Source organism: Methylobacterium sp. EM32 (assembly GCF_040593685.1).
Lineage (GTDB): Bacteria > Pseudomonadota > Alphaproteobacteria > Rhizobiales > Beijerinckiaceae > Methylobacterium.
The window spans coordinates 1-57,671 of sequence record NZ_JBEXZS010000136.1 but is presented as its reverse complement, the minus strand read 5'-3'; the positions used below and the strand labels follow the sequence as shown (position 1 = coordinate 57,671).

At 71.6% G+C, this 57,671-nt stretch carries 30 protein-coding genes (1 of these 30 running past the window's edge); 23 read left to right on the top strand and 7 right to left on the bottom strand.

Annotated elements, in window-relative coordinates; genetic code table 11:
- The 3 genes from ABZT49_RS17710 to ABZT49_RS17700 form a co-directional block, all read right to left on the bottom strand.
- A protein-coding gene (locus tag ABZT49_RS17710) for a hypothetical protein (RefSeq protein ID WP_355287593.1) crosses the window boundary here: on the bottom strand, positions 1 to 166 show its 5' portion. The gene continues 446 nt to the left of window position 1, outside the view; only the first 166 of its 612 coding nucleotides appear in the window; it begins with the start codon at positions 164 to 166; its stop codon lies off the left edge, out of view.
- Complete coding sequence (locus ABZT49_RS17705) at positions 163 to 993, bottom strand: hypothetical protein (protein WP_355287592.1); 831 nt, start codon at positions 991 to 993, stop codon at positions 163 to 165. The genes ABZT49_RS17710 and ABZT49_RS17705 overlap by 4 nt, the downstream gene beginning before the upstream one ends.
- 648 nt (positions 994 to 1,641) lie before the next feature.
- Positions 1,642 to 2,910, bottom strand: a complete 1,269-nt coding sequence (locus ABZT49_RS17700; RefSeq protein ID WP_355287591.1) for an MFS transporter — start codon at positions 2,908 to 2,910, stop codon at positions 1,642 to 1,644.
- A 146-nt stretch (positions 2,911 to 3,056) separates the two neighbouring features.
- Here ABZT49_RS17700 and ABZT49_RS17695 point away from each other — a divergent pair, with 146 nt between their 5' ends.
- Both ABZT49_RS17695 and ABZT49_RS17690 read left to right on the top strand, forming a co-directional pair.
- A complete protein-coding gene (locus tag ABZT49_RS17695) occupies positions 3,057 to 3,593 on the top strand; it encodes a carboxymuconolactone decarboxylase family protein (protein ID WP_355287589.1) in 537 nt (178 codons plus the stop codon).
- Positions 3,590 to 4,495, top strand: a complete 906-nt coding sequence (locus ABZT49_RS17690) for an NAD(P)-dependent oxidoreductase (protein WP_355287587.1) — start codon at positions 3,590 to 3,592, stop codon at positions 4,493 to 4,495. Before ABZT49_RS17695 ends, ABZT49_RS17690 begins: the two co-directional genes overlap by 4 nt.
- Before the next feature lie 16 nt (positions 4,496 to 4,511).
- Here the strand turns inward: ABZT49_RS17690 and ABZT49_RS17685 are convergent, their stop codons facing one another.
- Positions 4,512 to 4,820 (bottom strand): putative quinol monooxygenase, encoded by a 309-nt coding sequence (locus ABZT49_RS17685; protein ID WP_355287586.1) that lies wholly within the window; start codon positions 4,818 to 4,820, stop codon positions 4,512 to 4,514.
- A 447-nt stretch (positions 4,821 to 5,267) separates the two neighbouring features.
- Here ABZT49_RS17685 and ABZT49_RS17680 point away from each other — a divergent pair, with 447 nt between their 5' ends.
- Together ABZT49_RS17680 and repC are read left to right on the top strand one after the other, a co-directional pair.
- The gene (locus ABZT49_RS17680; protein ID WP_355287584.1) at positions 5,268 to 5,465 is read left to right on the top strand and encodes a hypothetical protein; all 198 of its coding nucleotides are present in this window, start codon (positions 5,268 to 5,270) and stop codon (positions 5,463 to 5,465) included.
- A 193-nt stretch (positions 5,466 to 5,658) separates the two neighbouring features.
- On the top strand, positions 5,659 to 6,804 hold the full coding sequence (gene repC / locus ABZT49_RS17675) for a plasmid replication protein RepC (RefSeq protein ID WP_355287582.1): 1,146 nt from the start codon (positions 5,659 to 5,661) through the stop codon (positions 6,802 to 6,804).
- Between the two features lie 22 nt (positions 6,805 to 6,826).
- On the opposite strand, the gene ABZT49_RS17670 is transcribed toward repC, so the two are convergent.
- A complete protein-coding gene (locus ABZT49_RS17670) occupies positions 6,827 to 7,732 on the bottom strand; it encodes a LysR substrate-binding domain-containing protein (protein ID WP_355287580.1) in 906 nt (301 codons plus the stop codon).
- Positions 7,733 to 7,893: 161 nt separating this feature from the next.
- On the opposite strand from ABZT49_RS17670, the gene ABZT49_RS17665 reads away from it, so the two are divergent.
- The 14 genes from ABZT49_RS17665 (at position 7,894) to ABZT49_RS17600 (ending at position 46,705) form a co-directional block, all read left to right on the top strand.
- On the top strand, positions 7,894 to 8,931 hold the full coding sequence (locus tag ABZT49_RS17665) for an ABC transporter substrate-binding protein (RefSeq protein ID WP_355287578.1): 1,038 nt from the start codon (positions 7,894 to 7,896) through the stop codon (positions 8,929 to 8,931).
- 256 nt (positions 8,932 to 9,187) lie between these two features.
- The gene (locus ABZT49_RS17660) at positions 9,188 to 10,249 is read left to right on the top strand and encodes an ABC transporter ATP-binding protein (protein WP_355287577.1); all 1,062 of its coding nucleotides are present in this window, start codon (positions 9,188 to 9,190) and stop codon (positions 10,247 to 10,249) included.
- An 80-nt stretch (positions 10,250 to 10,329) separates the two neighbouring features.
- On the top strand, positions 10,330 to 11,160 hold the full coding sequence (locus ABZT49_RS17655; protein WP_355287626.1) for an ABC transporter permease: 831 nt from the start codon (positions 10,330 to 10,332) through the stop codon (positions 11,158 to 11,160).
- On the top strand, positions 11,157 to 11,957 hold the full coding sequence (locus tag ABZT49_RS17650) for an ABC transporter permease (RefSeq protein WP_355287575.1): 801 nt from the start codon (positions 11,157 to 11,159) through the stop codon (positions 11,955 to 11,957). Before ABZT49_RS17655 ends, ABZT49_RS17650 begins: the two co-directional genes overlap by 4 nt.
- Positions 11,958 to 11,986: 29 nt before the next feature.
- A complete protein-coding gene (locus ABZT49_RS17645) occupies positions 11,987 to 13,126 on the top strand; it encodes an FAD-dependent oxidoreductase (protein ID WP_355287573.1) in 1,140 nt (379 codons plus the stop codon).
- Between the two features lie 271 nt (positions 13,127 to 13,397).
- On the top strand, positions 13,398 to 13,694 hold the full coding sequence (locus tag ABZT49_RS17640) for a (2Fe-2S)-binding protein (RefSeq protein WP_093568563.1): 297 nt from the start codon (positions 13,398 to 13,400) through the stop codon (positions 13,692 to 13,694).
- Complete coding sequence (locus ABZT49_RS17635; protein WP_355287571.1) at positions 13,691 to 15,124, top strand: FAD-dependent oxidoreductase; 1,434 nt, start codon at positions 13,691 to 13,693, stop codon at positions 15,122 to 15,124. Before ABZT49_RS17640 ends, ABZT49_RS17635 begins: the two co-directional genes overlap by 4 nt.
- The gene (locus ABZT49_RS17630; RefSeq protein ID WP_355287569.1) at positions 15,121 to 16,233 is read left to right on the top strand and encodes an FAD-dependent oxidoreductase; all 1,113 of its coding nucleotides are present in this window, start codon (positions 15,121 to 15,123) and stop codon (positions 16,231 to 16,233) included. The genes ABZT49_RS17635 and ABZT49_RS17630 overlap by 4 nt, the downstream gene beginning before the upstream one ends.
- 17 nt (positions 16,234 to 16,250) lie before the next feature.
- Positions 16,251 to 16,598: a RidA family protein gene (locus ABZT49_RS17625; protein ID WP_355287568.1), complete on the top strand. Its 348-nt coding sequence runs from the start codon at positions 16,251 to 16,253 to the stop codon at positions 16,596 to 16,598.
- An 851-nt stretch (positions 16,599 to 17,449) separates the two neighbouring features.
- Positions 17,450 to 31,927 (top strand): non-ribosomal peptide synthetase/type I polyketide synthase, encoded by a 14,478-nt coding sequence (locus ABZT49_RS17620; RefSeq protein WP_355287566.1) that lies wholly within the window; start codon positions 17,450 to 17,452, stop codon positions 31,925 to 31,927.
- 4 nt (positions 31,928 to 31,931) lie between these two features.
- Complete coding sequence (gene asnB, locus ABZT49_RS17615) at positions 31,932 to 33,797, top strand: asparagine synthase (glutamine-hydrolyzing) (protein ID WP_355287564.1); 1,866 nt, start codon at positions 31,932 to 31,934, stop codon at positions 33,795 to 33,797.
- Positions 33,794 to 41,218, top strand: a complete 7,425-nt coding sequence (locus tag ABZT49_RS17610) for an amino acid adenylation domain-containing protein (RefSeq protein WP_355287562.1) — start codon at positions 33,794 to 33,796, stop codon at positions 41,216 to 41,218. Before asnB ends, ABZT49_RS17610 begins: the two co-directional genes overlap by 4 nt.
- Positions 41,215 to 42,849, top strand: coding sequence for a cyclic peptide export ABC transporter (locus tag ABZT49_RS17605; RefSeq protein WP_355287560.1), 1,635 nt, complete (start codon positions 41,215 to 41,217; stop codon positions 42,847 to 42,849). Before ABZT49_RS17610 ends, ABZT49_RS17605 begins: the two co-directional genes overlap by 4 nt.
- Positions 42,850 to 43,291: 442 nt before the next feature.
- Entirely contained in the window at positions 43,292 to 46,705 is a 3,414-nt protein-coding gene (locus ABZT49_RS17600; RefSeq protein ID WP_355287558.1) for a serine hydrolase, read from the top strand.
- A gap of 36 nt (positions 46,706 to 46,741) precedes the next feature.
- Here the strand turns inward: ABZT49_RS17600 and ABZT49_RS17595 are convergent, their stop codons facing one another.
- Positions 46,742 to 47,548, bottom strand: a complete 807-nt coding sequence (locus tag ABZT49_RS17595) for a thioesterase domain-containing protein (RefSeq protein WP_355287556.1) — start codon at positions 47,546 to 47,548, stop codon at positions 46,742 to 46,744.
- Positions 47,549 to 47,996: 448 nt separating this feature from the next.
- On the opposite strand from ABZT49_RS17595, the gene ABZT49_RS17590 reads away from it, so the two are divergent.
- From ABZT49_RS17590 to ABZT49_RS17570, 5 genes are all read left to right on the top strand, one after another.
- Complete coding sequence (locus ABZT49_RS17590; RefSeq protein ID WP_355287554.1) at positions 47,997 to 48,572, top strand: YcjF family protein; 576 nt, start codon at positions 47,997 to 47,999, stop codon at positions 48,570 to 48,572.
- Between the two features lie 140 nt (positions 48,573 to 48,712).
- Positions 48,713 to 48,892, top strand: a complete 180-nt coding sequence (locus ABZT49_RS17585) for a hypothetical protein (protein ID WP_355287553.1) — start codon at positions 48,713 to 48,715, stop codon at positions 48,890 to 48,892.
- Positions 48,893 to 48,991: 99 nt separating this feature from the next.
- Positions 48,992 to 50,368 carry a prohibitin family protein gene (locus ABZT49_RS17580; protein ID WP_355287551.1) on the top strand — a complete coding sequence of 459 codons (1,377 nt, stop codon included), beginning with the start codon at positions 48,992 to 48,994 and terminating at the stop codon, positions 50,366 to 50,368.
- A 509-nt stretch (positions 50,369 to 50,877) separates the two neighbouring features.
- Positions 50,878 to 54,810: an amino acid adenylation domain-containing protein gene (locus tag ABZT49_RS17575; RefSeq protein ID WP_355287549.1), complete on the top strand. Its 3,933-nt coding sequence runs from the start codon at positions 50,878 to 50,880 to the stop codon at positions 54,808 to 54,810.
- A 243-nt stretch (positions 54,811 to 55,053) separates the two neighbouring features.
- Positions 55,054 to 57,222, top strand: a complete 2,169-nt coding sequence (locus tag ABZT49_RS17570; protein WP_355287547.1) for a PAS domain S-box protein — start codon at positions 55,054 to 55,056, stop codon at positions 57,220 to 57,222.
- Positions 57,223 to 57,489: 267 nt separating this feature from the next.
- On the opposite strand, the gene ABZT49_RS17565 is transcribed toward ABZT49_RS17570, so the two are convergent.
- Positions 57,490 to 57,671: helix-turn-helix domain-containing protein (locus ABZT49_RS17565; RefSeq protein ID WP_355287545.1), on the bottom strand; the 182-nt coding region annotated here is incomplete at its 5' end.

Below are 57,671 nucleotides of genomic sequence, written 5' to 3'. Positions count from 1 at the left end.
GATTTTCCGTGACGAAGTTGCCCGATTTAATAATATTATAAACTTGATCATTATCCAATTGATCGATATTTTCTATTTTATAAGGTGGCGATACGAGCAAAAATCTATCGTTATCGACCACGATAGCCCAGCCGTCCACCTCTGAGACATGTTGTAGTTTCATCATGACATAGCCTCGATGACAACGATTCTGACACCCCGCTCTTTTGCTGCCAGAATAACATCAATAAAATCTTGCGACAATGCGCGCTCGGCGTCTCCGTTCGGTGAGCGATAACTACTGCAGAGCGCGAGATCCATGAATTCATCGTATTTATGTTTTGCTATCCTGATTTCGCAAACTTCCTCAACGACCGGCCTACTCAAGAGAAAAGCCTCTATATAGATCTTGTCGTTGCAGATCATTTCTGGCCAAGACAGAGAATCTGCAAATTTAGGATCAGAAACATGCTTGATGCAGACAAGATGGGCGACGGCATCACTCAAGCAGACATCACAAGAAATACGATCCTCGTTTACCTTCCCAGTGTCATCCACGTAATTCAAAAGGCTGTCGGCGCGAAGATAGGCGATGCCCGGCTTGTTGATAGCGCGGCCCGACAACACCACGCAGATGTGACCATAAGTATAACAGCCTAATCCGCCCATATTCAGCGCGGCATAGACGATGTTCGTCGACAAGTTCATTGCTCGATCGAACGCGATGCGCTTGTCGTAAAATTTGCCGAGCACACGGCGCAGTTCCCGATCAGGGTCGCGGCCGCTCAGTTTGCTAGTCCTGTGGGCGACCTCGTAAATGTTGCCATAATAATTTGTTCGAAAAAATGCTGCTGCAACGTGCGGACGCATGTTGATGGCGATCTGAGCACTGGTGCGCACTCGGGATGACAGATCTTCGGCACTGGTGTCCGGAGCGAGCTGTTGGACGATCGTGGCATATTCTGCACGGATTCGAGGCCCGTTTGCTTCAGCGAGTTCGAACACGTCGCCCATCTAAATTTCTTCTCTGCGCATAAAAGGTTCCGCAGCCCTCTATCTACCCTTAATCGACGGCAAATCAAGATGGTAGATGACGCAGAGGAGGTATCTGGGATCCGGCACGTTCTGGCATCTTACGACGCAAGCGATCTTTGAACTTCGAAGGGCGAAGAATTTTTGTCGTCATACTCAGGTAAAATATTTATATCAATCAAAATAATTAATTTTCGCAAGAAATCAAAAGTTTGACGGCCTATTTTCGAAATGGCGATTTTCTGTCTTGCCGAAGATGATCATGGTCGCCCGAGTCGAGTTCCCCGAGCACGGGGATGCTGGCTTGGCGAACGCTGAACCCGGAGAACGGGTCAGGCCAGGGAGAGCAGCACGGAGGAGGTGCCCCGGATCGACGGCATGGCGTCTCCACCGCGGCGATCCAAGATCCGGACGGTGCCTCGAGACGGGTTCGCGACGGAGGCGGGCGGCTCCGTTCGACGACGCGCGCAAGCCTCCCTTCAAGCCCTCCGCGGAGTCGCGGTCGCCGCCGCCCGGCGACGATCGCGGGGCACGCATCTTGCCCGTTCGAGACAGCCCTGTCGACGCGGCGCGGTCGGGGACCGCTGCGGGATTTGGCTGGCGTCGGCATCCGGTCGACTCGCATCTGTCCTATCGGCCGTCCGCGCCGGCCCGCCAATCCGTCACCCAGTACGCGCAGGCCAGGAACAGGCCCGCGACGCCGAACGCGACCAGCGTCGAGGCGAGCACCGCGGCCAGCGGGCCGGCGAGGGCCGCACCGGTCACGTCGCCGAGATTCATCGCCGCCATGTAGATCTGGAACTGCGTCGCCGAGGCGCCGCCGGCGCGGCTCGCCAGCAGCACGGCCGGCTGCAGCGCGACGTAGAGGAGCGCCGGCACCACGCTGGCGAGGCCCAGGATGACCGGGCCCGCCGCGGCCTCCAGCCCGGCCGCGATCAGCGCGCCCGCCGCTGCGAACGCCGCGGCGCAGGCCAGGAGAAGGAGACGTAGGGCCCGCCCCGGCCCGATCCGGTCGACGGCGGCGCCGATTCCCGCCGCCCCGAGGGTACCGCCGAGGAGCGCGAGCAGCGCCTGCAGGCGCGAGAGACCCTCCGCGTCCCAGCCATGGACCTGCACCAGCGCGACGGCGAACGGCACCTGGAACAGCGCGAGCCCGAGATCGATCGAGAAGCACATCGCCAGCAGGAGCGCCGCGTCGCGCCGCCGGAACGCGGAAAGAAGTTTTTTCGCGAAGGCAAGGCCCCCCGGGGCTCGCCGCTGCCGCGGGGCGAAACCTCGCAGGCAGAGGAGCACGTCGCCCGGATTCTCGCGCACGAGGAGGGCCGCGAGGGCGAGCGGCGTCGTCAGCCCGAGAAGCGCGCCCGCCGCCGCCGGAAAGCCGTGCGCCGCCAGGATCCAGGCGAAGACCGCGCTCCCGGCGGCGCTGCCGATCACGAAGCCGGCTCGGGTCGCCGCGCTGGTGCGCCCCAGCTCGTCCGTCGGCACGCTGCCGGCGATCATGCGGTCGGTGGTGGTGTCGGCGAGCGACGCGGCGAGGCTGTGCAGGGCGAGGACGAGGCTGATCGCGGTCAGGCCCGCTTGCGCGCCGAGGAGGAGCAGGCCGGCGAGGCTCGCTTGCGCCCCAAGGAGGGCGAGGACCAGCCAGGCGCGTCGCGGCCCCATGCGGTGGGGCGTCCCGCGGTCGATCACCGGCCCCCAGAGGAGCGGCTGCAGCACCCAGGGCAGTCCGACCAGCGCGAGGTGGCGGCCGACTTCCGCCGCGGAGGCGCCCGACGCGGCGAAGTGGTTGGCGAGCGCCGTGAGGCCGAAGCCGGCGACGACGCCCTGGTAGAGATAGAGGAGGGTGAACAGGCAGAACCGCCAGCGCGACCGGTGCAGGCTCGGCGGTCCCTGGTTCATCGCGTCCCCCCGCTCGAGCCTCCGGGCCGGCGGCCCCGCGTATCGAACCGCGAACCCCGCGGAGGTTCCCCATTCCCGGTTCGCCCCTGCGCCGCGCGCGGTTCCTGGTGTACCGATGCCGGAGACGTCATGAGGAAACGACGAGAATGGCCCGTATCCCCTATGCCGACACCACCCGGCCCGAGACGGCGCCGCTCGCCGAGCGGATCGTCGCCGAGCGGGGCGAGATCCTGCACCTCTACGCGATGCTGCTGCACAGCCCGCCGGTCGCCGAGGGCTGGCTCGCCTTCCTGACCGCGATCCGGCAGCGTTGCGACCTGCCCGGCGACGTGCGCGAACTGGTGATCGTGCAGGTCGCGCACCTGAACGGCGCCCGCTACGAGGCCGAGCAGCACGTGCCGATCGCGCTCCGCGAGGGCGTGTCGCAGGCCCAGCTCGACGCCCTGCCGGACTGGCAGGGGGCGGAGGTGTTCTCTCCGCGCGAGCGGGCGGTCCTGGCCTATTGCGACGCGATGACGAGAGAGATTCACGTCGCGCCCGCGGTCTTCGCGGCGTTGCGCGAGCATTTCGACCCGCGGGCGATCGTCGAGCTCACCGCCACGATCGGCGCCTACAACATGGTGTCGCGGTTCCTGGAGGCGATCGGGATCGATTCTACCGACGATAAGGGAGCGATCCGATGAGCCGCCGCATCGCCGTGATGGGCCTCGGCCAGATGGGCTGGCCGATCGTCCGCAACCTCGCCCGCAAGGGCGACGGGGCCGAGACGATCGTGGCGGTCGATGCCGATCCGGCGCGCGTCGCCGGCCTCGCGGAGCCCGGGGTCGCCGTCACGACCGACCGGGGCGCGGTCGCGGGCGCCGACGTGCTGGTCCTGTGCCTGCCCGACGGCGACGTGGTCGAGAGCGTGCTGTTCGGCCCCGACGGGCTCGTGCCCCGCCTCGCGCCGGCCGCGACGGTGATCGACCTCAGCACCATCGCGCACGGGCAGGCGGTGAGCCTCGGCCGGGCGCTGGAGGCGCGGGGCTTTTCCGTCCTCGACGCGCCGGTCTCCGGGGCGCCGGCCGGGGCCGAGGCCGGGACGCTCACGGTGATGTGCGGCGGCGCGCCGGAAACCTTCGCGGCGATGAAGCCGCTGCTCGACCGCATCGGCGCCCAGGTGCTCCATATGGGGCCGCTCGGCAGCGGCCAGCTCACCAAGACGATCAACAACGTGATCTACGACATCAACATCGCGGCGCTCGCCGAGGTGTTGCCGATGGCGGTGGCGATGGGCCTCGACCCCGAACGGCTGGCGGGCGTGGTGACGACCGGGACCAGCCGCAGCTACGCCTCGCAATACTTCGTGCCGCGGATCCTGCGCGGCGAGTTCGACGAAGGCTATCCCCTGGCGAAGGCCTACAAGGACCTCGTCAGCGCCGCCGCGGTCGCGGTCGGGCACGGCTTCCCCCTGCCGGTGACGGCGGCGGCCACCACGACCTACCAGATGGCCCTGCGCGCCGGCCATGGCGGGCGCGACAAGGGCGCGATGGTGCTGCCCTTCGAGGCGATGCTCGGGGTCAAGGTCCGGGCGCCCTCAGGGTGAGGGCACCGGGCTTCGGTCAGGCCGGCGACAGCACGTGGATGACGCGGGCGGCGATGAGCTCCTTCGTCTTCGCACCGTAGGCCGCCATGTGGGGCGCGGCCGCATGCGCCTTGAGTGCGTCGAGGCTCGCCCATTTCTCGACCACCACGAAGGTGTCCGGCCCGAGCGGCGCCTGGATCGGCCCGGCCCCGTCGGTGTCGATCGCCGCCCCGTACTCGATGCAGCCGTCCTCGGCGTGGACGGCGGGCACGTTGGCCCGGAAGGCTTCCAGCACCGTCTCCCGCTGGCCGGGCTTGGCGGTGATGATGGCGAGGACGTGGATCATGGTGGTTCCTCCCGATGGATTGGTCTTCGTGGGACGATGATCCCGGCGGCGCGGGATCGCCTCTCGCGCTGGAGTGGCGGGGCGCAGGTGACGGCGGCCCGCTCCCGGAATCAAGCGCCGCGTGGCGGGCCTCGCGCGGAACCGCCCGGGCCAGCCCCCCTCATCCGCCCCCTTGACCCCGGTGAAACCCGCCGCGCGCAAGAGCATCCCGCCGATTCGAGGCTATTGCCGACGATTCGCGCGAATCCCGCATGGAACTCTTCACGAATCGGTCGGTGCAGCCGTGCCGAGAAGCCAGATCACCCCGAATCGGCAGCCGTCGCGGCCCCGCGCCCGATTCGTCTGTGAATCGAATTTAACATCCACCGCCGAATCTCGACTCCGCATTGCCCGGCCCGCCTGAGTCGTGACACGACTCGTAACGTTACGAGTCGTGGAGCCCAAGCGATGGCCGATACCCCGTCTCAGCGCGTCAAGAAGCTCCGCGAGGCCCGCAAGGCCTCCGGGGAGACGGAGACGAATGTCTGGGTGCCGGCGCAGGTGCAGCAGGCGATCGACGCGGCGGTGCGTGAGGGCAAGTTCCCGAACCGGCGCCTCGCGATCATTCACGCGCTCGAGCAAGTTTTCGTGGGACGCAGCATGTAGACGCAGCAAAGCAAAAAAGCGCCGAGGTGGGGACCTCGGCGCTTTTTGGGATCTCATAACGGGGGCTGGGGAAGCCGCCGCTTGAAGACCGGATTGGCATCCTCCTTCTAGCGGTTCCCGACCTTCTCGTCAATGACGCCCTCTCGGGCGAACGGTCCCGCTTTGCCTCCGTCCAAGGAGGTGTGGAGTGGAGATGGTTCAGACCGGGGGCCGGCCGCTGACGCGCGCCGCCCTCGCCGGACAGAGACGCGCCCTCGAGGACGGGCGCACGGTCACGCGCAAGGAATTGTCCGCCTCCGCCCGGGAGGCCGCGAAGGCGCTCGGATTGCGTCCGGCCCTCCGGCTGGTCCTGTCCGAGCTCGTCGCCGCCTGGGGCGAGCAGGATTGGTCGCGCCTGATCGTGTGGCCGTCGAACGAGTACCTGGTGTCGCGCACCGGGCTGTCGGAGCGCGCCGTGCGCTACGCGATCCGCGACCTCGTGGGTCTCGAGATCATCACGCCGAAGGATTCGGCCAACGGCAAGCGCTACGCGATCCGCGCCCGCGACGGGACGATCCTCGACGCCTTCGGCTTCGACCTGACGCCGCTCTACGCCCGCCGGGGCGACTGGGCGCTGGCGATCCAGGCCCGGGCCGAGGCGCGGGAGCGCCGCCGCCGTGCCTTCGATCTCGTGACGATGCACCGGCGCGCCGTGGCGGAGGCGCTGCAGGCGCTCAATGCGCGCCATCCCAACACCACCGTGGCAGACCTCGTCGAAGTCCAGACAAGCCTGGAGGCGACCACGCCCGAACGGCGCGGCGCGGGCGATCCCGACCTCGTGCTGGAGGCCTGGGGCGAGCTGCGCCGGATGGTGGAGGATCGCTTCTACGCAGCCGGCTGTGACGGCAACACCTGCCCGCACATAGAACCAGAGAAAGGATCTCCTACCGAGGCTTGGAGCAAGGACTCGTCGGGGATCGCCGAACCGCCCCGCCCGACCGAACGGCCCGGAGCGGCTCCGACCCCGGCTCTGGTCGTCGAGGCCTGCCCTGTGGTGCGCGACCTGGTGAGCGGCGAGATCCGCGAGGAGCACGAGATCCTCGACGCGGGCCGGCAGGTGAGGGCCTCGATCGGCGCGCATCCGAGCGCCTGGGCCGAGGCCTGCGCGGTGGTCGGCCCCTACGAGGCGGCGGTGCTGGTGCTGATCGTGGCGCAGACCCACGACGACGACGTCCGGTCGGGCCAGAACCGGATCCGCAATCCGGGCGGCTACTTCCGGCGCCTCGTGCGACTCGCGGGTGAAGGCCGGTACCAGACCGGGACCGAACTCATGGCGATGCGCCGGAGGCGACTGACGTGAGGGGCGGCGTGAAGCGCGATCGTCAATCCGAGAAGGGCGGCGCCAGGAGCGAATCCCGCACGGCCGCGACGAGGTCGAGGGCGACCGGGGAGGGGCTGCGCTGGGGCGGAAACACGGCCGCGAACTCGAACTCGATCCGGGGTACGAAGGGGCGCAAAACCACCCCGCGGCCCTCGAATTCCCGCGCCGTGAACGGATCGGAGATCGACACGCCGATTCCGGATGAGACCAGCCCGCAGATGATCTCCGACAGGGCGGTTTCGATCCTGAGGATCCGCCGCACCCCGTCGCGGTGGAAGGCCTGGTCGACGAGGTGGCGCCCAGTCGAGCCGGCGGTGAGCGACACGAAGGTCTCGCCCTCGAAGTCGCGCGGCCCGAGCACGGCCTTCTCGGCCAGCCGATGGCCCTCCGGCAGCACAGCCACCCGGGCGACCGCGGGCAGGCGCCGGCTCGGCACGCCCTCGTGGGCGATCGGCACCTCGGCGAAGCCGACGTCGCACTGGTTGTTCGTCACCCAGTCGACCACGATCGGCGAGATCACCCCGAACAGCGACAAATTCAGGTTCGGCCGCTCCTTCAGGAAATGCCCGGTCAGCCGCGGCAGGTAGCCGTTGGCGAGCGCCGGCAGCGCCGCGACCCGCAGGAATCCGGTGCGCCGGTTGCGGATCTCCTCGGCCGCCGCCCCGATCCGCTCCAGCCCGACGAAGGAGCGCTCGACTTCCGTGTAGAGCGCGGTCGCAGCGGCGGTCGGGACGAGACCGGTGCCGCGCTTCTCGAACAACGGCATGTTGAGGAGCGCCTGGAGGTCACGCAGGAGCCGGCTCACCGCCGGCTGCGTCACCCCCATCAGGGCGGCGGCCTCGGTGACGCTGCCGGTGAGCATCGTGGCGCGGAAGGCCTCGACCTGCCGCAGGTTGATCCGTGCCATCCGGCCTCCTCCTGTTTCAAACCATAACATTTCGACATGAAGCGCGTGCCATTTCGCATTGGACGATCGCGGATCGGCCCGGCACCTTTTTGCCTATCGGCGCGCCATGGAACATTCTTGTGCAGTGCCGCATCGCGTCCGCGAGAGGAGACAGGTCCTTGGTGAAGCAGCTCGGCCTCCTGACCGCCCTCGGCCTCACGGCCCTGGCGACCTCGCTCGCTCCCGCAGCGGCGCAGCAGACGACGCTCTACGTCGCCGGCTACGGCGGTTCGTTCGAGAAGACGATCCGCACCGAGGTGATCCCGGCCTTCGAGAAGGCCAACAACGTCAAGGTCGAGTACGTCGCCGGCAACTCCACCGACACGCTGGCGAAGCTCCAGGCGCAGAAGGGCAACCAGCAGATCGACGTCGCGATCGTCGATGACGGCCCGATGTACCAGGCGATCCAGCTCGGATTCTGCGACAAGATCGAGGGCGTGCCGACCGGCGACCTCTACGACCTCGCCCGCTTCACCGACGACAAGGCGGTGGCGACCGGCCTCGTCGCCACCGGGCTCATGTACAACACCAAGGTCTTTGCAGAGAAGGGCTGGGCGCCGCCGACCTCCTGGAACGACCTCAAGGACCCGAAATATCGCCAGAAGCTCGTCATCCCGCCGATCAACAACACCTACGGGCTCAACGTCCTGGTGATGCTGGCGAAGATGAACGGCGGCAGCGAGAAGAACGTCGATGCGGCGTTCAAGATCTTCAAGTCCGAGATCAACCCGAACGTGCTGGCCTACGAGCCGTCGCCCGGCAAGATGACCGAGCTGTTCCAGTCCGGCCAGGCGGTGATCGCGGTCTGGGGCACCGGCCGGGTGCAGGGCTTGGCCAATACCGGCTTCCCGGTCGATTTCGTCTATCCGAAGGAGGGCGCGGTGGCGCTCCTCACCGCCGCCTGCCCGATCGCCAAGCCGAAGGGGTCGCCACTCGCCAACGCCTTCATCAAGGCGCTGCTCGATCCCAAGGTGCAGCTGACGATGCTGAAGGAATACGGCTACGGCCCGGTGGTGAAGACCGTCGAGGTGCCGCCGGAGATCGTCAAGATGGCCCCCGTCGGCGCCCGCGCCGCCGCCCTCTACACGCCGGACTGGACGGTGGTGAACGAGAAGCGCGAGGAGTGGACGAAGAGGTGGAATCGGGAGGTCGAGCGGTAGGTCGGCCGGGATCCGTAATACGCAAATATTGTCGAATAAATCGCGGGATCCCCTCTCCCGTGTGGGAGAGGGGTAGGGGCGATCGAAGATCGCGCGAGGGTGCTACGGTTCTAAGTCCGGCACTTAGCGTCGAGCTGCCAGCACGATGGTCTGAGCTTCACACTGAAGCGTGTCACCCTCACCCCCGGCCCCTCTCCCACACGGGAGAGGGGGGGGGCCGCGCCTCTTCTTCCCCCGGACAGCCCCGGATCTACGCATGACCTCGAATCCCCGCTCCGCCGCGCCGCTCCTCGAGCTCGAGCACGTCGCCAAGGCCTTCGGCAGTCACGTCGCGGTCGAGGATTTCAACCTCGCGGTGGCGCCCGGCGAGTTCGTCTCGTTCCTCGGCCCGTCGGGCTGCGGCAAGACCACGACGCTGCAGATGATCGCCGGCTTCCTGGCGCCCTCCCGCGGCACGATTCGCCTGGAGGGCCGCGACCTGACGCAGGTCCATCCCGCGAAGCGCGGCCTCGGCATCGTCTTCCAGAGCTACGCGCTCTTCCCGCACATGACGGCCGCCGAGAACGTCGCCTTCGGCCTCGAGATGCAGCGCATCGGCAAGGCGGAGCGCACCGAGCGGGTCCGGGCGGCGCTGGCGATGGTGGGCCTCGCCGGCTACGAGGACCGGCATCCGCGCCGGATGTCCGGCGGCCAGCAGCAGCGGGTGGCGCTCGCCCGCGCCCTCGTCATCCGCCCGAGCGTGCTGCTCCTCGACGAGCCGCTGTCGAATCTCGACGCCAAGCTGCGCGAGGAGATGCAGATCGAGCTGCGCCAGATTCAGCGCAACCTCGGCACCACCACGATTCTCGTCACCCACGACCAGACCGAGGCCTTGTCGCTCTCCGACCGGATCGTCGTGATGAGCAAGGGCCGCATCGAGCAGATCGGCACGCCGCAGGACACCTACGAGCGACCTAGCTCCGCTTTCGTCGCCCAGTTCCTCGGCAAGACCAACGACTTCTCCGCCCGGATCGAGGGCGCGTCGCCCGCCCGGATCGTCGCCGGCGGCTGGAGCGCGCCGGCGCCCGTGGGCCTGCGCGGCCCGGTGACGATCAGCGTCCGCCCGGAGCGGATCGGATTCTCGGAGACCGGCCTGCCGGGACGGGTGTCCGCCCGCATCTTCCAGGGCAACCACTGGCTCTTCCAATGCGAGACCGAGTGCGGCCCTGCGATCGTGGTGCGCCCCAATGACGGCCTCGCCCAGCCCGGCGAGGGCGAGGCGGTGCGCCTCGCCTGGCGTCCCGAGGACATGAGCCTGCGCGCCGGAGCCGCCGCGTGAACGCCACCGCGACCACGACCCTTCCCACCGCCCCATCGACGACGGCCCCGGAGCCCCGCGCCAGCCGCGCGCCGCTCTGGCTGATCCTGCCGGCCGTGCTGCTGTTCGTCGGCATCGTGCTGGTGCCGCTGGCGATGACGGTGCTGCTCTCGTTCCACGATTGGGGCCAGTACAAGGGCATCGAGCCGGTCCTGATCCTGAAGAACTGGCAGGAGGTCGCGACCGACCCGTACTACGCCGAGATGTTCGCGCGCACGCTCCGCATCGCGCTGATCACCACCCTTTTCACGGCTCTGCTGGGCGCGCCGGAGGCCTACATCCTCAACCGGATGAGCGGGCGCTGGCGCGGCATCTTCCTGCTGCTGATCCTCGGGCCGCTCCTCATCTCGGTCGTGGCGCGCACCCTCGGCTGGGCGCTCCTGTTCGGCGGCTCGAACGGGCTCGCCAACAAGCTGCTGATGTCGCTCGGCCTGATCTCCTCGCCGCTGCCGTTCCTGTTCACCGAGACCGGCGTGGTCATCGCGCTCGTCCACGTGATGATGCCGTTCATGGTGCTGTCGGTCTGGGCCGCGCTGCAGCGCCTCGACCCTCAGGTCGAGCACGCGGCGATGTCGCTCGGTGCCGGTCCCGTCACCATCATCCGCCGCATCGTCCTGCCGCAGATCATGCCGGGCGTGCTGTCGGGCGCGATCATCGTGTTCTCGCTCTCGGCGAGCGCTTTCGCCACCCCGGCGATCATCGGCGGGCGCCGGCTCAAGGTTGCGGCGACGCTCGCCTACGACGAGTTCCTCAACACGCTGAACTGGCCGCTCGGCGCCGCGGTGGCGGTGCTGCTGCTGGTCGGCCTCGTGCTGATCGTCGTCGGCGCCAATGCGCTGGTCGAGCGGCGCTACGCGGAGGTCTTCAAATGAGCCGCAACGGCCCCCTCGCGCTCGCCTTCCACGGCCTGTTCGTGACCTTCATGCTGGCGCCGATCGTCGTCGTCTGCCTCGTCGCCTTCACGCCGGAGGGGTTCCTCTCGCTGCCGACGAACGGGTTCTCGCTGCGCTGGTTCCGGGCGATCGCGGACTACCCCGAATTCGTCCACGCCTTCTGGGTCAGCCTCGGGCTCGGCGCGCTGTCCTCATTCATCGCGCTCCTCTTCGCGGTGCCGGCGGCGCTCGCGCTCACCCGTTATCCGGTGCCGGGCCGCAGCGCGCTCCAGGCCCTGTTCCTTTCGCCGCTGATGATCCCGCACGTGGTGCTCGGCGTCGCCTTCCTGCGCTTCTTCACGGCGCTCGGCCTCGGCGGCACCTTCCTGGCGCTGCTCGCCGCCCACATCGTCGTGGTGTTCCCGTTCGCGTTCCGGCTGACGCTGGCGGCTGCCGCCGGGCTCGATCCGTCGGTGGAGCGGGCGGCGGTGTCGCTCGGGGCCGGCGGGTTCACGCTGTTTCGCCGGGTGACGCTGCCGCTGATCCTGCCCGGGGTGGTGAGCGGCTGGGCGCTCGCCTTCATCCAGTCCTTCGACGACCTGACCATGACGGTCTTCCTCGCCGCGCCCGGCACCGAGACGCTGCCGGTGCGCATGTTCCTCTACATCCAGGACAACATCGACCCGCTGGTGACCTCGGTCTCGGCCTGCGTGATCGCCGTCACCATGGTCTGTCTCGCCATCCTCGACCGGCTCTACGGCCTCGACCGCGTGCTCGCGGGCAAGGGCAGCCACTAAAGAGCCAGCGCCGGCGCACAGGAGTTCACATGTCCAAGGACTACGACGTCGCCGTCGTCGGCGGCGGCCTGCTCGGCTCGGCCATCGCCTGGGGCCTCGGCCGGCTCGGGCAACGGGTGGCCGTCCTCGACGAGGGCGACATCACCAAGCGCGCCTCGCGGGCGAACTTCGCCCTCGTCTGGGTGCAGAGCAAGGGCCTCGGGATGCCGGCCTATACCGGCTGGACCGTGCGCGCGGCGAAGAGCTGGGCGCAGCTTGCGTCAGCCCTTCGCGAGCAGACCGGGCTCGACGTCGCGCTGCAGCAGAACGGCGGCTTCCACCTCACGCTCGGCGCGGACGAGTACGACCGCCGCGCCGACCTCGTCGCCCGGATGCACAACCAGATCGGCGCTGCCGATTACGAGATGGCGATGGTCTCCCGGGCGGAGGTCGAGCGGACCCTGCCGGGCATCGGCCCCGAGGTCTCCGGCGGCAGCTACTGCCCGCTCGACGGCCACGTGAACTCGCTGCGCACCTACCGGGCCTTCCACGCCGGGCTCAAAAGCTTCGGCGTCGATTACCTGCCCGAGCGGCCGGTCTCTGCCATCACCCGCGAGGGGGACGAGTTCCGTCTGACGACTCCCGCCGGCGAGGTCCGCGCCGCCAAGGTGGTGCTCGCCGCCGGCAACGCCAACCAGGCGCTCGCCCCGATGGTCGGCCTCTCGGCGCCGATGGGTCCGACCCGCGGCCAGATCGTCGTCACCGAGCGCACGCAACCCTTCCTGCCCCACCCGCTCTCGACCCTGCGCCAGACCGACGAGGGCACGGTGATGATCGGCGACAGCAAGGAGGACGTGCTCGACGACCGCTCCATGCGCCAGGGCATCAACGCCGTGATGGCCGACCGGGCCCAGCGCACCTTCCCGCATCTCGCCCGGCTCAACGTGGTGCGCAGCTGGTCCGGCATCCGGGTGATGCCGCGGGACGGTTTCCCGATCTACGACCAGTCGGATACCCATCCCGGCGCCTTCGTCGCCTGCTGCCACTCGGGCGTGACGCTCGCCTCCAACCACGCCTTCGAGATCGCCCGGATGGTGGCGGGGGGCCGCCTGGAGGAGGAGTTGGTCGGGGCGTTCACGGCGAAGCGGTTCGAGGCCGCCGAGGCGAAGACCGGCAGCGGGTATTATTGAGAGCTGTTTTCAGCACGAGCGACAGTCGTCGGCCGCGACGGCTCCCACCCCACAGGGTCATCCCGGGGCTCGCCGCAGGCGAGAGCCCGGGATCCAGAACCTCAGTTCCGAGAGAATCGAGCGGAACGCTATCCGCCCCTTCTGGAAACATCCGCGGCTCTGGATTCCGGGCTCCGCTGCGCGGCCCCGGAATGACGCGGAGGGTGGCAGTACCGTCAGCCACCCCGACAACCACCGAGATACCACGAGGGCCCCGGGCCCGGAGACGCCCATGTTCAAGCGATCCGACCACGACACCAGACCGATCGTCCGCATCCTCGTCGAGGGCGCGACCGTCGAGGCGCGGGCGGGCGACACCGTGTCGGCCGCTCTGCTCGCCTCCGGCCGCGACGTGCGCCGGCTCACCGCGGTCAGTGGGGCGCCGCGGCTGCCCTACTGCATGATGGGGGTGTGCTTCGACTGCCTCGTCACCATCGACGGGGTCGGCAACCGCCAGGGCTGCCTCGTGCCGGTGGAAGACGGCATGCGCATCGAGATCCAGAAGGGCAAGCGGGAGATCGGCCGATGACCAGCGCACCGACGATCAAGGGACCTCTCCGCGACGCCTACGACGTCGTGGTGATCGGCGCCGGCCCCGCGGGCCTCGCCGCCGCCGCCACCGCCGCCAAGGCCGGCCTCACGGTCCTGCTCCTCGACGAGAATGCCGGCCCCGGCGGCCAGGTCTGGCGCGCCATCACCTCGACGCCGCTCGCGGATCGGAAACAGCTCGGGTCCGATTTCTGGAGCGGCGAGGAATGGGTCCGGGCCCTGCGCGCGGGCAGCGCCGAGGTGATCCACCGCGCCACGGTCTGGAGCCTCGACAAGGCGCTCGAGATCGGCGTCTCGGTCGGCGGCGGCTCGGCCTTCGTGAGCGCGCGGCGGGTGATCCTGGCGACCGGCGCACTGGAGCGCCCGTTCCCGATCCCGGGCTGGACGCTGCCCGGCGTGATGACCGCCGGCGCGGCGCAGACGATGCTGAAATCGTCCGGCCTGGTGCCGGACGAGGCGACGGTGATCGCGGGCCAAGGGCCGCTGCTCTGGCTCCTCTCGGCGCAGATCCTGCGCCTCGGCGGCCGGATCGACCGGATCCTCGACACCACCGACCGGCGGAACGTCGTCGGCGCCATGCCGCACGCGCTCGCCTTCGCGACCTCGCCGTATTTCCGGAAAGGTCTCGCGCTGATGCGCGAGGTGCGCGCGAAGGTGAAGGTCGTCTCCGGCGTCACGGAGTTGGCCGCGCGAGGCGAGGGGAGGCTTACCAGCGTCACCTACAAGGTGGGTGCGCGAGAGGAGACCCTGCCGGCCTCGCTGCTCCTCCTGCACCACGGCGTGGTGCCGAACGTCAACCTCGCCATGGCGGCGGGCGTCGAGCATGCCTGGGACGACGTCCAGCTCGCCTGGCTGCCGGTGCTGGGGAAGGACGGCGCGACCTCGGTCGAGGGGATCGCGGTGGCGGGCGACGGCGCCGGAATCGGTGGCGCGGAGGCCGCGGCGCTGCGCGGCCGGCTCGCGGCTTTGGCGGCCGTCGAGGCCCTGGCGCCGGCAGCCCTCTCCAAAATCGAATCGGCGGCGAGCGTGCGGGCCGAACTCGTCCGGGCCGAGCGCGGCCGGCCGTTCCTCGACCTGCTGTTCCGGCCAGGCAAGCAGTTCCGCATCCCCGCCGACGACACGATCGTCTGCCGCTGCGAGGAGATCACCGCCCGCGACATCCGCGAGGCGGTCGCCATCGGGGCGACCGGGCCGAACCAGCTCAAGGCCTATCGCCGCACCGGCATGGGCCCGTGCCAGGGCCGGCTCTGCGGCCTCACCGTCACCGAGCTGATGGCCGAGGCGCGGGGGAAGACGCCGCAGGAGATCGGCTACTATCGCCTGCGCGCGCCGGTGAAGCCGATCGCGCTGTCCGAGCTCGCCGCCCTGCCGAAATCGCAGGCCGAGACCGAGGCGGTGGTGCGCGGATGACCCTGCTCGCCGACGCCATCGTGGTCGGGGGCGGGATCCACGGCTGCTCGACCGCGCTCCATCTCTGCCGGGCCGGGCTCAAGCCCGTCCTGATCGAGAAGGATTATGCCGGCCGCCACGCCTCGGGCGTCAATGCCGGCGGGGTGCGCCAGCTCGCCCGCCACGTCGCCGAGATTCCGCTCTCGATCCGCTCGATGGACCTCTGGGAGCGCATCGGCGACCTCGTCGACGACGAGTGCGGCTTCGAGAGCCACGGCCAGGTTCTGGTGGCCGAGGACGAGGGCGAACTCTCGGCCTGCCGCGAGCGCGTCGAGGACCTGCAGGGCCGCGGCTTCACCCACGAGGAGCTGATCGACGGGGCGGAACTGCGCCGGCTGGTGCCGGCGGTGGCCGAGACCTGCCCGGGCGGCGTCGTCTCGCGCCGCGACGGCGCGGCCCAGCCCGCCCGCACGGTGGCGGCGTTCCGGCGCAAGGCGGAGAGTCTCGGCGCCATCGTGCGCGAGGGCGAGCCGGCCCGGAACGTGCGCCGGGAGGACGGGCTGTGGCGGGTCGATGTCGGCGCCGACACCTATGCGGCGCCGGTCCTCGTCAACGCCGCCGGCGCCTGGGCCGGGCGCATCGCCGAATCCCTCGGCGAGCCGGTCCCGGTCGAGACCGTGGCGCCGATGCTGATGATCACCTCGAAGGTGCCGCACTTCATCGATCCGGTGGTGATCCTGCGCGGCCGCAAGCTGTCGTTCAAGCAATTTGCCAACGGCACGGTGCTGATCGGCGGCGGCCACCTCGCGGTGCCGGACCAGGAGAAGGGCACGACGGTGCTGAACTGGCGGCGCCTGTCCGAGAGCGCCCGCACGGTGTTCGAACTCTTTCCCGTCATGCGCGACGCGACGATCCTGCGCGCCTGGGCGGGCATCGAGGCCAAGATGAAGGACGACCTGCCGGTGCTCGGGCCGAGCGCCCGGCATCCCGGCCTCTATCACCAGTTCGGCTTCTCGCTGCACGGCTTCCAGCTCGGGCCGGCGGCGGGCGCCGTCATGGCCGAGCTCATCGTCGAGGGCGGCACCCAGACCCGGATCGGCGCGCTCGGCATCGAGCGCTTCCGGACCTGAATCCCAAGGAGACTCCGATGACCATCACCCGCCAGATCCGCACCCCGATCATGCACCGCGCCGTCGAGGTCAACGGCCTCGTCTTCGTCGGCGGCACCATCGCGGACGACACCTCGGTGTCGATGGGCGCCCAGACCGAGAACATCCTGGGCAAGATCGCCGGCTACCTGAAGGAGGCCGGGACGGATGCCTCGCGCATCGTCGCCGCCACGATCTTCGTGACCGACCTGTCGCACAAGAAGGAGATGGACGCCGCCTGGACCCGCTTCTTCGGTGACGACCTGCCGGCCCGTGCCACCGTCGGCGTGGCGGATCTCGGCGGCGGCGCGCTCATCGAGGTCGTGGTGACGGCGGCCAAGGGGTAGGGCGGTCCGCCCAGAGCCTCATCCCGGGACCCTGTTTGCCTGGAGGGACCGGGGTGAAGCCCGCCATCGTCATCCCGGGGCCGCGCAAGCGGAACCCGGGATCCATAACCGCTGACAGTTGAGAATGAAGCGGAGGACGTCCCGCTTCGTCCGGAAGCATCAGCGGTTATGGATCCCGGGTTCTCGACTTCGTCGAGCCCCGGGATGACGCGGAGGGTGGAGACATGGCTGAGATAATCAAGATAGAATTGAGTAATTATATAATATAATTGTAGCGATGTCTGCGCTGTCAACTGACGCACAGATCATCTAAATCTAAATATATATCTAGAAATCTTGTTCTGATCGCGCCTGTATCGTGAGGTGTCGGCTGCGCCACGATGCACGAGACTGCGGCGCGCGCATGCCCCACGACCGGCCGTCCGCACGCGCATCTGCCGCCGCCACGGCCCGGTCCATCGCCGGTGCGAGGATCGCGCGGGCACGCTGTCGCCCCGTCCGGCGGCCGGCAAAGCGCCCGCCAGGGTTGCAGTGCGGAGGGGCCGGCCAGCGCCGGAACGGTATCGACACGCCGGCCAGCTTGCGCGCCCGCCGCACCGGCTTTGCTGTAAGGCCTACACCGCCCGATGCAGGAAAATTCTGACTTAAGCGATTTTCCCGAATCTGGAAATGACAATTTTACGAACGTTTTCGAATCACTATAGATCTAACTAGGCAGTCTTATCCGAGACATCGTGTCAAGGGCGACGTGTATTTTAAAATCTCGCTTGACGTCTCGTGACGAGATTTCTATCGAGCAAACATCAGATCAGCAGAAATGCCGGGGCGGACGCATGTCGTCGAGCGGAGCGGTGAACTCTGAGCCGATGGGCGCGTGTCTTGCCGGATCGACCTTGTGCGAGGCGCTGGCGGCGAGCGCGACGGCTGAGGCCGGCATCGTCTTCGTGGCGGCGAGGCGGCGCACGACGCGATTGTCTTACGCCGACCTGCTCGACCAGGCGCGGCGCCGGGGCGGGGATTTCCTGCGCCAGGGCGTCCGGCCCGGCGACGAGGTGATCATCGCCACGGACAACCAGCGCGTGTTCGTGGTCGCGTTCTGGGCCTGCCTCCTCAACGGGTTCGTGGCGGTGCCGGTGGCGGCCCCGGCGAACGATGAGGGCGCGCTGAAGCTCGCCCGGATCTGGACCGTGCTGGCGCGGCCCTGGCTCGTCGCGGATGGCCCGGTCGCCGAGCGGGTCGCGCCGTTGCTCGACCGGTTCGAGCCGGAGGCGCGGACGCGGCTGGACTCGCTCGCCGCGCGCATCCTGGCGACGCCCGATTCCAGCCTCGACGGCGAGCCGGCGCCGGTCCGGCCGGCGGCCCCGGACGACGTCGCCTTCATCCAGTTCTCGTCGGGCTCGACCGGCGCCCCGAAGGGCGTGACGGTGACCCACGCCAACCTTCTCGCCAATTGCGACGGGATCTGGCGCGACATCGGGGCGGCCGCCGAGACGCACCGCTTCGTCAGCTGGATGCCGCTGACCCACGATTTCGGCATCATCTGGTTCCACATCCTGCCGGTGGTCCGGGGGCTCGAGCACGGGCTGATCCCCACCAAGCTGTTCGTGCGCAGCCCGATCGTGTGGCTCCAGGCCGCCTCCGACCTGCGGGCGACGGTGCTCGGCGGGCCGAACTTCTCCTACCGGCACCTGCTCAAGTTCTGGGAGCCGGACCGGCCGCGCGACTGGGACCTGTCGGCGGTGCGGATCATCGTCAACGGCGCCGAGCCGATCGCCGTCGATCTCGCGGCGGAGTTCGTCGCCGCCCTGGCGCCGTTCGGCCTCGGCGCGGACGTCATGACCCCGGCCTACGGCCTCGCCGAGGGCACCCTGGCGGTCACGCTGACGCCCTGGCACGCGCCCCTGCGCCGGGTCGCCCTCGACCGCCGCCGGGTGAGCCCCGGCGATGCCGTGGTCGAGGTCGCTCCCGGCTCGCCCGACGCCGTCACCTTCGTGTCTGTCGGCGCGGCGGTCGCCCACGTGGCCTTGCGCATCGCCGACGAGGCCGGAGCCGTCTGCGGCGACGGCGTGGTCGGCCGCATCCAGATCCGCGGCGCCAGCGTCACCGCCGGCTACTACCGCGATCCGGCGGCGACCCGGGCGGTCATCGCCGCGGATGGCTGGCTCGACACCGGCGATCTCGGCTTCACGCGATACGGCGAACTGGTGATGACCGGCCGGCGCAAGGACATCCTCATCGTCAACGGCGTCAACTACTACCCGCAGGACATCGAGCGGGTGGTGGGCGGGATCGATGGCCTCGACCTCAACATGGCGGTGGCCGGTGCCGTCCCGATGACGGAAGGGGGATCCGAGCGCGAGGGCGTCGCGGTCTTCGTGCTCCACCGGCGGGACGCGGCCGACTTCGCGCCGCTGGCGCGCCGGATCCGCGACCGGGTCCTGCGCGAGATCGGCATCCCGGTCGACATCGTCGTGCCGGTGAGCCGGATCCCGAAGACGACGAGCGGCAAGGTCCAGCGCTTCGACCTCGTCCGGCGCTACCGCGCGGGCGACTTCGCCGCGGCGCTGGCCGCGATGGCGGCCGCCGAGGCGGGAGACGACGAGGGGGAGGGCTTGCGCGAATCCTGGCGCCGGGGCGACCGCCCGGCCCTCGTCGCAGCGCTCGCGGCCCTCGCCCACCGGCTGGTGCCGGGCGACGCCCCGGATCCGGAGCGGCCGCTGATGGAGGGCGGCCTCACCTCCCTGCGGCTCGTCGAGCTGGTGCGGCGCCTGAACCGGGCGCTCGGCCTCGACCTGCCGGTGACTCTGGTCTTCGAGCAGCCGAGCCTGGCGGCCCTCGCCGACGCGCTGCTGGCGCGGGAGCCGGCTCCCCGGGCCGACGCGCAACCCGCCCCCACCGCCGGTCGCTCGAGGATCGTGATCGCCGGGCTCGCCTGCCGCCTGCCCGGCGGCGTCGAGACGCCGGAGGCGTTCTGGGACCTCCTCGCGGCGGGGCGCGACGCCACCGGACCGGTCGCCCCCGGCCGCTGGCCGGATTTCGACAAGAGCCTCGTCGCCACCGACCGCGGCGGCTACCTCGCCGACATCGAGACCTTCCCGCACCGGTTCTTCAACCTGACGCAGGTCGAGGCGGAGCTGGTCGATCCCCAGCAAAGACTGCTGCTGATGACCGCCTGGGAGGCGGTGGAGCGCGCCGGCCTCGATCCGCAGGGGCTGAAGGGCAGCCGCACCGGCGTCTTCGTCGGCATCGGCCCAGGCGACTACGTCCAGGCCCAGGCCCGCTCCGGGCGCCTCGCCGAGATCGGCCCCCACGCGGTGCTCGGCAGCACGCCGAGCGTCGCGGCCGGGCGGATCGCCTACGTGCTCGGCCTCGAAGGACCGGTCCTCGCGATCGACACCGCCTGCTCGTCCGCTCTCGCCGCCCTCCACCTCGCGGTGCGGGCCCTGCGGGCCGGCGAGTGCGAGCGGGCGATCGTCGCGGGCGTCAACCTGATCCTCGGGCCGGAGCTGCATGTCGGCTTGAGCCGCATGAAGGCGCTATCGCCCCATGGCCGCTGCCGCGCCTTCGATGCCGGCGCGGACGGCTACGCCCGCGGCGAGGGCTGCGTCGCCCTGGTGCTCGCCCGCGCCGACGCGGTGCCGGCCGGCCGCGCCCTGGCGATCATCGCCGGCAGCGCGGTCAGCCATGACGGCGCCTCGAACGGGCTCACCGCCCCCAACGGCGCCGCGCAGCGCGCGGTGATCGCCGCCGCCCTGGCGGATGCCGGCCTGACGCCCGACGCGGTCGATTACGTCGAGGCGCACGGCACCGGCACGCCGCTCGGCGACCCGATCGAGGCGATGGCGCTCGCCGAGGCCTACGGCGCCGGCCGGACGGAGCCCCTGCCGATCGGCTCGGTGAAGACGAATCTCGGCCATCTGGAGGCCGCCTCGGGCCTCGCCGGCCTCGCCAAGGTCGTGCTCGCGCTCCGCCACGGAAGCCTGCCGGCCTCGCTGCACTTCGCGGCGCCCAACCCGCTCATCCCGTGGTCGCGCCTGCCGCTCGAAGTCGTCGCCGCGGAGCGGCCCTGGCCGGAGGCGGAAGGGCGGCCCCGGCGGGCGGCGGTCAGCGCCTTCGGCATGAGCGGGACCAACGCCCATGTGATCGTGGAAGATGTGATCGTCGAAGACCTGATCGTTGAAGAGGGTGCGCCCGCGGGCGGGACGGACCGGCCCGCCCTGCTGGCGCTCTCGGCCCGCACGCCCGACGAGCTGCGGGCGCTCTCGATGCGCTACGCCGAGACCCTGGCGGGGGCGGATGCCTCACGCCTGCACGACCTCGCCGCCACCGCCGCCCTCGCCCGGGCGGCCTTCCCGCACCGCCTCGCGGTGGTCGGGCGCGAGCCGGCCGCCGTGGCGGAGGCGCTGCGGAGCCGCGCCGTCCCCGATTCCGCGCCGAGCGAGCGCCCGCGCCTCGTGTTCCTGCTGCCGGGGCAGGGCGCGCAGAGCCCGGCGGCTCTGCGCCACGTCTACGACCATGAGCCCGCCTTCCGGGCGGCCATCGACGCCGCCGACCGGGCCCTCGCCGGCCGGCTCGACCACCGCCTCGCCGACCTCCTCACCCGCGAGGACGCGGCCGCTTTCCTGGCGCGGACGGCCTACGACCAGCCGGCCTCCGTCGCGGTCTCCCTCGCCATGGCGGCTGTCTTGCGCAGCTGCGGCGTCGAGCCCGACGCGGTGGTGGGCCACTCGGTCGGCGAGATCGCCGCGGCGGCGATCGCCGGCCTGCTCGACCCGGACGACGCGGTGCGATTCGCCGCCGACCGGGGCGCCGCGATGCAGCTTTTGGCCCCCGGGGCGATGCTCGCGGTCCAGGCCCCCGAATCCGTGGTGCAGGCCGTGGCGGCGCGGACCGGCGCGGCCATCGCCGCCCGCAACGCCCCCTCGCGCACGACCCTCGCGGGGTCCGAGGCCGCACTCGCGGCGGCCGAGGCGATGCTGCGGCAGCAGGGCGCGCGGGTGAGCCGGCTCGATGTCGCTCACGCCTTCCATTCGCCGCTGATCGCCGGGGCGCTGCCGGAGATCCGGGCGCTCGCCGCCGGCCTCGACTGGCGCCGGATCCGCGGACGGCGCGACGGCCCCGTCATGATCTCGACCCTGACCGGTGCGCCCGTGGACACGGACGCCCTGCGCGATCCCGAGCACTGGGCCGAACAGGCCTGCGCCCCGGTCGCCTTCGCGGACGCGCTCGCGGCGGCGGGCGAGGGGATCCTCCTCGATCTCGGCTCGCGCCCGGTCCTGGCGCCCCTCGCCGCCGAGGCCCGGCCCCGCGCGCGGATCCTCGCGATCAGTGACGCGCGCCGGCCGGACGAGCGGATCCTCGACACGATCGCCGCCCTGTTCGAGGCCGGCGCGCCGGTCCGCTGGCGCGGCGTCTTCGCCGGGCGGCCCGGCCGCGTCGCCGACGCACCGACCACCCCGTTCCTCGGCCGCACCCGGGTGCTGCCCTCCAGCCGCCCGGAACCCGCGCCGGCCGCGCCCGAATCCGACGAATCCTCCGCAGCCAAGCTCTCCTCCGCGATGCCCCAGCCCGCCCGTTCCCCGGCCCCCGTCTGCGAATCCGACGGCGAGGAGGTCGCCCGCACGATCCGCAGCATCCTCAAGGGCCTCGCCGGGCTGCGGCCGGAGGAGGTCGTGCCGGGGGTCAACTGGTTCGGCCTCGGCCTCGATTCGCTGCTGATCGTCCAGCTCCAGCAGGCGCTCGGCCGCCACTACGCGATCGACCTGCCGCTGGCGGAGGTGATGGAGCACGGCGACACCCTGGAGCGGCTCGTCGCCCTGGTGGTGCCGCGCCTGGCGCGGCCGGCGGTGCCCGCCGCCCCGGCCGCCGCGGCGCCCGCCGCGCCGATCTCCGTCATGCAAGCCCCCGCCGCGCAAGCCCCCGCCGCGGTGGCGTCCGCCGGCGTCGAAGGCCTGCTCGCCCGGCAGATCGACGCGATGAGCGCGCTGTTCCAGCAGCAGATCCAGCTCATCCAGGGCGGCGCGCCGGTGCAGCCCGCCCCAGTGCCCGCCGCGCCCGTGCCGGAGCCGGTGCGCGAGGCCGCCTCGGCCGAGCGGACGCCCGCGCGGGAGATCAAGGGCCTGTTCAAGGCGCTGCCCGGCCGGCGCAAGGAGGTCGATCCGGCGCAAGGAGCCCACGTCGCCCGGCTCACCGCCGCCTACAACGCCCGCACCCGCGCCTCGAAGGACCATACCGCCCGCCACCGCGGCGTCTACGCCAATCCCCGGGCGGTGATCGGCTTCCGGCCGGAATGGAAGGAGCTGACCTACCCGCTCCACGTCGAGCGGGCTGCGGGCGCCCATGTCTGGGACCTCGACGGGCACCGCTACGTCGACATCACCATGGGGTTCGGCGTCACCCTGTTCGGGCACAACCCGGATTTCGTCCGCGTCGCCCTGGAGGCGGAGATCGCCGCCGGCTACCCGGTCGGTCCGCAGACCGCCCGGGCCGGCCGCGTCGCCGCGCTGATCCGCCGGATGACCGGCGTCGAGCGGGTGGCCTTCTTCACCACCGGCAGCGAGGCCGTGATGGTGGCCCTGCGGCTCGCCCGGGCGAAGACCGGCCGGCGCCGGATCGCGATCTTCACCAACTCGTATCACGGCACCTTCGACGGGCTGCTCGCGAGCGGCTGGAGCGACGGCGCCCGCGCCACCACCCTGCCGGTCAGCGACGGCACGCCCCAGGGCATGGTCGAGGACGTGATCGTGCTGCGCTACGGCGACCCCGAGGCGCTCGACACCCTGCGCCACCACGCCGCCGACCTCGCGGCGATCGTGGTTGAGCCGGTGCAGAGCCGCGATCCGAGCGTCCAGCCGCGGGACTTCCTGCACGCCCTGCGGGCCCTGACTCTCGAATCCGGCACCGCGCTGATCTTCGACGAGACGATCACGGGATTCCGCGTCCATCCGGGCGGGGCGCAGGCGCATTTCGGCGTCACGGCCGACATCGTCACCTACGGCAAGGTCGTCGGCGGGGGCCTGCCGATCGGCGTCGTGTCCGGCCGTGCCCACTACCTCGACGCGGTCGACGGCGGCGACTGGCAGTACGGCGACGACAGCGGGCCGACCGCCCGCACCGCCTTCGTCGCCGGCACCTTCAACAACCACCCCCTGACCATGGCCGCCGCCGAGGCGGTGCTGACACGCCTCGAATCCGAGGGCCCGGCGCTCCAGGAGCGCCTCAACGCCCGCACCATGGCCCTTTGCGCCGAGCTGAACGCCCTCTTCGCGGAGGAGGAGGTGCCGATCCGGATGGTGCAGTTCAGCTCGCTGTTCCGGTTCGAGTTCTCCGGCGACACCGAGATCCTGAACTACCACCTGCTCAACGAGGGGGTGTTCGTCTGGGAGGGGCGCAACTGTTTCCTCTCGGCCGCCCATGACGAGGCCGACCTGCGCCACATCGTCGAGGCGGTGCGCCGCGGCCTCGCGGCGATGCGCGCGGACGGCTGGCTGCCGCCCCGCGGCACCGGCCGGCCTCGCCAACTCGAGAAGCAAGTCGAGAAGCAAGCCGAGAATTTCGCCGAGACCCCGCCGGTCGAGGATCTGTCGCTCTCCCGCGGACAGGGCGAGATGCGTGCCCTGATCGAGGCGCGGCCGGAATCGAGCCTCGCCTACAACGAGATGGTGGCGCTCGCCCTCGACGGTCCCCTCGACGAGGCGGCGCTCGGTGCCGCGCTGCGGGCGCTCGCGGAGCGCCACGAGGCCCTGCGCTGCATCGGCCTCGACGACCGCGCCTGGTACTCCGCCGCGGCGCTGGCGCCGGTCCTGACGACCGAGCCGGTAAGCGACGACGACGCGGCGGTGACGGCGCGGCTCGCCCGCGACCTCGGCACACCGTTCGACCTCGAAAACGGCCCGCTCCTGCGCGCGCTGCTGCTGCGGCGGGGAGCGCAGCGGCACGTCCTCGCCCTCACCGTGCACCACATCGTCGCCGACGGCTGGTCCCTCGGCCTGATGGCGACGGAACTCGCCGAGCTCTACGCCGCCGCCCGGGAGGGCCGGCCCGCCGCCCTGCCGCCCGCGACCTCGTTTCGCGCCTTCGTCGCCTGGAGCCGGCGGCAGGCGGCGGACGAGACCTCCTTCGACGCGGCCGAGCCGGTGCTGCTGCCGGCGCCGCCCGGCCCGCGGCGCGCCAGCTTCCGGGGCGGGCGCATCCACCGGCGCCTGACCGGCGCGGAGGCCGACCTCTACGGCCGGGCGAAGCGTTTCGCGCAAGGGCAGGGCGTCAGCCCGTTCACGGTCCTGCTCGGGGCCTACGCCCTGCTGCTCGGGCGCCTGTCGGACCAGCGCCGGCTCACGATCGGGGTGCCGGTCGCCGGCCACACCGAGGCGGCGATGCCGGTGATGGTCGGGCCGGCTTCCGCCATCCTGCCGGTGACGGTGGCGCTGTCGCCCGGGACGTCCTTCACCGCCCTGGTGGCGCAGCTGCGCGCGACCCTGGCCGGCCAGCAGCGCGCGGCGGCCTCGCTCCTGACGCCGGGCGGGCGGCGCGGCCCCGACGTCACCGTGCTGTTCAACCTCGACCGCGGATTCCGCCTCGCCTTCGACGGGCTCGCCCTCGCCTGGCTGTCGCCGCCGGTGGCGCATCCGAAGAAGGATCTTTTTCTCAACCTCCTCGAGCTGAACGGCGAGGCGCTGATCGACCTCGACTATGACGGCGAGGTCGCGGATGCCGCGACCGCCCGGCGCTGGCTCGCGAGCTACCTCGCCCTGCTCGATTCAGCCCTGCGCGATCCCGACGCGCCGCTGGCCGGCTTGTCCCTCTCGCCCGAGGACGTGGCCGCGCAAGGGCGGATCGGCGAGACGCGCACCCGCGACGGCTTCGGGGCGCCGGCCGGCATCGGCGTCCTGGCGCCGGTCGAGATCCGCCGGGACGGCGCCTGGCACCCGACCGGCCGGCTCGGGCGCCTGCGCGCCGACGGGAGCATCGAGGATCTCGGGCCTCGCGACCGCTTCGCCCGCGGCCGCGCCGGCTGGATCGACCTCCAGGCCACCGCGACCGTGCTCGCCGAGCATCCGGCCCTGCGCGAGGCCGTCGTCGTGGCGGATGACCATTCCCGCCGCGCCTGCGTGACCGCCCGCGGGGCGGCGCCGGATCCGCGGGCGCTCGCCGCCTACGCGGCTTTGCGCCTCGTCCCCGCCGCCCGGCCCGACGCGATCGTGGTGGTGGACGCCATCCCCCGGCGCGCCGACGGCAGCCCGGACCGCGCGGCGCTCGCCGCCATCCCGGCCGCGCCCGCCGCCGCCGTGCCGCCGCGGGGCGAGGACGAGACCCGCATCGCCCGGATCTGGGCCGACCTGCTCGGCCTCGACGCGGTCGGCGCCACCGACAGCTTCTTCGATCTCGGCGGCCACAGCCTGAAGGCGCTGGCGATGCTCGCCCGCATCGAGCGGGAGACGGGCCGCAGCGTCAGCCTGCGGGCGTTCTTCGAGGCCCCGACCGTGGCGGGCCTCGCCGCCCGGCTCGACCGCGGCGCCGGCCGCGCCCCGATCCCGCGCCATTCCGGGCCCGGCCCGGTCCCGGCCTCGAACGCCCAGGCCCGGCTGTGGATGCTGGACCGGATCGATCCGGGCCTGACCGCCTACACGATCGGCTTCGCGCTCTGCAGCCCGGCGCCCCTCGACGCTACCGCCCTGCGCGCGGCCCTGCACCGTTTGGGCTCGCGCCACGAGAGCCTGCGCACCGCGCTCACCGAGCGCGACGGCCTGCCGGTCCAGACCGTGCTGCCCGAGCCGCTCCTCGTGCTGCACGAGGAGGACGTCGCCGGCCTCGACCCCGAGGCGATCGCCGGGCGGATGCGGGCGCTCGCCGCCGAGCCGTTCGACCTCGCGGCCGCGCCCCTGTGGCGGGCGGCGTGGCTGCGCGGCGCCGCGGACGGCGACCGCCTCGTCGTCCTGATCCACCACGCAATCAGCGACGTGTGGTCCCTCGGAATCCTCGTCCGCGACGTCCTGGCGCTCTACGGCGCGGCCATGCGCGGGGTGCCGGACCGCCTGCCGGCTCTGCCGCTGCAATACCGCGACTACGCCGCCTGGGCGGCGTCCCGGCCCGATTCCCACCTCGCATACTGGACCGGGCGGCTCGCCGGCGCGCCGCGCACGGAATTGCGCCCCGATCACCCGCGCCCGGCGGTCAAGACCTTCGCGGGCGACCACGTCACCGTGGACGTCCCGGTCGCGACGGCGGCGGCGCTGAAGGCGCTGGCGGCCATTCACGGCGCAAGCGCCTTCGCGGGCACCGTCGCGGCGCTCTACGGCCTCGTCTGGGTCGAGACCGGGAGCCGCGACATCGTGCTCGGCACCGTGACGGCCGGGCGCGACCACCCGGCACTCGCCGACCAGATCGGCTTCTTCGTCAACACCCTGGCGCTCAGGGCCGTTCTCGATCCCGAGGCCGGCTTCACCGCCGTGCTGGGGACGGCCCGCGACGCCCTGATGGGGGCGCTCGCCCACGGCGACACGCCCCTCGACCGGGTCGTCGAGGCCTTGGGTCTCCCCCGCGATCCGTCGCGCAACCCGCTCTTCGAGATCGTGGTGGTGATGGACGACCGCGACGGGATCGGCCGGGTGCTCGGCGCGTCGGGCTTTGGCCTGGAGGAGATCGACACGCCGACGGCGCAGTTCGACCTCACCCTCTACGTCACCGAATGCGCGGATGCGTCCCTGCGCATCAAGGCGACCTACAACACCGACCTGTTCACGCGTGCGCGCATCGCGGCGCTGATGGAGCGCCTCGTCCGGCTGATGACGGCGGCCGCCGCCGATCCGGAGGCGCCGGTCAAGGCCATCGCCGGTGGCGAGGCCGCGGACGGCCCGGAGGCGCCGACCCCGCACCAGGAACGGCTCTGGTTCGTCGACCGCTTCGAGCGCGGCGTGCTCTATCCGGCCGGCCCGACCTACTACAACATGCCGGCGATCGTCCGGGTCGCGGACGGGCTCGACCCCGCCCGTCTCGCCGAGGCCGCCGCCCGCTTGGCGGCCCGGCACCCGGTCCTGCGCAGCGCGATCGCCACCCGCGACGAGCGTCCGGTCGTGATCTCCCACGCCGGCGCCGTGCCGCCGGTGACGCTGATCGAGGCCGCGCCCGGGACCGCGCTTGCCGCCCTGGAGGAGGCGAGCCGCGTCTCCTTCGATCTTGGCGAGGCGCCGCTCGCCCGGCTGACCCTGTGCCGCGAGACGAATTCTGACACGGCGCAGTGGCTCGCGCTCACCGTCCATCACGCGCTCGCCGATCCGGCCTCCCTCGCGCGGCTGTTGCGCGAGCTGGAGACCCTGTACCGGGACCCGCAAGGATCCCTGCCGCCCGCCCCCGGCTTCAAGGCCTGGGCCGCCCGCGAGCGCGACTCCGCCGATCCGGCGCAGGCCGCCGCCTGGCGCGACCGGCTCGCCGGCGTCGCCGCCCTGGTGCTGCCGACCGACCGGCCGCGCCCGGCGATCCACACCTACACGGCGGGCGCGACCGGCGGCACCCTCGCGCTGGCCGGGATCGACCGCCTCGCCGAGGCGCTGGGGGTGACCCGCGCCGACATCCTCGGCGCCGGCTACCACGCCCTGCTGCACCGCCTGTCGGGCCAGGACGACGTGATCGTCGGCGAGACCTGGCGCCCGGACGCTGCCCGGGAGGTCGTCGGGCCGGCGACCAACCTCCTGCCCCTGCGCCTGCGCGTCGACGGGGCCGAGAGCTTCGCCGACCTCGTCCGGCGCCGCGCCGGCGAGGCGGCCGCCGCCCGGGCGCAGGGCGCGCTCCCCTTCGACCGGATCGTGCTGGCGGTGAAGCCGCGCAACGACATGAGCCGCACGGCCCTGTTCGACGTGCTGTTCCACTATGCCGAGCCGGAGGCCGGAGCGTGGGAGCCGGTCGAGACCGGCCTCGGCTGGGGCAAGTACGACCTCGTCCTGTCGGTCGCGGGCGGGGACAAGGAAGCGACGACGCGCCTCGTCTTCAACCGCGACCTGTTCGACCAAGAGACCGGCCGGCGCATCCACGACCGCTTCGCGCAGCTCCTCGCCGCCGCACTGGCGGCCCCGGACCGGCCGCTCGCCGACCTCGACCTGATGCTGCCGGGCGAGCGCGCCGCCCTGCTGGTGCGGGCGAGCACGATCGCCGAGTATCCCCGGACTCTGACGCTGGTCTCGGCCTTCGCGGCGGTGGCGGCCCGCCACGGGAGCCGCAAAGCCGTCACCGACGCGGGCGGAGACGTCACCTATGCCGACCTCGACCGGGATTCGGAGCGCCTGGCGCGGCACCTGCTTGCCCGCGGCGCCGCGCCCGACCGCTGCATCGGCCTCCTCGTCGAGCGGTCGCGGTCGATTCCCCTCGGCCTCCTCGGCATCCTCAAGGCCGGGTCCGGCTACCTGCCGCTCGATCCCGCCTACCCGGAGGAGCGCTGCCGCTTCATGGTGGCGGATTCCGGCGCCGCGCTGATCGTGGCGGACGCGCGCCACGCCGACCTCGCCCGCCGCCTCGGCGCCGAGGTGGTGGTGCTGGAGGAGGCGGTCGCGGACGAGCCGCCCGCCGGCGTGGACCTGCCGGCGGTCCGGCCCGAGCACCTCGCCTGCGTCATCTACACCTCCGGCTCGACCGGCACGCCCAAGGGCTGCATGATCGAGCACCGCAACGTCGTGCAGCTCCTCTTCCACGATGGTCTGCCGTTCGCCTTCGTCCCGGACGACGTCTGGACCCTGTTCCACTCCGCCTGCTTCGACTTCTCGACCTGGGAGATATACGGCGCGCTGCTGTTCGGCGGCCGGCTCGTCGTGGTGCCGCAGGCGACGGCGCGCGAGCCGGATTCCTTCCTCGATCTCCTCGCCCGCGAGGGCGTCACGGTCCTCAACCAGACCCCGACCGCCTTCTACGCCCTGATCGAGGCGGCGCGGCAGCGCTCGGACCTGCGGCTGCGGTTACGGGAGATCGTGTTCGGCGGCGAGGCGCTGCAGCCGGGCCGGCTCGGCCCCTGGCGCGACCTCCACCCGCAGGCCCGCCTCGTCAACATGTACGGCATCACCGAGACGACGGTGCACGTGACCTTCCGGGAGATCGGCGCGGCCGAGATCGCCGACGGGCGCAGCGTCATCGGCGGGCCGCTGCCCTCCTACGGCGTGCTGCTGGTCGGGCCCGACCTGGGCTTGTGCCCGGAAGGGATCGCCGGCGAGATCCTGGTCTCCGGCCACGGCGTCGCCCGCGGCTATCTCGGCCGGCCGGAGCTGACGGCGGAGCGGTTCGTCGCCCATCCCGACCTGCCCGGGCAGCGTCTCTACCGCTCGGGCGATCTCGGCCGGCTCGGGCCGGATGGCGGCCTCGTCTATCTCGGCCGCATCGACGACCAGGTGAAAGTGCGGGGCTTCCGCATCGAGCTCGGCGAGATCGAGCGCCGGCTCGTCGCTCATCCGCGGATCCGCGACGCCGCCGTGACCGCCGACGGCGACGCCCTGACCGCCTACCTCGTCGCCGACGGGCCGGTCGGCCGCGAGGCCCTGGTCCACGACCTCGCCGACCGGCTGCCCGACTACATGATCCCGGCCCGCTTCCTGCGCGTCCCGGCGATCCCGCTGACGCCGAACGGCAAGGCCGACCGCCGGCGCCTCGCCGTGGAGGGCGGGGCCGGCCTCGAGGCCGAGGCGGGGGTTGTGCCTCGCACGCCGCTGCAGCGCGCCGTGGCGCGGATCTGGGGCGAGGTGCTGAGCCTTCCAGAAATCGGGCTGGAGGACAACTTCTTCACCCTCGGCGGCCACAGCCTCAAGGCCAACCAGGCGGTCGTTCGCCTGCGCCAGCGCCTCGGCGCGCGGCTCGACCTGCGCGACTTCTTCAGCGCCCAGACGCTCGCGGTTTTGGCCGACCTGATCGAGCGGCGGGGCCTCGATCCCGCCGGCGGCCTCGCGCCGGCGCCCGACGCCCCGGACCACGCCCTGTCCTTCGCCCAGCGCCGGATGTGGCTGCTCCAGGCGATGGAGCCGGGCGAGGTCGCCTACAACATGGTCGGCGCCCTGCTCGTCGACGGCCCGGCCGATCTCGACGCGCTCGCCCGCGCCTTCGCCGCTTTGGTCGAGCGCCACGAGATCCTGCGCACCCGCTTCGTCCTGCGCCAGGGCGAGCCGCGGCAGGTCGTCGATCCCGCGCCGGAATCGGGCCTGGTCCTGTTGCGGGACGCGGGCGGGGCGGGGGCGGTCGACCGGCTGCTTAACGCCGAGTTCCGGCACGTCTTCGATCTCGCCGCGGGAGGCCTCGTGCGGGTCCACCTCGTCGCTGCGTCCGGGGGCCATCCGGCGGCCATCGTCCTCAACCTCCACCACATCGTCGCCGACGGCTGGTCGGTCACCGTGATGCTGCGCGACCTCGCCGTGCTCTACCGGGCGGCGCTCGCGGCGCTGGGGGCCGATCCCCTCGCGACCGCGGACCTGCCGCCCTTGCGGATCCAGTTCAAGGATTTCGCCGCCTGGCAGCAGGAGCAGGTCGCCGGGCCGTCCCTGGCGGCAAGCCGCGCCTATTGGCTGTCGCGGTTCGAGGACGAGGCGCCGCCGCTCGCCCTGCCGGCCGACCGGCCGCGCCCGCCCCGGGGCCGCCGCGCCGGCGCCATCGTCCCGCTCCCCCTCGGGGCGGCGCTCAGCCGGGACCTGCGCGACCTCGCCCGCCGGCACGATGCCAGCCTGTTCGCGCTGCTCGCCGCCATGGTGCGGGTGCAGCTCGCCCTGCTGTCGGGGCAGGACGACGTCACGATCGGCACGCCCGTCGCCGGCCGCAACCTCCTGGAGCTGGAGGACCAGATCGGGTTCTACCTCAACCTCCTGGCCCTGCGCGGCAGCGTGGCGCCCGACGACACGATGCGGGACGTGCTGCGGGCCGAGCGCGCCCTGGTCCTCGACGCCTTCGCACACGATGCCTACCCGTTCGACCTCCTGGTGGAGGACCTCGCCCGCCCGCCGGAGCCGGGGCGCCAGCCGCTCTTCGACGTGCTCCTGATCCTCCAGAACAACGAGCCGGTCGTGCTCGACCTCGCCGGCAGTACCGCGCGGCCGCTCACCGACACCAGCATCAGCGCCAAGTACGACCTGAACTACATGGTCGAGGGCGAGGACGAGCTGACCCTGCTGCTCGAATACGCCGCCAACCTGTTCGACCCCGGCACCGCCCGGTCGATCGCCGAGGATTTCGCGACGCTCGCCCGGGCGGCGGCGGCGGACCTGAGCGTCACGGTCGGGCAGCTCGGGCTCCTCGTGCGGCGCGACGCACCCATCCCCGGGATCCTCGCCGCCGCCCATGGCGCCGAGGCCGTCGACCACGCGGACGGGTGGTAGGCCGATGTGCGGCATCGTCGGCCTTCTCGATCGCACCGGCGCACGCCCGGACCCCGCGCTGATCCGCCGGATGGCGGAGAGCGTCCGCCACCGCGGCCCGGACGACGACGGCTTCTTCGCCGAGGACGGCATCGCGCTGGGCTTCCGCCGCCTGTCGATCGTCGACCTCGCCCACGGGCAGCAGCCGATGTTCGCCGGCGACGGCCGGGCGGTCGCGGTCTGCAACGGCGAGATCTACAATTTTCGCGAGCTGCGGGCGGATCTCGAATCCGCCGGCCACCGCTTCGTCACGCAATGCGACACCGAGGTGGTGCCGGCGCTGCTCATCGCCCACGGCCCGGACTTCCCGCGCCGGGTCAACGGCCAGTTCGCCTTCGCGGCCTACGACCGCACCACCCGGCGGCTGGTGCTCGGGCGCGACCATGTCGGCATCGCGCCGCTGTTCTACGCCGAGATCGGCGGCGCGCTGCTCTTCGCCTCCGAGATCCGGGCGCTGCTCTGCCATCCCGGCCTGTCCCGGGCGGTCGACCTCACGGCCCTCGACCAGATCCTCACCTTCCCGGGTCTGGTGAGCCCGCGCACCATCCTGGCCGGCGTCAGGAGCCTGCCGCCGGGCCACGTGCTGATCGCCGATCCGGGCCGGCCGCTGCGGGTCGAGCCGTACTGGGACCTCGACTTTCCCCGCGCCGAGGACATCGCCCCCGCCCGCCGCCTGGAGGACCATGTCGACGAACTCGACGCCGCCCTGCGCCAAGCGGTGCGCCGCCGCCTCCAGGCCGACGTGCCGGTCGCCGCCTATCTCAGCGGCGGCCTCGACAGCTCGCTCATCGCCGCCATCGCGGCCGACCTCGAGCCGGGGGCGCCTCGCCACACCTTCTCGATCACCTTCCCGGACCGGGCGATCGACGAGCGCGAGCCGCAGCGCCTGATGGCGCGCCGCCTCGGGACGATCCACCACGAGCGCGAGATCGACCCCGCCCGCCTCGCCGCCGGCCTCGACCGGATCGTCCACTGCGCCGAGGCGCCGTTGCGCGAATCCTACAACGTCTGCTCCCTCGCGCTCTCCGGCATGGTGCGGGAGGAGGGCCTGAAGGTCGTGCTGACCGGCGAGGGCGCGGACGAATTGTTCGGCGGCTATGTCGGCTACCGCCTCGACCTGGAGCGGGACGCAGAGGACGATTCGGGCGACCTCGACGCCCTGATCGAGGCGGAGCTGCGCGGGCGGCTGTGGGGCGATTCGCGCTTCCTCTACGAGAAGAGCTACTCGGAGAGCCGCGAGATCCGCCGCGAACTCTACGCGCCCGCCCTGGCGGAAGCCTTCGACGGGTTCGACTGCCTGGAGCAGCCCCTGGTCGACCGCGCGCGGATCGAGGGGCGCCACCCGTTCCACATCCGCTCCTATCTCGACTTCAAGCTGCGGATGGCCGACCACCTGCTCGCCGATCACGGCGACCGGGTCTCCTTCGCCAACTCGGTCGAGGCGCGCTACCCCTTCCTCGACCTCGACGTCATCGACGTCGCCCGGCGCATCCCGCCGCAGCTGATGGTGCAGCGGGGGGAGGAGAAATTCGTCCTCAAGGCGCTGGCCCGGCGCTACCTGCCGGCGGCGATCGTCGAGCGGCGCAAGTTCAGCTTCGTCGCCCAGAGCAGCGCCACCCTGCTGCGTGCCGGCCTGCCCCGAATCCACGACCTCCTCGACGAGGCCCGCGTCGCCGCCGACGGCTACTTCAACGCCGGGGCGGTGGCGCATCTCAAGGCCCGCTTCCTCGCCGGGGCCGAGATCAACCAGACCTTCGAGGACGACGTCCTGATGGTGGTCCTCACCTTCGGCATCCTTCGCGAACATTTCGATCTTCCGAGGCTCTCGTGACCGTCCCCCACGCCCAGGTTCCTTACGCCAAGGTCCCTCACGTCATGCAGCGCGGCTCCTTCGTCGATCAGTTCGAGCTTCAGGCGTCGCTCCGGCCCGGGGCCGCGGCCCTGTCCTGGAACGGCGGCTGGACCCGCTACGACGAGCTCGACCGCGGCGCCGAGCGGCTGGCCCGCCGCCTCGCCGCGAGCGGCCTCGGCCGCGGCGCCGTCGCCGGCCTGTTCCTGGAAGCGGGCGCCGATTACGTCCAGGCGCTGCTGGGTGTCGGCAAGGCGGGGGCCGCCTTCCTGCCGCTGCCGCCGGACCTGCCGCCGCGGCGGCTGCGCACCTGCCTCGCCAAGGCCGCCTGCCGGGTCGTCGTGACGGACCGGGCCCACCGCCCCGCCCTGGAGGCGGCGCTCGCCGGCGCCGACCCGGTCGAGGTGATCGGGATCGAGGATCTGCCGGCGCTCGACGCGATGCCGCCGGTTGCCCGCCGCATCGGCCCGGCCGATCCCTGCTCCGTGATGTTCACCTCCGGCTCGACCGGCGAGCCGAAGGCGATCCTCGGGCCCCATCGCAGCCTCGCGCATTTCCTGCGCTGGGAGACCGGGGAATTCGCCCTCGATTCGACCACCCGCGGCTCCTGGCTCGCCCCGATCACCTTCGACGTCAGCCTGCGCGACATCCTAGTCCCGCTGATGGTCGGCGGCACGCTCTGCATTCCCGACCCCGAGACCCGCATGGTGCCGCGCCGGCTGGTCGACTGGCTCGCCCGGGAGGCGGTCACCCTGGTCCATTGCGTGCCCACAGTCCTGCGCCTGATCACCCGCGAGCTGGCCGATCGCGGCGGAACCCGCGCCTTCCCGGCCCTGCGCCACCTCCTGGTCGCCGGCGAGCCGCTCATCGGCGCCGATGTGCTGGCCTGGCGCGAGGCAGCCGGGGAGGGAGCCGAGGTCGTCAACCTCTACGGCCCCTCGGAGACGACCCTCGCCAAGGTCTTCTCCCGCGTCGGTCCGATCACGGATCCGCGCCGGGTGCTGCCGATCGGCCGGCCCCTGCCCGATACCAGCATCCTGGTGCTCGCCAACGGCCGCGCTTGCGCGCCCCAGCAGATCGGCGAGATCCACATCAGGACTGCCTATCCGTCGCTCGGCTATCTCGGCGACCCGGAGGCGACGCGGGCCGCCTTCGTGCCGAATCCCCTCGGGGACGATCCGGCCGACCTGATCTACCGCACCGGCGATATGGGCCGCCTCCTGCCGGACGGCACGGTGGAATGCCTCGGGCGCCAGGACAACCAGGTCAAGATCGGCGGCGTGCGCATCGAGCTCGGCGAGGTCGAGGCCGGCTTGCGCGAGGTGCCGGGTGTCGGCAAGGCGGCGGCCGCCGTGCACACGGGCGCCGGCGACCTGCCGGTGCTCGTCGGCTACGTCGTCCCGGCCGAAGCCGGGACGGTGCTCGACCTGGAGGCGATCCGCCTCGCCCTCGCCGAGACGCTGCCGGCGGCGACCCGGCCGCGTGTGCTGGTGCCGCTCAAGGACCTACCCACCACCGTGAGCGGCAAGCTCAACCGCCGCGCCCTGCCGCGGCCGGAGGAGCTGTTCTACGCCCAGCATTCCTACGTCGCTCCCGAGGGCGAGACCGAGGAGGGGCTGGCGGCGATCTGGCGCGAGATCTTCGGCTTATCGCAGGTCGGGGCCGAGACCGGCTTCCACGAATTCGGCGGCGACAGCCTGCGGGCGATCCGGGCGGTGCAGCGGATCTACCAGGCCTTTTCGGTCGAGGTCAGCCTGAAGGACTTCTTCGCCGCCCAGACGATCCGGGCGCTCGGCCGGCTGATCGCGGCGGCGCGGCCGGAAGGAGAGGCGATCCCCCTCGCGCCGGAGGCCGCGAGCTATCCGGTCAGCCCGGTGCAAGGACGGCTGTGGCGCCTCGACCGGCTCGGCGTGGCGCCGACCGCCTACAACCTCGGCGAGGCGCTGGAACTGCGCGGGCCCCTCGATCCAGATGCCCTGGAGGCGGCCTTCCGCGACCTCGTCGCCCGGCACGAGGCCCTGCGCACCACCTTCGACGAGGAACCTGACGGGACCGCCCGCCAGATCGTGCATCCGGTGCCACACTGGATCCTGGAGCGGCGCGACCTGCGGGACGCCCCGGATTCCGCGGCGGATTCCCTCGCCGCCGGGGAGGCCGGCCACCGTTTCGATCTGCGAAGCGGGCCCTTGATGCGGGTCGTCCTCGCCCGCCTGCCCGACGCGGACGGAGCGGAGCGCCACCTCCTCCTGTTCACCATCCACCACATCGTCGCCGATGTCTGGTCCCTCGGCGTGCTGGTGCGCGACCTCGCCGCGTCTTACGCCGCGCGCCGGCAGGGGAGGGCACCCGACCTCGCGCCGCTGCCGCTCCAGCTGCGCGACGCCACGACCTGGCAGGCCGCGCGCCTCGCGGACGGGCAGCTCGAGGCCGACCGCGCCTATTGGCGCGAGCGTTTCGCCGAGCCCGTGGCGCCCCTCGCCCTGCCGACCGACCGGCCGCGCCCGCCGGTCCAGACCTTCGCCGGTACGACGCAGCGCTTTTCCCTGCCGGTCGCGCTGTCGCGCGGCCTCGACGACCTCGCCCGGCGCCAGGGCAGCACCCGCGCCGCGCTCCTGATCGCCCTGACCAAGGCGCTCCTGCACCGCTATAGCGGCCAGACCGACCTCGTGGTCGGCAGCCCGGTCGCCGGCCGCACCCATCCGGCTTTGGCCGACCAGATCGGCTATTACGTCGACACCCTGGCGCTACGCGACAGGGTGTCGCCCGAAAACTCCTTCGCCGACCTCTTAGGCCAGGTCACCGCGACCTTGCGCGACGGCCTCGCCCACCAGGCCTACCCGTTCGATGCCCTGGTGCAGGATCTCGCCCAGGACCTCGCGCTCGAACGCGACATGAGCCGCTCGGCCCTTTTCGACGTGATGGTGGTGCCGCAGGGCTTCACCGACACCGACCTCTCCCTGGACGGCGTGTCGGTCGTCCCGTTCGGCCGGCAGAACGCCTGGACCTTCAGCCGCTTCGACCTCGTCTTCCACGTCCAGGAGGAGGAGGGCGCTCTCCTCCTCGACCTCAACTACAACACCGACCTGTTCGATGCCGACCGCATCGCCCGCATGGGTGGGCATTTCGGCGAGCTCGCCCGGGCCGCGATCGAGGATGCGGACTGGCCGCTCGGTCGGCTGAACCTGCTCTCGCCCGAGGAGGCCGCGACGGTGGCGGCCTTCGCGCAGGGCCCACGCGACCCGCGCCCGGCCACCACCATCGTGGCGGCCTTCGCCGAGGCGGTGCGCCTGCACCCCGACCGGCCGGCGCTGATCGACGCCGAGGGGCGGAGCACGAGCTACCGCGCCCTCGGCCAGGCCGCCGACCGGCTCGGCCGGCACCTCGTCGCGGCCCACGGCCTCGCTCCCGGCGACCGGGTGGCGGTGCTGGCCGAGCGCAGCGCCGAATCCGTCCTCGCGCTCCTCGCGGTGATGACGGCCGGCGGCGTCTACGTGCCGGTCGATCCGGCCTATCCGGAATCCCGCGTGCGCGAGATGCTGGAGCGGGCCGGGTGCCGGCTCGTCCTGCAGGACCGCGCCGATCCGGCCGCCGCCGCGCTCGCCGGCGGGCGCCCGGTCGAGGCGGTGGCGCCCTGGCTCGTCGGAGACGACGGGACGGCCGAGCCCCTCGACGCGAGCCGGCCGCAAGATCCTGCCCCCGAAGATCCGGCCTACGTCATCTTCACCTCCGGCTCGACGGGCACGCCGAAGGCGGTCGTCGTCGCCCATGCGGGCTTCGTGACGATGGCGCGGGCGCAAGTCGCCGCCTTCGGCATCGGGCCGCAGGACCGCGTCCTGCAATTCGCCTCGCCGTCCTTCGACGCCTCGCTCGCCAACATCTTTATGGCGCTCCTCGCCGGGGCGGCGCTCGTGCTGCCGACGCGCGCGGCGATCGAGGAGACGGGGGCGTTGCGCGCGCTGATGCGCCGGCTCTCCGTCAGCGTCGTCACCCTGCCGCCGACCTACCTGCGCGCCCTGGAGCGGGCCGCGCTGCCGGGCCTGCGGGTCCTCATCACCGCCGGCGAGGCGGCGCCGGTGGCCGATCTCTGCCACTATGCCGGCCATCTCGCCGCCTTCAACGCCTATGGGCCGACCGAGGCCTCGGTCTGCGCGACGATCCACCGGGTGGGTGCGGCGGAGGCCGGCCGGGCCCGGCTGCCGATCGGCCGGCCGCTGCCGAACACCACCGCCCACATCCTCGATGCCGCCCTGGCGCCGGTGCCGGTGGGCGTGCCGGGCGAACTCCATCTCGGCGGCGGCGGCCTCGCCATCGGCTACCAGGGCGACCCGGAGCGCACGGCCGAGCTTTTCATCACCCATCCGGAGACCGGCGAGCGGCTCTACCGCACCGGCGACCGCGCCGCCTGGAACGCGGACGGCACGATCGACTGCCTCGGCCGCAGCGACGAGCAGGTGAAGGTCTCGGGCCACCGCATCGAGATCGGCGAGGTCGAGGCGGCTTTGCGCCGGGTGCCGGGCCTGCGCGACGCGCTCGTCACCCCGGTCGCGCGTCCGGAGGGATCGACGGCGCTCGCCGCCTATTACTGCGCCGACGCGCCGGTCGAGCTGTGGCCCTCGGTGGCCGAGTTCTACGTCTACGACGACGTCGCCTATGGCAGCATGGCGGCCGACGAGGGCCGCAACCAGCGCTACCGCGAGGCCTTCGCCCGCCACCTGCCGGGCAAGACCGTGATCGATATCGGCACCGGCCCGGTGGTGATCCTGGCCCGGCTCGCGATCGAGGCCGGGGCGCGCAAGGTCTACGCCGTCGACCGCCTGGAGGCGACCGCCCGCAAGGCGCGGGAGACCGTGGCGCGGCTCGGCCTGTCGGACCGGATCGAGGTCATCCACGGCGACGCGCTCACCCTGGCGCTGCCGGAACCCGTCGATGCCTGCATCTCGGAGATCGTCGGGGCGATCGGCGGCGCCGAGGGCGCGGCGCGGATCATCAACGGCGCCCGCCGCTTCCTCAAGGATCCGGCGGCGATGCTGCCGCGCTTCAGCGACACCTGCATCGCCGCCCTGTCGCTGCCGCGCGACCGCCTCGCCCCCGGATTCAGCGACGTCGCGGCGCATTACGTGGAAAAGATCTTCGCCGAGGTCGGCCAGCCCTTCGACCTGCGCCTGTGCCTGAAGAACCTGCCGCGGGAGGCGATCGTCTCCGACGACGGGGTGTTCGAGTACCTCGATTACACGAGGGAGGTGCCGCTGGAGGAACGCCACGACGTCGCCCTCACGGTGACGCGCGACTGCGACCTCACCGGCTTCCTGGTCTGGCTGCGGCTCGGCGTCGACGCGGACGCGGTGGTCGACATCCTCGACAATCCCGGCAGCTGGCTGCCCGTCTATCTCCCCGTCTTCGACCTGCCGGTGGCGGTGCGGGAAGGCGACCGGATCGCGATGTCGATCGACCGGCGACTGTGCGGCAACGGCCTCAACGCCGATTTCGCCCTCGACGGACGCGTCGTGCGGGAATGCGGCGAGGCGGTTCCGTTCCGCTACCTCAGCGCGCATTTCGGCGGCGGCTTCCGGCAGACGCCGTTCTATGACGGGCTCTTTTCCGGCGATGGCATCCCGCGCTTCGAGACCCCCTCGCCGGTGGCGTTGCGCCGGCACCTGCTGACGGTGCTGCCGGCCTACGCGGTGCCGGCCTTCCTGGTGCCGCTGGAGCGGATGCCCGTCACCCTCAACGGCAAGGTCGACCGCGCGGCGCTGCCGGCCCCGGGGATGGTCGCGCCGGCGGAAGGCCGCGCGCCGCAGACGGCCCTCGAATCCCTGGTCCTGCGGGTCTGGGGCGAGGTGATGGAGCGCCGGGACATCGGCGTCCAGGACGACTTCTTCGGCCTCGGCGGCGATTCGATCCGCGCCATCCAGATCGTGTCGCGCCTGCGGCAGGAGGGCTGGCGGAGCGAGATCCGCGACGTGTTCCAGAACCCGACCGCCGAGCAGTTCGCCGCGGTGCTGCGCCCGGTCGTGGTCCGGGCCGATCAGGGGCCGGTGGTCGGCGCGGTGCCGCTGACCCCGATCCAGCGCTGGTTCCTGGAGACGTCCGAGCGCCCGCGCCACTTCAACCAGGCGGTGGTGCTGCGCGCCGACCACATCGACCCGGCGGCGATGGGAATCGCCCTGGCGGAGGTCTGGCGCCACCACGACGCCCTGCGGGCCCGCTTCACCAAGGAGGCGGAGGGCTGGCGCCAGGTCTTCCGGGCACCCGGGGATCCGCCCCGCCTCGCCGAGCTGCCCGCACATGACAGGGAGGCGCTTGGTGGCGAGGCCGCCTTCGCGGCGGCGGCCTCCAGGCTCCAGGCCGGGTTCGACCTCGACGGGACGCCGCTCCTCGCCGCCCTCCTCGACCGCACCGGCGCGCGCCACCGCCTGCTCCTCGTCGCCCATCACCTCGTCGTCGACGCGGTCTCGTGGGGCATCCTCCTGGAGGATCTCGAATCGGCCTACGAGGCGGCGCTTTCCGGCGCCGCGCCGCGCCTGCCAGAGAAGACCCATTCCTATCGCGACCACGCCGCGGCCCTGGCGACGATCGCGGACACCATCGACTGGACGAGCCGCCTGCGCACCTGGCGCCAGGTCGCGCCCGATTCCGCCTCGGAAGCGCCCCCGGCCCGGGTTGGCGACGCGCTCTCGGTGCGGGCGCGGCTGCCGCGGGACCTGACCGCCGCGCTCGTGGCCGAGGCGAACCGGGCCTACGGCACCGGCCCGGAGGACCTGCTGCTCGCCGCCCTCGCGGTCGCGCTGGAGCGGCATTCCGGCACCCGCCGCACCCTGGTGACGCTGGAGGGCCACGGGCGCGAGTACCGCCCGGCGGACCTGCTCGGTGAGAGCGCCCCGGCCACCGGCCGGACGGTCGGCTGGTTCACGATGTTCCACCCGCTGGAGCTGCACGCCTGCGCCGACCTCGCCGACACGATCCGCACCGCCAAGGACGGGCGCCGGCGCGTGCCCGACCACGGCTTCACCTGGCTCCCGATGCAGGCGCTGCCCGACGCGCCGCGGCTGCGGCCGGGCGTGAGCTTCAACTATCTCGGGCAGATGGGGGCGGAGGCGCGGCGCGGCGGCCGGTTCGCGGTCGACTGGGACGCCCCCGGCGGCGCCCTCGACCCCGAGGCCGTGCGGCCCCACCACACCGACGTGCTGTGCCTGGTGGTCGACGGCGAGATGGAGGTCGGCCTCGATCTCGACGGCGCCCGGACCTCCCGCGAGGAGGCGCAGGCGCTGCTGTCCGCCTACCGGGACGCGATCGAGGCGGTGGTCGCCCATTGCCTCTCGCGGGGGGAGGCGGAGGTGACGCCCTCCGACCTGACCTTCGAGGGGCTGTCCCTCGACGATCTCGACCGGCTGCTCGCCGAATGAAGGTGCTCGACCTCTTCCGCCGGGAGGCGGGCGTCGACGGTCCGCGCTTCCTGGTGCTGGCGGCGCTCTCGGGCCTGTCCAATGCGGGCGTGCTCGCCATCATCAACGTCGCGGCCGCCAACGTCCAGAACCAGGCCGACAACTTCCGCAACCTGGTCCTGTTCGGCCTCGCCATCGCGATCTTCGTCGTCACCCAGCGCACGCTGATGGTCGAGGTCTGCGACAAGGTCGAGCGGCTGATCGACCGGATGCGCACGCGCCTCGTCGAGCGCGCCCGGCGGGCCGAATACCTCGACCTCGACGAGGTCGGCCGGTCCGAGATCTATGCCTGCCTCACCCGCGAGACGCAGATCCTGTCGCAGGCGGCGCCCAACGTCGTCATCGCGGTCCAGTCGGCTATCCTGGTCGGGTTCACGCTCGTCTACATGGCGGCCCTGTCGCAGACCGCCTTCCTGCTCTCGTCCGGCTTCACGCTGCTCGGCGCGATGATCCACCTCTCGCGCAGCGGCGAGGTGAAGCGCCAGCTGCGCGCCGCCTTCGAGCGCGAGAACGACCTGATCGAGGGCCTGAGCGACATGCTCGACGGCTTCAAGGAAGTGAAGATGAGCACGGAGCGCTCCGACGCCATCGCGGCCCGGATCGCCCGCATCTCGGCCGAGGTGACGCGGATGCGGATCGGCACCCAGACCGCCTACGCCACCGACTTCGTGACCTCGCAGGTGACGTTCTTCATCCTCACCGGGATCATGGTGTTCGTGGTGCCGAACGTCAGCCAGGCCCATGTCGAGGTGGTGGTGATGACCACGACCGCGAGCCTGTTCCTGATCGGCCCGGTCTCGAACGTGGTCGGCAGCCTGCCGATCTTCGCCAACGCCAACGCGGCCGCCGAGAACATCACCCGGATGGAGGCGCGGCTCGGCGAGGCCGGGGCCGGGCCCGCGCCGGTGGCCGGGCGCTTCGCCGGGTTCCGCCGCATCGTCCTCGATGGGGCGACCTTCTCCCACCACGCCGCCGGGGGCGAGAGCGGCTTCCGGGTCGGGCCGGTCGACCTCACGGTCGAGCGCGGCGTCACCCTGTTCCTCACCGGCGGCAACGGCTCGGGCAAGACCACCTTCATCCGCATGCTGATCGGCCTCTACCCGGCGAGCAGCGGCGTCATCCGGGTCGACGGCACCCCCGTCACCGCCGCCACCCTGGCCGATTACCGCAACCTGTTCTCGGTCATCTTCTCGGACAACCACCTCTTCTCCGAGCTCTACGGCATCCAGGAGATCGATGCTGCGCTTGCCGACGAATTGTTCGCACTTCTCGAAATGCAGCACAAGTCGAAGTTGGAGAATGGACGCTTCACCGTCACGAAGTTGTCGGGTGGACAGCGCAAACGCCTGGCGCTGATCGGGTCTCTCCTGGAGAAACGCCCGATCTGCGTGTTCGACGAATGGGCTGCCGACCAGGATCCGCATTTTCGCGAGAAATTCTACCGCGTCGTCTTGCCATTCCTCAAGGGTCGTGGAATAACCGTGATCGCAATCACGCATGACGACGCGTATTTCGACTTGGCAGATATCCATGTCGACATGAAGAATGGCCGGCTTGACGTGGTCAGGACTGCTTCGGTGATGGCGGAGTAGTCGTGCGGGGCGATTCGGAGAAAAGAAATAGCTCAGGTCCCCCCTCTCCCGAGTGGGAGAGGGGCCGGGGGTGAGGGTGACACGCTTCAGTGTGAAACGCTGAGCGTGGTGCTGGCAGCGGAACGGTTCAGCCTTCTTGCGGCACCGTCTCCACCCTCACCCCTACCCCTCTCCCACACGGGAGAGGGGATCCCGCGCCTCACTCCAAAGAGGTTCTCTCTGGAGAGCCCCCGCTTGCCGGAAAGCGTGCAGTTTTCTCTGCGGGACGCCGGAGCACCGGCTTCCCGCAACGCCCGTGACTCCCGGCCAGGCGCCGGAGCCGGGCGCTCGATCGATAGCGTGACGGAACGTGCGGGGGCACAGAATGTCGGCTCGGCAGGCGGTCAGGTTCCAGGGGGGCAGGTCTCCCCGCGGCAAATTCGTGTGCGCGGCACGGCTGGGGATGGCGGCGGCCCTGTGGCCCGCCGGCGCGGCCCTGTCGCCCGGGAGGGCGCTCGCCGCCGACATCGCCCAGATCAACATCGCCCAGGTCGACATCGCCAAGGTCGGCGGCGTGGTGCAGGGGCTCCTCGACGCCACGCTCTCGCAGGGCCAGCCCCAGGGCATCGCCGTCGGGGTGAGCCTCGCCGGCGGCAGCCAGGCCTGGACCGGCGCGGCCGGCTTCGCCGACGCCGCCCGCACCCAGCCGCTCACCGCCGACATGCAGTTCCGCATCGGCAGCGCCTCGAAGTCGTTCACCGGCACCGTGGTGCTGGGCCAGGTCGACCAGGGCGTCGTCGGGCTCAACGACCCGATCAACAAGTGGGTCGGCGACCTCGCCATCCCGGGCGGCAACACGATCACGGTGCGCAACCTGCTCGGCATGACGAGCGGCATCCCGGACTACCTGATAGGCCCGTCGCGCAACAAGCCGGGCCTCAACGTGCTGCAGGAATGGGCCAACTTCACCAGCCCGGCCGGTCCCTACGGCAGCGCGGCCTACACGCCCGAGCAGCTGGTGGCCGCCGCCACCCAGCTGACGCCGAAGCCGATCGGCCAGATGAACTACTCCAACACCAACTTCGTGGTGCTCGGCCTGATCGCGCAACGCGCCTCCTGCCTCACCCCGACCGGGTGCCGGAGCATCGAGACGCTGATCGACGGCATGGTGGGCGGGATCGGCCTGTCGAAGACCACCTTCCCGACCGGCACCGGCTACACGGCGCGCTTCCCGCAGACCGTGCAGAACGTGTTCGCCGACACGACCACCTACAACGTGCCCTACGGCAGCCGCTTCGACATGACCTACGTCGACCCGCGGGTGCCGTGGTCGGCCGGCGCGGTCCTCTCCTCCCCGGCGGACGAGCTGCGCTGGGTGCGCCAGCTCGCCACCAACAATCTCGGCCTGCTCGCACCCGCCACGCAGGCGCAGCGGGTCGGGGACACGACCTACGGCAGCGTCGCGGGCATTCCGGCCCATTACGGGCTCGCGATCTACAGCATGCCGAGCGTCGGCACCGGCGCCTGGCTCCTGGGCCATAGCGGCCTGATCGGCGGCGACACCGCGTCCCTGTTCTACAACCGGGACCTCGACGCGGCCTACGCGATCAACTTCGTCGGCTACCAGAGCCTGGCGCAGCCGTGGTTCCCGCTCTACGGCGCCACCGCCGCCTTCGGCCCCTACGTCTACCCGAACGCCAACAAGCAGGCCGGCGACTTCTCCTCGGTGGTGGTCCTCTGGGCCCTCGACCGTAACGTCACCCTGGCGCTGACGACGCAGGGCTCGTGCAGCTTCGGCGCCGCGCCCACGGGTGGGGTCTGCTCCGGCGACAACGTCCGCACGACACCCCTCGACGTCGCCGGCACCGGCCTGACGATCCAGCCCTCGAACCGCCTCATCGGCGGCGTCGTCATCGGGGCGAACAACACCACGGCGCCGACGGCCTTCGTGCGGCCGAGCCTCGCCACCTTCGGCAGCGACATCGCCGCGGTGGCGCTCAAGGGCTCGGCGAACCTGACGCTGCAGCAGGGAGCCGGGCTCGAGATCTGGGGCGCCCGCTCGGCCGGCGTGGCGATGACCGGCGTGGGCAACCGCGCCGAGATCGCCGGCACCGTCGCCACCCTCGGCAGCTCCTCCGTCGGGGTGCGGATCGAGGGCAGCCTCAACACCCTCGACATCCGGCCGACCGGCACGGTCAACGGCGCCAACGGCCCGGCGATCACGCTCGCGGGCACCGGCAACCAGGCCCTCGTCGCCGGCACCGTGACGACGATCGGCACGGTGCTGAACGACGGCACGACCATCGACAAGGTCGCGATCCGCGGCAGCGGATTCGCCAACCGGGTCGAGGTCCAGCCCGGCGGGACCGTGAGCGGCGACATCGTCATGGGGGGAGCGGCCAACGCCGTGCGGGTCGACGGCACCGTCGTCGGCAGCGTCGGGATGGCCGGCACCGCCATGACCCTGAGCGGCACCGGCCGCGTGGTCGGCAGGGTCGGCGGCGGCGGCACGGTGATGCCGGGCAACAGCATCGGCCCCCTGTCGGTCGGATCGTATCTCGGCCAGGACACCGCCCTGGTGATCGAGACCGCCGCCGACGGGCGCAGCGACCGGCTCGCCGTCGCAGGGGCGGCGAACCTCGCCGGCGGCACCCTCCAGGTCGTGCCGGTGCGCGGGTTCGGCGGGATCCATACCGCCGTGACGGCCGGCGCGGTCCAGGGCGGCTTCGACGCGGTGACGACCGGAAGCCGGACCGGGGCCGGCGTGCGGTACTCGCCCGTCGCGGTCGAGGTCGCGACCGCCAACCCGTTCCAGACCGACGCCGCCGCCCGCACGGGTGCGGCCGACTCCTTGCGCACCCTCGACCTGCTCGAGCGCCGCGCGAACGCCTTCCGCACCGACAGCGCCTTCGGCCCGCCTGCCGGCGCGGGGGCGATCGGCACGCCGGCCTCGCCCGAATCCGGGGGCAGCGAATCGCTGAAGACCTGGCTGTCGCAGCGCGGCCCCCTGGCGGCGGGGTCGCGGGCGACGGGCGCGGCTGTCTGGGCCTCGGCCTACGGCCATGTGTCCCGCTTCAATGCCGACGGGCCGGTCCCGGGAATCGCGAGCAGCGGCGGCGGGGTGATGGTCGGGGCCGATGCGGAGCTCGCCCCGCACCTCATCGCCGGCGTGATGGGGGCGTTCAGCCGCAATGCCGCCCAGGCCTCGCCCGGCGGCTACGCCTCCAGGCTCGATACCGATGCCTACAAGCTCGCTGCCTACGGCGCGGTCGAGGTCGGGCCGGCGGTGATCAGCGCCTTCGGCCTCGCCGGGCGCGGCGACCTCGCGAGCCTGCGGCCGACGGCCTTCGCGGGCATGGCGGGTTTCGCCCGCGGGCGCCTCGACGACACCCGCTTCGCCGGCCGCCTGAGCGCCCTGACGACGCTCCAGGCCGGCGAAGTCCGCCTGATGCCCCGGGCAGCGGTCACGCTGCTCAGGGTCGAGCAGAGCCCCTATACCGAGCAGGGCCTGCCGGCGTCCTACGCCTCGACGATCGGCCGCACCCGCTTTGCCCTCGCCCGGCCCGAGCTGAGCCTCGCCCTCGGCCGCACCGTCGCTGTGTCCCTCGGCGGCTGGTCGGGCCTGCTCGATGCCGAGATCCGCGCCGGGATCGGCCGCGACCTCGTGCTCGAGGCGCCCGACGCCCAGGTGCGGATCCCGGGCTTCACCCCGCTGGCGGTCCGGGGCTTCGCCCGCGACGCCTTCGTGGTGCCGGTCGGCGCCCGGGCCGAGCTGCAGGTCGCGGACGCGCTCGCGGTCTTCGCCGATTACGAGGGCGCATTCTCGCGGCTCGGCACCGACAACACCGTGCTGGGGGGCCTGCGGTGGCGGTTCTGAGCGCCACCGCGGGGCGGCGCTCCGGTGGGGGTCCGGTCAGGCGGCGTGCCGGGCCCGGCGGGCAAGGGGCGCGAGGCGGTCGTAGACCGCCGCGCGAAATTCCTCTGCCGCGTCGCGCAGGAAGAAGTGGCCGCCCGCGATCGTGGTGCAGTCGAAGCCGGCCGAGGTCGCGCGGGCCCAGCCGGCGATGTCGGCCGGCGAGACCAGGGCGTCCCGGCTTCCGGCGAAGGCGGCGACCGGGCAGGGCAGCCGCTGGCCGGCGCCGTCGAGCGGCGTCTCGGCCAGGGCGAAATCCGCCCGCAGGGGCGCCTCGAACAGGGCGCGGAATTCCGGGTTGTCGAGGATCGCCGCGGGCGTGCCCTCGTAGCGGGCGAGCCGGTCCCAGAACTCCGCGGAGGGCAGGGTGTGGAGCGCCGGGCCGCGGGCCGGCAGGTCCGGGGCGCGGTGGGCCGCCACCATCACGAGCCGGGGCGGGGGCAGGCCAGCCCGCGCCAGCGCCTGCGTCAGGCAGAACGCGACCCGGGCGCCGACCGAGTAGCCGAGCAGGGCGTAGGGCTGGTCCAGCACCGGCGCCAGCGCCTCCGTCAGGGCGTCGACGAGGGTCGGCATCGCGGCGATCGCGGCCTCGGCCATCCGGTTCTCCCGGCCGGGCAGCTGCACCGGGAGCACGTCGAGCCAGTCCGGGGCGTGCCGGCGCAGGGGCGCGAAGACCGAGGCGCCGCCGCCCGCATAGGGCAGGCAGATCAACCGCAGGTCGCACGAGGTCGCGCCGTTCGCGTGCGGCAGCCAGCGCCGGGTGCCGGCGGTCACCGCAGTGGTGCCACGGACGGGGACAGTGTTCATGTGAGCCTCGCGAGGATGAGGCGGCGTCGAAGGCCGCGAATCCGATCGGACGATGCCGGAAATGCTCCGATCGTATAGGATGTCCGAGACCGGCTTCGCAACGATTTTCTAGGAAAATTCATCGAGGCGCGCGCTTGGCGAGCGTCTATCAAATGCCGTTGCAGTCAGATGTCTTGGATTTTCGAAGAAAAATCCGGATATCGGGCGACAATCAAGTAGACTTCGACGCAGGGCCGTGCGATGACGACGCGGCGAAGGACGGCGGCGGGCAACGAGGCGGGCCGCCCGGCGCCGTGCCGCCTCGGGGCATTCTCCGACGACGTGGATGCCGGTTCGTCGCTGAAGGAATGCGGCACGATCAGACCACCGTGATCAGGGACCCGGATCAGTGTCCGATCGCGAAAACGATCGGGCGATGCTTCGGATGCAGCTTCGGAGAGAGGGCGACATGGCTTCAGAGACGACGAGCGAACTGGCGAAGACGGTCGACGCGGCGCTGCCGACGAGCCGCCGCGAGCAGGTCGACCAGATCATCCGCAAGTACACGTTGTGGTCGGCCGGGCTCGGCCTGATCCCGCTGCCGGTGCTCGACGTGGCGGCCGTCGCCACGGCGCAGTACAAGATGGTCGGCGAGCTGGCCAAGCTCTACGACCTGCCGTTCTCGCAGGAGCGGGTGCGGGTCCTGGTCGGCTCGCTGCTCGGCAGCGGCCTGCCGGCGGTCCTGGCCGGCGGCGGCATCGGCAGCCTGGCCAAGTCGATCCCGCTCGTCGGTACCCTGGCCGGCGCCGCCGTGATGCCGGCCCTCTCCGCCGCGGCGACGATCGCCCTGGCGCGGGTCTTCGTCCAGCACTTCGAGGCCGGCGGCACCCTGCTCGACTTCGAGCCGGAGACGATGAAGAGCTACTTCAAGACCGAGTTCGAGCGGGCCCAGAACAAGGCGGGCGCCGCCACGGCGACCCCGCCCGAGCCGGTCCGGCCCGAGAGCCCGAAGAACCGGACCCCGCTCCAGACCGGCACGGTCTGATCCGGGCGGGAGATCCTCGCGCAGGGACGCCATGACGTGACATCCCGGGCGGGAGCGGCGGCGCACCGCCCTCGCCCGGGCTCGAGGCCGGGGCGGGCCGCGCCCCCGGCCGTTTCCGGTCCGCGGCGCGAGGCTCATCGATGTCGGCCGTCGTCTATCTCGTCCTCTGCATCCTGGTGGCCTGCTTCGGCATCGGCTACCGCGGCGGCTTCCTGTTGTACTTCATCCTGTCGCTGGCCCTGACGCCCCTGGTCGGGCTCCTGGTGCTGGTCATCGTGAGTTCGAACGACGGCGGGGAACAGGGCAGGATGCGGCGCTGACCGGGATGACGATCGAGGTGTGTGCGGGAGCGGGAAGGGCGTGATCCGGTGAGTATCGAGAGGGGAGAGGCGGAGCCGCGGCGGCGCCGGCGATTCCGGTTGCCGCGTCGCCGGGACGTGCTGCTCGGCCTGCTCGTCGTCCTGATCTGCGCGGTGTTCCTGGCGCCCTACGTCATCGTGACGGTTCCGGCCGGCTCGGCCGGCGTGATCTGGCACCGGTTCTTCGGCGGGACCGACACGAAGAAGGTCCTGCCCGAGGGCGTCGCGCTGGTCTGGCCCTGGGACAAGGTCTACCTCTACGACACCCGCCTGCAATCCCACAGCATCGACATCGTCGCGCTCACCCATGACGGCCTCAACGTCACCATCGCGCTCACCTTCCGGTGGTTCGTCGACAGGAACAACCTCGGCTATCTGCACAAGCTGATCGGCCCGGACTACCTGAAGCTGCTGCTGATCCCGGAGGTCAACGCCTCGACCCGGCGGGAATTCGGCAAGTTCCTGACCACCGACTACTACAATGCCGGCCGCGAGGTGATGGCCCGGGAGGTGTTCACCGGGGTGGTCGATCCGGGCCGGGCGAACTTCATCTACGCGCGCACCGAGCGCGACCTCGACCGGGAGCTCGAGCAGAAAAGGCCGCTGGCCGAGGCGGAGATCCGCGACCGCCTGATCGAGATGACCGACGTCCTGGTCCGGGACATCGTCCTGCCGCCGCGCATCGTCGGGGCGATCCAGTCGAAGATCGAGCAGGAGCAGCTCGTCAAGGAGATGCGGTTCCGCGTCGAGCGCGAGCAGTACGAGAGCGAGCGCAAGGTCGTCGAGGCCAAGGGCATCAAGCAGTTCCAGGAGATCGTGCAGTCGGGGATCTCGGAGCCCTACCTGAAGTGGCGCGGCATCGAGGCGACTGTGATGCTGGCGACCTCGCCGAACGCCAAGACCGTGGTGATCGGCGGCAATGGCGGTCTGCCGCTGATCCTGAACACCGGCGACGCGGCGACGCCGCCAAGCTCTCCCTTGTCTAACTCTCCCTTGCCTGGCTCCACCCCGCCCGCGCCCGGCCCGCAGGCGCGTGCCCCGCAAGGACCGGCCGCCGCCGCGAGCGACGCCCCGCCGCTCGACGGGGCGAATGCCTACGAGGGCAGCGTCGACGTCTCGCGGCCGGACCTGAGGAGCCAGCAGCCCAGCCCCTACAGCCTCGGGGCGCCGCTGCCGGCGCCGAAAGGCGCCTGGTCGCACGACCTGACCCTCGGCCTACGGGCGATTCCGCCCACCGATCCGGACGCGCCCGCGCTCCGGCAGAGCGGTCCGCAGGCCGTCCCGGCCCCGGTCTCCGCCGGCGGGATCCCGCTCCTGTCCTCGCCGGCCGGCGCCGGCGGCGGCGGGACGTTCTGGACCCGGATGCGGGACCTCCTGAGCTACACCGGCTGGTTCGGGGGACCGGGCGAGGCGAAGGGCGAGGTCCCGAACCGCTGACCCGCGTGAGGCCGAGAGGGGGCGCCAGAGCATGGCCCGATCACGTTGCCACACAGGACACGACACGGACACAAGGCCGAGGTTCGATACGACGAGGACTCTGAACGGCCGAGATCCATTGGAGACATTCCGTTTCCGCTTCTCCCCCTTTCCCGGACGACTGGAGCGTCAGCGGAAGAAGATCCGGGATTCAGCACAGGACGTGCCGCGAAGCGGCTCCGAATGTTGCACCGTTGCAGACACAAAGACGCTTCGCGAATTTTTGATCTGGATCCAGGATCTCCTTCCACTTCGTTGCAGTCGTGCAGGCCCGTTCCGGGCCCGGAAAGGGGGGAGCGGACAGGAATCAGCTGACGAGGAATCTCAGCCGTACCGAACCTTGGCGACATGCCAGGGAAGTGTACCGTGACGTTGCCATCGGGCAGTGCTCTCGGTCTTTGATTTTGCCGCATAACTTCGACGAACCGGCTTCCGCTTCGTCGGACCATGCTCTTGCGAGACAATCCACGATGATCGCGCGCGAGACCGTCAAGGACATCTATCCCCTGACGCCGTTCCAGGAGGGCCTGGTGTTCCACGACGCGCTGGAGCGGGAGGCCGGCGGGGAGGGCCCGCGCGCCTATCTCCAGCAGCTCGCCTTCACGGTGCGGGGACCCCTCGACCTCGCGGCCTTCGGGCAAGCCTGGCAGCACCTCGTCGACCGGCACGACATCCTGCGCACGGTCTTCCGGCCGACCGGCGCCGCGCGGCCGCTGCAGATCGTCCTCAAGCAGCGCCGCCTCGTGCCCGACGTGATCGACGCCCGCGCGGACGGGCCGGAGGCGGCCCGCCGCGCCGCCGATCTCTACGCCGAGACGCAAGCTCGGCACCCGTTCGACATCCGCCGCGACATGCTGCTCCGGCTCGGCCTGGTCCGGATCGCCGAGGGCGAGACGCGGGTGGTGCTCGGGTTCCACCACCTCCTGATGGACGGCTGGTGCATCGGCCTGCTCCAGGACGATCTCGGCCGGGCCTACCGGGCGCTGGCGGCCGGCACGGCGCCGCACCTGCCCCCGGCGATCCCGTTCGGCCGCTTCGTCAAGGCGGCGGATGCGCGGCGCAATCCCGAGGCCCTGGCCTTCTGGCGCGGCTACCTCGCGGGCTACGACACCCCCCTCGACCTGCCCGGCCGCCGCACCGGCGAGAACTCGGGCGAGACCTTGGGCGGGGACGGGCGCGATCCCCGCACCCTGGAGATCTCGCTCGGGCCCGACCTCTCGGGCCGCCTCGCCGCCCGGGCAGCGGCGCTCGGCGTCACCGCCGGCACGATGTTCCAGACCCTCTGGGGCGTCCTGCTCGCCAAGGTCGAGGGCCGGCGCGACGTGGTGTTCGGCGCCGTCGCCTCGACGCGGATGCCCGACCTGCCGGGAAGCGAGGCGATCCTCGGGCCGTGCATCGGCATGCTGCCGGTGCGGGTCCGCTTCTCGGGGAAGGAGAGCGTCGCCGACCTCCTGCGCGCCGCCCAGCGTGAGAGCGTCGAGCGGCTCGCCCGGGTGCATTGCCCGCTCGCCGAGATCCAGGGGGTCAGCGCGCCCCGCGCCGGCCTGATCGGCCACTACTTCGTCTACGAGAACTACCCCCTCGACGACGGCTTCAAGGGCGAGGCCCAGCTGCTGGCGCCCGGCGTCACGATCCACGACGTGCGGCCGTTCCAGACCAACAGCTACGATTTCGGCGTGCTCGCCCTGCCCGGTGCCGAGACGCGGCTGGCCTTCGGCTTCAACGCGGCCCGGGTCGATCCCGCGGCGGTGGCGCGGCTCGGCCGCTGGTTCGCGCTCCTCGCCGCCCAGGTCGCGGCGGCGCCCGACACCGCCGTCGAGGCCCTGACGCTCCTCGACGCCGAGGAGGCGGCGCGGGTCGCGACCTGGGGCCGCGGCGCCCCCGTCCCGCCGGCCGCGCCGGTCGCCGCCACCTGGCCCGCCCTCGCCCGCTCCCGCGCCGATGCCCCCGCCCTGCGGGTCGGTGATCGCACCGTCACCTACGCGGCGCTCGCCGAACGGGCCGCCCGGCTGGCGGGCTGGCTCCACCGCGCGGCCGCCGTCGCGCCGGGCGAGCCGGTGATGCTGCTCGCCGAGGCCGACGACCGGATGGTCGTGGCGATGATGGCCTGCCTGCTCCTCGGCTGCCCCTTCGTGCCGGTCGAGCCCGACCACCCGGCCGCCCGCATCGCCCATATCGCGCAGGATTGCGGCGCCCGCCTGGCGCTGACGAACCGCGACCCGGACCGGTTCCCGAACCTCGCCGTCCCGGTGACGGCCCTGGCGCAGGCCGAGCGCGAGGCCGAGCGCGAGGCCGAGCGCGAGGCCGACTTGGCCCCCGGGCCGGTCCCCGAGGCGGGTGCCGACCCGACCGCCTACATCATCTACACCTCCGGCACGACCGGCCGGCCCAAGGGGGTGCGGGTCGGGCAGCGGGCGCTCGCCAATTACGCGCGCTGGTTCGACACCCTGCCGGGAACCGGCGCGGCCTTGCGCACGATGCTGGTCACCTCGCCGGCCTTCGACCTCGGCTATACCGGCCTGTTCGGCGCCCTCCTCGGCGGCGGCTCCGTCTCGCTCCTCGGCGAGGACGAGCGGCGCGATCCCGGCCTCGTCCTCGACCGCTTGGCGGCGCATGGGATCACGGTCCTCAAGGCGACGCCGTCCTATCTCGGCCTCATCCTCGCGGTGCCCGACGGCGCGGCGCGGCTCGCCGCGGCGCCCCTGCGCCTCCTGCTGCTTGGCGGCGAGCCGCAGAATTTCGCCCTGCTCCAGCGGCTGCGGGCCCTGTGCCCCTCGCTCCGGCTGTTCAACCATTACGGCCCGACCGAGACCACGATCGGCTGCGCCGCCGGCCCGCTCGACGACCTGGCCGAGGCCGGCGCGGGGCCGCAGCGGATCGGCCGGCCGATCGCCGGCGCCCGGCTCCTCGTGACCGACGACACCTTGCGGCCGGTGCCGGCCGGGCTCGTCGGCGAATTGCTGGTCGGCGGCGAGGGCGTGGCGCAGGGCTACGTGAACGCCGCGCCGACGGACGCCGCCCGCTTCACGGTGCTGCCGGGGGAGGGAGACCTGCGGGTCTACCGCACCGGCGACCGGGTCCGCTGGCTTCCCGACGGCTGCCTCGAATTCCTCGGCCGGACCGACGACCAGGTCAAGGTGCGCGGCCACCGGGTGTCGCTGAAAGAGGTCGAGGCCGCCCTACGCAGCCTCGACGGGGTGAGCGAGGCCGCCGTGCTCGCCGAGACCCGGGCCGGCGGATCGGAGCTCGTCGCCTACCTCGTCCCGGCCGAGGGCGCGGTCCTGGCGCCTTCGGCCTTGCGCGCCGCGCTGACCCAGCTCCTGCCGTCCGCGATGCTGCCGGCCCGGTTCGTCCCGGTCTCGCGCTTCCCCCTCACGCCCAACGGCAAGCTCGACCGCGCGGCGCTCCAGCAGCACCACCGGCCCGCGCCCGCCGCCCCGGCCGGGCCCGTGCCCGCCACCGCGACCGAGGCGCTCTTGCGGGCGATCTGGCAGGAGGTGCTCTTCCTCGAAGCGGTCGGCCTCGACGACGATTTCTTCGCCCTCGGCGGCCACAGCCTGAAGGCGATCCTGATCGCCGCCAAGGTGCAGGCCGCGACCGGCCGGCCGCTGCCCCTGCGCAGCCTGTTCGACCACCCGACGATCCGCGGGCTCGTGGCCCATCTGGAGGCCGGGACCCCGTCGCCGGACGGGCTGGTCCCCTTGCGGCGCGGGGCGCCGGGGGCGGCGGTCGCGGGCTTCCTGCCCCCGGCGCTCGGTACCGCGACGGTCTACCGCGAGGTGGTCGAGCCCCTGCGCACCGACTTGGCCTGCCTCGGCCTCCAGGCGCCGGGCTTCGACCGCGACGCGCCCTTCGCCGGGAGCCTGGCGGAGTACGGCCGCCTCTTCGCCGCGATGCTGCGGCCGCGTCTCGACGCGCGGCCGGTGACGCTCGTCGGCTGGTCGTTCGGGGCCGTGCTCGCCCTGGCGACCGGGCTGCAACTCGAATCCGAGGGGCAGGCGGTCGCGCTGGTCCTCCTCGACGGCGCGCCGCCGCGGCTGGATCGCGGCCCCGACGCGGCGGTCCCGTCGACCGACTTCGCCTCCCTGCGGACCCGGCCCTACTGGGGCCGCGTGCTCGCCGCGCTGGACGCGCTGCCGCCGGCCGACCTCGCCCGCATCGAGCGGCTGGCCCAGCACCACCACGGCCTCGCCCGCCGGGACGACCTCCACGGCGTCCTGGATGGGCCGATCACCTGCATCGAGGCGACCGGCGGAGCGGGACGGCCCGGGATGGCGGGCTTCCGCCGGTTCACCCGCGGCCGCTTCGTGCTGCACGAGGTCGGCGGGGATCATTACTCGATGTTCCATCCGCCGCATCTGGCGCGGGTGCAGGCGCTGCTCGATGAGTGCTTGGGAGCTTGAGGGCGAACGCCGATAGCTTGACCGTGCGAAGGAGTGCTGTGGGAGGAACGCGGCGGTTCGCTCAAAGGTTACGGACATAAAATAACATTTATCAATTGACTTGAGCGTTCGATCTTGTGTCTTGATGGTATGCTGCAAACACAAGATCGATGGCCGCACGGCAATGGCGAAATAGCCGCTCTCATCCGCTCTTTCGACTGGGCATCGACTCCTCTGGGGCCGATCACGCGGTGGCCGCAGAGCTTGAAGACCATCGTCGACCTGATGCTCCGTTCGCCCAGTATGATGAGCCTCGTCTGGGGGGACGAGGCGATCCACCTCTACAACGATCGCTTCACGGACCTGCTCAGGGAGCATCGCGTTCGCGCATTGGGGCGGTCGGTCCATGAGACGTTCGCCCGCTCGCGCGACGTGTTCGCTGACGATCTCGCAGCCGGCATGGCCGGAGGAGCGGTGCGGCTCATCGGACAGCGGTACCCCGTCCTGCGGAATGGTCGCCTGGAAGACGCTTGGTTCGATGTCGACTACGTTCCGGTCCACGACGAGACCGGGCGGGTGGCCGGCGTTCTCTGGACGCTCAAGGAGACGACGGCACAGCATTTGGCGGAGCAAGCCCTTCGGGCGAGCGCAGCACGGCACCGCCTCCTGATCGAGAGCTGGACGCAGGCGGTGTGGGAGACGGATGCCGCCGGCAGCGTCGTCGCCGACAGTCCGAGCTGGCGCGCCTATACCGGCCAGACCGTGGAGGAGTGGCTCGGCTACGGGTGGCTGGACGCGATCCATTCCGACGACCGGGTCTATGCCGAGCGGCAATGGCGAGAGGCGATCGCCGCGCGCGGGCAGGTGAACGCCGAGTTCCGCCTTCGCGCGCCCGCCGGCGGTTGGCGTTGGACCAACGTCCGCGCGGCTCCCGTCCTTGATGCAGGCGGCGCCATCGAGAAATGGATCGGGGTGAACATCGACATCGACGAGCGCAAGCGCGCCGAGGCGGCGTTGCGCGAGAGCGAGGAGCGCTTCCGGCAGTTTGCCAAGGCGTCCGCCGCGGGCCTCTGGATCAGCGCCGCAGATACGTTCGCGATGGAATTCGCGAGCCCCGCCCTCGCGACAATCTACGGCGTGAACAAGGATGCCTTGCTCGGCGACGTGACACGCTGGGCCGCGATGATCGTGCCCGAGGACCGCGACGTCGCCCTGCGCCATCTGGAGGCGGCCCGCGCCGGCGAGGTGTCCGTTCATGAGTTCCGTATCCAGCGGCCCTCGGACGGCGCCTTCCGCTGGATCAGGAACACCGATTTCCCGCTGCGCGACAATGGTCACATCCCGCGCATCGGCGGCATCGCCGAGGACGTGACCGAGGCCAAGCTCGCGGCCGAGCATGCATCCGTCCTGCTGGCCGAACTCCAGCACCGGGTGCGCAACATCATGGCGATGATCCGCTCGGTGACGCGGCGCACCGGCGAGCTGGCCGCCAGCGTGCCGGACTACGCCGAGTTGCTGATGGGCCGCCTGCTCGCCCTTGCACGGGTGCAGGCGCTGCTCACCCGCGCCGCGAACGTCAGCGTCGGGATCGCCAGCATCGTGCACGACGAGGTGAGCGTCCAGGCGCAGCATGAGGGGCAGTACGACCTCGACGGGCCGGAGGTCGCGCTCTCGCCCAAGGCCGCGGAGGTCTTGACGCTCGCCGTGCACGAACTGGCGACCAATGCCTTGAAATACGGCGCCCTGTCTGTCGCGGACGGCAAGGTCATGGTCCGATGGGCCATTGTCGAGAAGCGCAGCAGCCCTTGGCTCGTCTTCGACTGGACGGAGGCCGGTGTCCCCGGGCACCCGCAGCCGATCCAGGATGCGCCCCGTCGGCGGGGCTTCGGCAGCGAGCTGATCGAGGCGCGTGTCCCTTACGAGCTGCGCGGGCTTGGCAAGGTCACGATCGAGCCTGGTGGCGCCCACTGTCATTTGGAGTTTCCCCTCGGGGAGGGCGCCAGCATCCTGGAGACGGGTGCGCCGCAGCGCATGACGGTCTTCGGGGGAGCGCTCGATATGACGGGTGGACCGGATCTCACGGGTCGCCGTGTCCTGGTGGTGGAAGACGACTTCTACCTCGCGACCGACGCCGCCCGGGCGCTCGAGGGCGCGGGCGCGGAGATCATCGGCCCGTGTGCGAATGAGGAGGATGCGCGAGCAGAGCTGGACGAGCGGCAGCCCGACGCTGTCGTGGTCGACATCAACCTCGGTCCGGGTCCATCGTTCAAGCTGGCCGAGACGCTGAAGGACCGCGGCATCCCGTTCGTGTTCACCACCGGGTACGATGCCGAGGTGATCCCGGCCGAGTTCGCGGGCGTCGAACGGTTGGAGAAGCCTTTTCCGCTTCGACAGATCGTCGGTGCGGTCGCGAAGCTAACGGCGGCGGGATAACCTGAAAGCGGTCGCTAGAGCATTTTCCGACGAAGTGGACACCGGTTCGTCGAAGACAATGCGGCGAAATCAAAAGCCTAGAGAGCTTCGCGATTGCAAGGCGATCGTGAAGTGCTCTAGGAGGGTTCGAGAGGGTCCGCAAGCAGCCTCTCGCATGGCCAAGCCGGCAGGGCTTTGATCCTGGCGTTCCCGGAAAGACGCGGCGTGCGTCGACCCTGCGGACGAACACCGAACAAGCGCACGACATAGGCCAATGCGCGGGCCCACTCACCCCGACATCCCCACCCGCTCCGTCAGACACCGCCGATACAGCGTACTACGGCTGATCCCGAGGCTGCGCGCCGCGCGGCTGACATTGCCGCCATGCGCCGCCAGGGCCGCCCGCATTGCTTCGTGCGCCAGGGCGTCGAGGCGGCCGGCGGGGGCAGGCGTCGGCAAGGGGGCCGAAT

Coding starts and splice junctions, on each gene's coding strand:
- ABZT49_RS17680 (WP_355287584.1), top strand. CDS start 5,268: ATGGCCGATACCCCGTCTCAGCGCGTCAAGAAGCTCCGCGAGGCCCGC.
- ABZT49_RS17575 (WP_355287549.1), top strand. CDS start 50,878: ATGATCGCGCGCGAGACCGTCAAGGACATCTATCCCCTGACGCCGTTC.
- ABZT49_RS17585 (WP_355287553.1), top strand. CDS start 48,713: ATGTCGGCCGTCGTCTATCTCGTCCTCTGCATCCTGGTGGCCTGCTTC.
- ABZT49_RS17595 (WP_355287556.1), bottom strand. CDS start 47,548: ATGAACACTGTCCCCGTCCGTGGCACCACTGCGGTGACCGCCGGCACC.
- ABZT49_RS17660 (WP_355287577.1), top strand. CDS start 9,188: ATGACCTCGAATCCCCGCTCCGCCGCGCCGCTCCTCGAGCTCGAGCAC.
- repC (WP_355287582.1), top strand. CDS start 5,659: ATGGTTCAGACCGGGGGCCGGCCGCTGACGCGCGCCGCCCTCGCCGGA.
- ABZT49_RS17700 (WP_355287591.1), bottom strand. CDS start 2,910: ATGAACCAGGGACCGCCGAGCCTGCACCGGTCGCGCTGGCGGTTCTGC.
- ABZT49_RS17640 (WP_093568563.1), top strand. CDS start 13,398: ATGTTCAAGCGATCCGACCACGACACCAGACCGATCGTCCGCATCCTC.
- ABZT49_RS17625 (WP_355287568.1), top strand. CDS start 16,251: ATGACCATCACCCGCCAGATCCGCACCCCGATCATGCACCGCGCCGTC.
- ABZT49_RS17670 (WP_355287580.1), bottom strand. CDS start 7,732: ATGGCACGGATCAACCTGCGGCAGGTCGAGGCCTTCCGCGCCACGATG.
- asnB (WP_355287564.1), top strand. CDS start 31,932: ATGTGCGGCATCGTCGGCCTTCTCGATCGCACCGGCGCACGCCCGGAC.
- ABZT49_RS17600 (WP_355287558.1), top strand. CDS start 43,292: ATGGCGGCGGCCCTGTGGCCCGCCGGCGCGGCCCTGTCGCCCGGGAGG.
- ABZT49_RS17635 (WP_355287571.1), top strand. CDS start 13,691: ATGACCAGCGCACCGACGATCAAGGGACCTCTCCGCGACGCCTACGAC.
- ABZT49_RS17590 (WP_355287554.1), top strand. CDS start 47,997: ATGGCTTCAGAGACGACGAGCGAACTGGCGAAGACGGTCGACGCGGCG.
- ABZT49_RS17645 (WP_355287573.1), top strand. CDS start 11,987: ATGTCCAAGGACTACGACGTCGCCGTCGTCGGCGGCGGCCTGCTCGGC.
- ABZT49_RS17685 (WP_355287586.1), bottom strand. CDS start 4,820: ATGATCCACGTCCTCGCCATCATCACCGCCAAGCCCGGCCAGCGGGAG.
- ABZT49_RS17630 (WP_355287569.1), top strand. CDS start 15,121: ATGACCCTGCTCGCCGACGCCATCGTGGTCGGGGGCGGGATCCACGGC.
- ABZT49_RS17705 (WP_355287592.1), bottom strand. CDS start 993: ATGGGCGACGTGTTCGAACTCGCTGAAGCAAACGGGCCTCGAATCCGT.
- ABZT49_RS17650 (WP_355287575.1), top strand. CDS start 11,157: ATGAGCCGCAACGGCCCCCTCGCGCTCGCCTTCCACGGCCTGTTCGTG.
- ABZT49_RS17605 (WP_355287560.1), top strand. CDS start 41,215: ATGAAGGTGCTCGACCTCTTCCGCCGGGAGGCGGGCGTCGACGGTCCG.
- ABZT49_RS17695 (WP_355287589.1), top strand. CDS start 3,057: ATGGCCCGTATCCCCTATGCCGACACCACCCGGCCCGAGACGGCGCCG.
- ABZT49_RS17690 (WP_355287587.1), top strand. CDS start 3,590: ATGAGCCGCCGCATCGCCGTGATGGGCCTCGGCCAGATGGGCTGGCCG.